The 57114-nt window shown below is 72.5% G+C and carries 51 protein-coding genes, 1 pseudogene and 1 riboswitch (1 of these 53 only partly in view); of the genes and pseudogenes, 35 read left to right on the top strand and 17 right to left on the bottom strand.

The window, feature by feature from the left end; all coding sequences use genetic code 11:
- On the top strand, positions 1–567 hold the 3' portion of the coding sequence (locus JS756_RS25115) for a hypothetical protein (protein WP_205385465.1). 1467 nt of this gene lie to the left of the window's left edge; only the last 567 of its 2034 coding nucleotides appear in the window; the start codon falls outside the window, past its left edge; the stop codon is at positions 565–567.
- A gap of 186 nt (positions 568–753) precedes the next feature.
- On the top strand, positions 754–1548 hold the full coding sequence (locus JS756_RS25110; protein ID WP_205385464.1) for an endo alpha-1,4 polygalactosaminidase: 795 nt from the start codon (positions 754–756) through the stop codon (positions 1546–1548).
- Between the two features lie 88 nt (positions 1549–1636).
- On the opposite strand, the gene JS756_RS25105 is transcribed toward JS756_RS25110, so the two are convergent.
- The gene (locus tag JS756_RS25105; RefSeq protein ID WP_205385463.1) at positions 1637–2419 is read right to left on the bottom strand and encodes an adenosylcobinamide-GDP ribazoletransferase; all 783 of its coding nucleotides are present in this window, start codon (positions 2417–2419) and stop codon (positions 1637–1639) included.
- A 141-nt stretch (positions 2420–2560) separates the two neighbouring features.
- Here JS756_RS25105 and JS756_RS25100 point away from each other — a divergent pair, with 141 nt between their 5' ends.
- A complete protein-coding gene (locus JS756_RS25100) occupies positions 2561–3325 on the top strand; it encodes a hypothetical protein (protein WP_205385462.1) in 765 nt (254 codons plus the stop codon).
- On the opposite strand, the gene JS756_RS25095 is transcribed toward JS756_RS25100, so the two are convergent.
- The 3 genes from JS756_RS25095 to cobT form a co-directional block, all read right to left on the bottom strand.
- Positions 3223–3954, bottom strand: coding sequence for a hypothetical protein (locus JS756_RS25095; protein WP_205385461.1), 732 nt, complete (start codon positions 3952–3954; stop codon positions 3223–3225). The genes JS756_RS25100 and JS756_RS25095 overlap by 103 nt on opposite strands.
- Positions 3951–4934, bottom strand: coding sequence for a phosphatidylglycerol lysyltransferase domain-containing protein (locus tag JS756_RS25090; RefSeq protein ID WP_205385460.1), 984 nt, complete (start codon positions 4932–4934; stop codon positions 3951–3953). Before JS756_RS25090 ends, JS756_RS25095 begins: the two co-directional genes overlap by 4 nt.
- Before the next feature lie 178 nt (positions 4935–5112).
- A complete protein-coding gene (gene cobT / locus JS756_RS25085) occupies positions 5113–6165 on the bottom strand; it encodes a nicotinate-nucleotide--dimethylbenzimidazole phosphoribosyltransferase (RefSeq protein ID WP_205385459.1) in 1053 nt (350 codons plus the stop codon).
- Between the two features lie 151 nt (positions 6166–6316).
- Here cobT and JS756_RS25080 point away from each other — a divergent pair, with 151 nt between their 5' ends.
- Entirely contained in the window at positions 6317–7243 is a 927-nt protein-coding gene (locus tag JS756_RS25080) for a class I SAM-dependent methyltransferase (RefSeq protein WP_205385458.1), read from the top strand.
- A gap of 191 nt (positions 7244–7434) precedes the next feature.
- Here the strand turns inward: JS756_RS25080 and JS756_RS25075 are convergent, their stop codons facing one another.
- The gene (locus JS756_RS25075) at positions 7435–8643 is read right to left on the bottom strand and encodes a bifunctional adenosylcobinamide kinase/adenosylcobinamide-phosphate guanylyltransferase (RefSeq protein ID WP_205385457.1); all 1209 of its coding nucleotides are present in this window, start codon (positions 8641–8643) and stop codon (positions 7435–7437) included.
- Positions 8644–8755: 112 nt separating this feature from the next.
- Here JS756_RS25075 and JS756_RS25070 point away from each other — a divergent pair, with 112 nt between their 5' ends.
- Complete coding sequence (locus tag JS756_RS25070) at positions 8756–8968, top strand: hypothetical protein (RefSeq protein WP_205385456.1); 213 nt, start codon at positions 8756–8758, stop codon at positions 8966–8968.
- Positions 8969–9010: 42 nt separating this feature from the next.
- Here JS756_RS25070 and JS756_RS25065 read toward each other — a convergent pair whose 3' ends face one another.
- The 3 genes from JS756_RS25065 to JS756_RS25055 all read right to left on the bottom strand — a co-directional run bounded on the left by JS756_RS25065 (position 9011) and on the right by JS756_RS25055 (position 11574).
- On the bottom strand, positions 9011–10099 hold the full coding sequence (locus tag JS756_RS25065) for a S1C family serine protease (protein WP_205385455.1): 1089 nt from the start codon (positions 10097–10099) through the stop codon (positions 9011–9013).
- Between the two features lie 60 nt (positions 10100–10159).
- Positions 10160–10861 carry a class I SAM-dependent methyltransferase gene (locus JS756_RS25060; RefSeq protein ID WP_205385454.1) on the bottom strand — a complete coding sequence of 234 codons (702 nt, stop codon included), beginning with the start codon at positions 10859–10861 and terminating at the stop codon, positions 10160–10162.
- An 83-nt stretch (positions 10862–10944) separates the two neighbouring features.
- Complete coding sequence (locus tag JS756_RS25055; protein WP_205385453.1) at positions 10945–11574, bottom strand: DUF3043 domain-containing protein; 630 nt, start codon at positions 11572–11574, stop codon at positions 10945–10947.
- A gap of 300 nt (positions 11575–11874) precedes the next feature.
- Between JS756_RS25055 and JS756_RS25050 the strand changes: the two genes are divergently transcribed.
- The 5 genes from JS756_RS25050 to JS756_RS25030 all read left to right on the top strand — a co-directional run bounded on the left by JS756_RS25050 (position 11875) and on the right by JS756_RS25030 (position 18365).
- Positions 11875–12651, top strand: a complete 777-nt coding sequence (locus tag JS756_RS25050; protein WP_205385509.1) for a PspA/IM30 family protein — start codon at positions 11875–11877, stop codon at positions 12649–12651.
- Between the two features lie 34 nt (positions 12652–12685).
- On the top strand, positions 12686–12964 hold the full coding sequence (gene pspAA / locus JS756_RS25045; RefSeq protein WP_205385452.1) for a PspA-associated protein PspAA: 279 nt from the start codon (positions 12686–12688) through the stop codon (positions 12962–12964).
- Positions 12965–13075: 111 nt separating this feature from the next.
- Positions 13076–14317: a sensor histidine kinase gene (locus JS756_RS25040; protein ID WP_205385451.1), complete on the top strand. Its 1242-nt coding sequence runs from the start codon at positions 13076–13078 to the stop codon at positions 14315–14317.
- Positions 14314–14997: a response regulator gene (locus tag JS756_RS25035; RefSeq protein WP_205385450.1), complete on the top strand. Its 684-nt coding sequence runs from the start codon at positions 14314–14316 to the stop codon at positions 14995–14997. The genes JS756_RS25040 and JS756_RS25035 overlap by 4 nt, the downstream gene beginning before the upstream one ends.
- 266 nt (positions 14998–15263) lie before the next feature.
- A complete protein-coding gene (locus JS756_RS25030; RefSeq protein WP_205385449.1) occupies positions 15264–18365 on the top strand; it encodes an efflux RND transporter permease subunit in 3102 nt (1033 codons plus the stop codon).
- A 178-nt stretch (positions 18366–18543) separates the two neighbouring features.
- Here the strand turns inward: JS756_RS25030 and nadA are convergent, their stop codons facing one another.
- Complete coding sequence (gene nadA / locus JS756_RS25025; protein WP_205385448.1) at positions 18544–19728, bottom strand: quinolinate synthase NadA; 1185 nt, start codon at positions 19726–19728, stop codon at positions 18544–18546.
- A gap of 281 nt (positions 19729–20009) precedes the next feature.
- Between nadA and JS756_RS25020 the strand changes: the two genes are divergently transcribed.
- Positions 20010–20366 carry an iron-sulfur cluster assembly accessory protein gene (locus JS756_RS25020; RefSeq protein ID WP_023551351.1) on the top strand — a complete coding sequence of 119 codons (357 nt, stop codon included), beginning with the start codon at positions 20010–20012 and terminating at the stop codon, positions 20364–20366.
- A 102-nt stretch (positions 20367–20468) separates the two neighbouring features.
- On the opposite strand, the gene JS756_RS25015 is transcribed toward JS756_RS25020, so the two are convergent.
- Both JS756_RS25015 and JS756_RS25010 read right to left on the bottom strand, forming a co-directional pair.
- Positions 20469–22295: a hypothetical protein gene (locus JS756_RS25015; RefSeq protein WP_307791041.1), complete on the bottom strand. Its 1827-nt coding sequence runs from the start codon at positions 22293–22295 to the stop codon at positions 20469–20471.
- Positions 22296–22441: 146 nt separating this feature from the next.
- Complete coding sequence (locus JS756_RS25010) at positions 22442–22663, bottom strand: hypothetical protein (RefSeq protein WP_205385447.1); 222 nt, start codon at positions 22661–22663, stop codon at positions 22442–22444.
- A gap of 130 nt (positions 22664–22793) precedes the next feature.
- Between JS756_RS25010 and JS756_RS25005 the strand changes: the two genes are divergently transcribed.
- Positions 22794–23768, top strand: a complete 975-nt coding sequence (locus JS756_RS25005; protein ID WP_205385446.1) for a carbohydrate kinase family protein — start codon at positions 22794–22796, stop codon at positions 23766–23768.
- 57 nt (positions 23769–23825) lie between these two features.
- Here the strand turns inward: JS756_RS25005 and JS756_RS25000 are convergent, their stop codons facing one another.
- A complete protein-coding gene (locus JS756_RS25000; protein ID WP_205385445.1) occupies positions 23826–25202 on the bottom strand; it encodes a cysteine desulfurase/sulfurtransferase TusA family protein in 1377 nt (458 codons plus the stop codon).
- 264 nt (positions 25203–25466) lie between these two features.
- On the opposite strand from JS756_RS25000, the gene ctaC reads away from it, so the two are divergent.
- The 4 genes from ctaC (at position 25467) to JS756_RS24980 (ending at position 29972) form a co-directional block, all read left to right on the top strand.
- Positions 25467–26426: an aa3-type cytochrome oxidase subunit II gene (gene ctaC / locus JS756_RS24995; protein ID WP_205385444.1), complete on the top strand. Its 960-nt coding sequence runs from the start codon at positions 25467–25469 to the stop codon at positions 26424–26426.
- Complete coding sequence (ctaD, locus tag JS756_RS24990) at positions 26423–28162, top strand: aa3-type cytochrome oxidase subunit I (protein ID WP_205385443.1); 1740 nt, start codon at positions 26423–26425, stop codon at positions 28160–28162. Before ctaC ends, ctaD begins: the two co-directional genes overlap by 4 nt.
- A complete protein-coding gene (locus JS756_RS24985; protein WP_205385442.1) occupies positions 28159–28557 on the top strand; it encodes a cytochrome c oxidase subunit 4 in 399 nt (132 codons plus the stop codon). Before ctaD ends, JS756_RS24985 begins: the two co-directional genes overlap by 4 nt.
- 152 nt (positions 28558–28709) lie before the next feature.
- Complete coding sequence (locus JS756_RS24980; protein ID WP_205385441.1) at positions 28710–29972, top strand: L,D-transpeptidase; 1263 nt, start codon at positions 28710–28712, stop codon at positions 29970–29972.
- 374 nt (positions 29973–30346) lie between these two features.
- Here JS756_RS24980 and JS756_RS24975 read toward each other — a convergent pair whose 3' ends face one another.
- Positions 30347–30748 carry a response regulator gene (locus JS756_RS24975; RefSeq protein WP_205385440.1) on the bottom strand — a complete coding sequence of 134 codons (402 nt, stop codon included), beginning with the start codon at positions 30746–30748 and terminating at the stop codon, positions 30347–30349.
- 145 nt (positions 30749–30893) lie between these two features.
- Between JS756_RS24975 and ctaE the strand changes: the two genes are divergently transcribed.
- The 6 genes from ctaE to JS756_RS24945 all read left to right on the top strand — a co-directional run bounded on the left by ctaE (position 30894) and on the right by JS756_RS24945 (position 38313).
- On the top strand, positions 30894–31514 hold the full coding sequence (gene ctaE, locus JS756_RS24970) for an aa3-type cytochrome oxidase subunit III (RefSeq protein ID WP_205385439.1): 621 nt from the start codon (positions 30894–30896) through the stop codon (positions 31512–31514).
- Positions 31515–31593: 79 nt separating this feature from the next.
- On the top strand, positions 31594–32406 hold the full coding sequence (gene qcrC / locus JS756_RS24965) for a cytochrome bc1 complex diheme cytochrome c subunit (RefSeq protein ID WP_205385438.1): 813 nt from the start codon (positions 31594–31596) through the stop codon (positions 32404–32406).
- Positions 32403–33461, top strand: coding sequence for a cytochrome bc1 complex Rieske iron-sulfur subunit (gene qcrA / locus JS756_RS24960; RefSeq protein ID WP_205385437.1), 1059 nt, complete (start codon positions 32403–32405; stop codon positions 33459–33461). The genes qcrC and qcrA overlap by 4 nt, the downstream gene beginning before the upstream one ends.
- A complete protein-coding gene (gene qcrB, locus JS756_RS24955; protein WP_205385436.1) occupies positions 33458–35095 on the top strand; it encodes a cytochrome bc1 complex cytochrome b subunit in 1638 nt (545 codons plus the stop codon). The genes qcrA and qcrB overlap by 4 nt, the downstream gene beginning before the upstream one ends.
- 224 nt (positions 35096–35319) lie before the next feature.
- Positions 35320–36384 carry an anthranilate phosphoribosyltransferase gene (trpD, locus tag JS756_RS24950; RefSeq protein WP_205385435.1) on the top strand — a complete coding sequence of 355 codons (1065 nt, stop codon included), beginning with the start codon at positions 35320–35322 and terminating at the stop codon, positions 36382–36384.
- A 74-nt stretch (positions 36385–36458) separates the two neighbouring features.
- Positions 36459–36575: riboswitch (SAM riboswitch) on the top strand.
- Positions 36576–36936: 361 nt separating this feature from the next.
- On the top strand, positions 36937–38313 hold the full coding sequence (locus JS756_RS24945; RefSeq protein ID WP_205385434.1) for an aminotransferase class V-fold PLP-dependent enzyme: 1377 nt from the start codon (positions 36937–36939) through the stop codon (positions 38311–38313).
- A gap of 102 nt (positions 38314–38415) precedes the next feature.
- Here JS756_RS24945 and JS756_RS24940 read toward each other — a convergent pair whose 3' ends face one another.
- Together JS756_RS24940 and JS756_RS24935 are read right to left on the bottom strand one after the other, a co-directional pair.
- On the bottom strand, positions 38416–38697 hold the full coding sequence (locus JS756_RS24940; protein ID WP_205385433.1) for an Lrp/AsnC family transcriptional regulator: 282 nt from the start codon (positions 38695–38697) through the stop codon (positions 38416–38418).
- Positions 38694–39428: a rhomboid family intramembrane serine protease gene (locus JS756_RS24935; RefSeq protein ID WP_205385432.1), complete on the bottom strand. Its 735-nt coding sequence runs from the start codon at positions 39426–39428 to the stop codon at positions 38694–38696. Before JS756_RS24935 ends, JS756_RS24940 begins: the two co-directional genes overlap by 4 nt.
- A gap of 154 nt (positions 39429–39582) precedes the next feature.
- Between JS756_RS24935 and JS756_RS24930 the strand changes: the two genes are divergently transcribed.
- The 6 genes and pseudogenes from JS756_RS24930 to JS756_RS36970 all read left to right on the top strand — a co-directional run.
- Complete coding sequence (locus JS756_RS24930) at positions 39583–39822, top strand: hypothetical protein (RefSeq protein ID WP_009309707.1); 240 nt, start codon at positions 39583–39585, stop codon at positions 39820–39822.
- Positions 39823–39894: 72 nt separating this feature from the next.
- Complete coding sequence (locus tag JS756_RS24925; protein ID WP_205385431.1) at positions 39895–41238, top strand: NYN domain-containing protein; 1344 nt, start codon at positions 39895–39897, stop codon at positions 41236–41238.
- Between the two features lie 211 nt (positions 41239–41449).
- Positions 41450–42484: a C40 family peptidase gene (locus JS756_RS24920; RefSeq protein WP_205385507.1), complete on the top strand. Its 1035-nt coding sequence runs from the start codon at positions 41450–41452 to the stop codon at positions 42482–42484.
- A gap of 251 nt (positions 42485–42735) precedes the next feature.
- Positions 42736–43758: a C40 family peptidase gene (locus JS756_RS24915; protein ID WP_307791033.1), complete on the top strand. Its 1023-nt coding sequence runs from the start codon at positions 42736–42738 to the stop codon at positions 43756–43758.
- A gap of 29 nt (positions 43759–43787) precedes the next feature.
- The gene (locus tag JS756_RS36975; protein WP_240204319.1) at positions 43788–44984 is read left to right on the top strand and encodes a hypothetical protein; all 1197 of its coding nucleotides are present in this window, start codon (positions 43788–43790) and stop codon (positions 44982–44984) included.
- A pseudogene (locus tag JS756_RS36970) lies at positions 44966–46343 on the top strand (glycoside hydrolase family 3 C-terminal domain-containing protein); the annotation flags it as partial. The gene JS756_RS36975 and the pseudogene JS756_RS36970, both read left to right, overlap by 19 nt.
- Positions 46344–46563: 220 nt before the next feature.
- Here JS756_RS36970 and JS756_RS24905 read toward each other — a convergent pair.
- Complete coding sequence (locus JS756_RS24905; protein WP_205385430.1) at positions 46564–47802, bottom strand: glycosyltransferase 87 family protein; 1239 nt, start codon at positions 47800–47802, stop codon at positions 46564–46566.
- Positions 47803–47918: 116 nt separating this feature from the next.
- On the opposite strand from JS756_RS24905, the gene JS756_RS24900 reads away from it, so the two are divergent.
- A complete protein-coding gene (locus JS756_RS24900) occupies positions 47919–49061 on the top strand; it encodes a glycosyltransferase family 4 protein (RefSeq protein WP_205385429.1) in 1143 nt (380 codons plus the stop codon).
- A gap of 286 nt (positions 49062–49347) precedes the next feature.
- Here JS756_RS24900 and JS756_RS24895 read toward each other — a convergent pair whose 3' ends face one another.
- Complete coding sequence (locus tag JS756_RS24895; RefSeq protein WP_205385428.1) at positions 49348–51144, bottom strand: AMP-dependent synthetase/ligase; 1797 nt, start codon at positions 51142–51144, stop codon at positions 49348–49350.
- A gap of 317 nt (positions 51145–51461) precedes the next feature.
- On the opposite strand from JS756_RS24895, the gene JS756_RS24890 reads away from it, so the two are divergent.
- From JS756_RS24890 to JS756_RS24865, 6 genes are all read left to right on the top strand, one after another.
- Complete coding sequence (locus tag JS756_RS24890; protein WP_205385427.1) at positions 51462–52265, top strand: metallophosphoesterase family protein; 804 nt, start codon at positions 51462–51464, stop codon at positions 52263–52265.
- 124 nt (positions 52266–52389) lie between these two features.
- Positions 52390–52830 (top strand): SRPBCC family protein, encoded by a 441-nt coding sequence (locus JS756_RS24885; RefSeq protein WP_205385426.1) that lies wholly within the window; start codon positions 52390–52392, stop codon positions 52828–52830.
- Between the two features lie 215 nt (positions 52831–53045).
- The gene (locus tag JS756_RS24880; RefSeq protein WP_205385425.1) at positions 53046–54218 is read left to right on the top strand and encodes an ArsA family ATPase; all 1173 of its coding nucleotides are present in this window, start codon (positions 53046–53048) and stop codon (positions 54216–54218) included.
- Between the two features lie 57 nt (positions 54219–54275).
- Complete coding sequence (locus JS756_RS24875; RefSeq protein ID WP_205385424.1) at positions 54276–54782, top strand: DUF5304 domain-containing protein; 507 nt, start codon at positions 54276–54278, stop codon at positions 54780–54782.
- 99 nt (positions 54783–54881) lie between these two features.
- Positions 54882–55835, top strand: coding sequence for an ROK family glucokinase (locus tag JS756_RS24870; protein ID WP_205385423.1), 954 nt, complete (start codon positions 54882–54884; stop codon positions 55833–55835).
- 112 nt (positions 55836–55947) lie between these two features.
- Positions 55948–56733, top strand: a complete 786-nt coding sequence (locus JS756_RS24865) for an endonuclease/exonuclease/phosphatase family protein (protein ID WP_205385422.1) — start codon at positions 55948–55950, stop codon at positions 56731–56733.
- The last annotated feature ends 381 nt before the right edge of the window (positions 56734–57114 follow it).

Here is a 57114-nt window from a genome sequence, read left to right as displayed (position 1 = left end):
ATGGCCGACGAGTACAACTGGATCTACACCGCGCAGGCCGACGGCGGCAGCGGCGTGTGCACCGACAACCCCGCCTCCACCTGCATGGACCAGCCCCTCGACGTCGCCACGGGCTACGACTCCTCCATCGTCCCCCAGGAGGCGCACACCGACCTCGGCCACGCCATCTCCAACGACCCCCGGCCGCACTACGCCCACCAGTCCAACCTGGCGGAGGACCGGATCCTCTACCCGGTCCTGGACAAGGTCCTGACGGACTACCGGGCCCTGTTCGCTGCCGACACCCCGCTGGAGAACCTGCGGCAGAAGGACATCGGCACGGAGCTGCAGCGCCGCGCGGCCTGGCAGTCGGCGATTCTGAACAACCAGGTCACCGCGTACCGCATCGGCGACACCGTGACCGTCACCGCGCCGTCCGGGACGCAGATCCCGGTCACCGCCCCGGAGGGGACCCGGCAGCAGCAGCTGATCGGCACCACCGCCTTCGGCTCGGCCTACGCGGGGGCTCTCTCGGGGTGGACCACACCGGAACTGCTGCAGAACGCGCTGACGCTGAACCTGCCGTAGCGCGCGGCTGAACCGGCGACACCATCCCCGCACCACGGGGGCACGGGGAACTGCGCGACCAGCCCACGACGGACCCGCAACTGCGGTCCGGGCCGCAGTTCCCCACTCACCGTCCGCACCGTCGGGGGGAACACTCACGGGATCATCCTTGAGATACACCCTGCCGCACATCCTGGAGCCCGCCCGGTGAGACGCCCCTTCCTCCTCGTCGCCCTTCTGCTGCTGGTCGCCGCCTGTTCGACGGCCGCGGACGACAAACCCGCCGCCCCGGATCCGGCGGGCGCGCGCTGGCAGCCGCGGCCCGGCACCGCCTGGCAGTGGCAGCTCAGCGGACGCCTCGACACGTCCGTGGACGTGCCGGTGTACGACATCGACGGCTTCGACAACTCCGCAGCCGCCGTGTCCGCCCTGCACCGCGAGGGCCGCAAGGCGATCTGCTACATCTCCACCGGCGCGTGGGAGGACTGGCGGCCGGACGCCGGGAAGTTCCCCGCGTCGGTGCGGGGCCGGGGCAACGGCTGGGACGGCGAGCGCTGGCTGGACATCCGCCGCACCGACGTGCTGGAGCCCCTGGTCGCCGCCCGCTTCGACATGTGCCGGGCGAAGGGCTTCGACGCGGTGGAGCCGGACAACATGGACGGCTACCGCAACACCACCGGCTTCCCGCTGACGGCCGCCGACCAGCTCCGCTACAACCGGCTCGTCGCCCGGCTCGCCCATGACCGGGGCCTCGCCGTCGGCCTGAAGAACGACCTCGACCAGATCCCGGAACTGCTCGGCGACTTCGACTTCGCGGTGAACGAGCAATGCGCCCAGTACGGCGAGTGCACGACGCTGACGCCCTTCGTCAGGGCGGGCAAGGCGGTCTTCCACGTGGAGTACGAACTGCCCACCGACCGCTTCTGCGACCAGGCCCGCAGCCTGGGGCTGAGCTCGATGCTCAAGAAGTACGAACTGGGGGCGTGGCGCCGGCCCTGCTGACCCCCGTCAACGAGCCCCGCCTCCGCGCGGCACCGGCGCCGTGCGGGGCGGCCCGGTCACCGTCGCCGCCGGTGTCCGGCCGAGCGGCTCACCCGCCCAGGGTCAGGGCCACCAGCGCCACTGTCGCGGAGGTCTCCGCCAGCGCCCCGAACACGTCGCCGGTGACGCCGCCGAAGCGGCGGACGCAGTGCCGCAGCAGCAGGTCGGCGGCGGCGAGGGCGGCCAGGACCGCGACCGCGGTGCGTACGGCGCCGTACGGCCCGAAGGCGGCCCCGCAGGCCGCGGCCACGACCGTGACGGCGACGGCCGCGCCCGCCGCGGCGCCCGCCGGGACCACCCCGGAGACTGCGGCGCCCAGCCCTTCCGGACGGGCCGCCGGCACGCCGCCGCGGGCGGCCAGGGTCAGCGCGAGACGGGCGGCGGTGGCCGCGACGGCGGCGGCGAACGCTCCGCGGGCCCAGGAGCCGCTGTACAGCTGCGCCAGCGCGGCGACCTGGGCGAGCAGCACGAAGACGACGGCCAGCACGCCGAACGGGCCGATGTCCGACTGCTTCATGATCCGCAGCGCGTCCTCGGCGGGTTTGCCGCTGCCCAGCCCGTCCGCGGTGTCCGCCAGCCCGTCCAGGTGCAGGCCCCGGGTCAGGGCCGCGGGCACCGCCGCGGTGGCGACGGCGGCGAGCAGCGGCCCCGCTCCGAGGAACAGCAGCAGCCCGAGGCCCGCGGAGGCCGCGCCGACGACGAGTCCGGCGAGCGGGGCGCACAGCATCCCGCCGCGCGCCGCCTCGCGGTCCCAGCGGTGCACCCGGACCGGCAGCACGGTCAGGGTGCCGAAAGCGAAGCGGAGGCCGTGGAAGGCGGGGGTCGTGGACACCGGCGCAGGTTACCGGTCGGTCCGGGGAGCCGGGGAGCCGGGGAGCGGGGGAGCGGGGGAGCGGGGGAGCCGGTCGGTGGCGGTCGGCGATCGGACGCGGCCGGACGGCGCCCGGGCGGCATTCACGGATAAAGTTCGCACATGGGACAGTGGTGGTACCGCAACATCGTCGAGCCGGGCAAGCTCCCTCTGCTGCTCGCCCTCACCGCCTTCGTCCTCACCTTCCTGATCACCCGCACCATCGTCCGGCTCATCCGGGCCGGGCGGGGCCCCTTCGGCAACGTCAAGGCCGGCGGGCTGCACATCCACCACGTCGTCCCCGGCGTCATCCTCACCGTCGTGGGCGGCTTCGGCGCGGTCGCCGGCGGACGGCACGGCTTCGGCTCGTACGTGTCAGCGGTGCTCTTCGGGATGGGGGCGGGCCTGGTCCTGGACGAGTTCGCGCTGATCCTGCACCTCGACGACGTCTACTGGAGCGAGGCCGGCCGCCAGAGCGTCGAGGTGGTCGTGCTGACCGCGGCCCTGGTCGGGCTCTGGCTGGTGGGCTTCGCCCCGTTCGGCGTCAACGGCGTGAGCGACAACGAACTGCAGGACCGCAGCAGCGTCATCGCGACCGTGGCCGTCAACTTCCTCCTGGCGCTCGGCGTCCTCGCCAAGGGCAAGCCCCGCATGGCGATCTTCAGCGTGATCGTGCCCTTCCTCGCGCTGATCGGCATCGTCCGTCTGGCCCGCCCCGGCTCCCCGTGGGCCAAGCGTCTCTACCGCCACCGTCCCCGGGCCCGTGCCCGGGCCGTGCTCCGCGCCTATCGCCACGACCGCCGCTGGTCCGGGCCGCGCCGCGTGTTCCAGGACTGGCTGGGCGGCAAGCCCGACCCGGAACCGAGCCGCGCGGTCGAGCGCAGCTGAGCCGCCGCGCACAGCACCAGCACCGCCGCGATCGCGGCCAGATGCTCCTTGCCGGCCAGGTTGTCCTTGACGATCACCTCGACGACCATCGCCACCACGACCGCGCCGGCGGTGACGTACGCCCCGTAGCGCCAGCCGATGAACACCGCGAGGCCGACCACGGCCGCGGACGGGCCGGTGTCCACCACCTGCGCGTCCGAGGCGGGCAGACCCAGCGGGGCGTCCGGGCCCAGCCAGATGCCGACGCGGGCGTACAGGGTCCCGGCGAGCGTGGCCGTGTAGGCGACGGCCAGGGTCCGCCGGCGGCCCAGGCAGATCTCCGCGAGGCCGAACGCGAACAGGATCTGCGCGAGCGCCCCCCAGACCGGCAGGTCCAGCGCCGGGACGAACAGGGAGAGCGGGGTGCGCAGCAGCGCCAGCCACAGCGGGTCCTCGGCCCGCACCGCCCCCAGGTCCCGCACGGGCGCGAAGCCCCAGGGCCGGTTCTGCACGATCTGCAGCACCCCGGTCAGGCACACCGCCGCCAGGGTCATCGGGACCGCCCGCCGGCGCCGCCTCGTCAGCGGGCCGCGCACGGTGGCGTACAGCGGCCCCCATTCGGCGCGGGCCCAGCGGGCGAGGCGGTTCATCGACGAGTCTCCAGGTCCGTACGGTTCAGCCGGGGCGACCGGTCCGGCACCTCCAGGAACCCCTCCGCGCACGCCGAGGCGACGCCGATGCGGGGGAGGTCCGCGCTCTTCTCGAAGAGCAGGAACCGCGGCTCCCACACGGGCCGGTACTCGGCGTCGGCGCGGTACAGCGACGCGATGCGCCACCAGCGGGTGGAGAAGCCGAGCAGCGACCGCCACGGCCTCAGCACCGGCCCGGCGCCGAGCCGGGCGCCACGTTCGAAGACCGAGCGGAACATCGCGAAGTTGAGCGACACCTGAGTGATCTCGATCTCCGCGGCGCGCCGCAGCGTGTTGACGCCGACGTCCGCCCAGGTCGGCGGCGCGATCCGGGCGCCCCCGGCCTCGTCGGCGGCGACCGACACCGGGCGCAGCGCGCCGTACCGCGGGCGGTCGAGGAACCGGGCCGGCCGCGTGCCCCGGTCGATCGCCGTCACCAGCAGCGCGGCCAGCAGCGAGGAGGCGAGCAGCCCGCCGCCGGCGACGGCCGCGGCGAGCCGGGGATCGGACCGGCGGCCCTTGGCGCAGAACTCCCGCCGCCCGGCGAGCAGTGCGGCGGCGAAGGCCGCCGTCACGGCCGGCGACACCCGGTTCTGCGGGTGTCGCCGGGTCTCCGGGAACGCCATGGCGACGGCGAGGAGGGCGAGGAACACCCCGCTCGGCACCAGGTCGAGGAGCCACGCGGCCCGTTTGCGGCGCCGCATGGTGACGGCCAGGAACGCGGCGAGGACACCCGACGCGAACCCGGCCGTCAGCAGATACGGCGTGCAGCAGTCCTGCTGGTTGTGCCGTCGTACGTCCTGTCCCGGGGAGACCCGCACCGCGCCGAGGAAGTTGACGAACGCGACGATCTGCAGGTACCGGACGGCGAAGCCGGCGGCGCGTCGCGAGGTCCTGCCGCTACGGCGAGCCGGGACGGAGGCGACTCGGGCATCTCCCATGAAGGGCGATCATATGGGCGCTTTCCCGGCGAATCGTGCATCTCGCGGGGGCGTTCGCGACGGCCCCGGTCGCCCGCCGCCGCGCGCCCGTCGAGGGGTCGTGGCTCGGGAGCGACCGGAGAAGGGGTGCGGGGAGCCGTCCGGCCGGCCGCCGCACGTCGTGTCGCGTCCGGTGGGCTCAGTCCTTGCCCACCTCGGGCAGTTCGGCCGCGAGTGCCGCCGCGGCCTGCACCAGGGGCAGGGCGAGCAGCGCCCCGGCTCCCTCGCCGACCGTCACCCCCTGGTCCAGCAGGGGTTCCAGGGCCATCCGGTCCAGTGCCTTGGCCTGCCCCGGCTCCCCGCTGAGGTGCCCGGCCAGCCACCAGTCCGGTGCCCGGAACGCGACCCGCTGCGCCACCAGCGCGCAGGCGGCGCCGACCACGCCGTCCAGGATCACCGGCATCTTCCGTACGGCCGCCTGGAGCAGAAAGCCCGTCATCGCCGTGAGGTCGGCACCGCCCACGGTCGCCAGCAGCTGCAACTGGTCGCCGAGGACGGGCCGGGCCCGACGCAGGGCGTCGCGGATCGCCGCGCACTTGCGCATCCAGGCGAGGTCGTCGACGGCGAGCCCGCCGCGGCCGGTGACGACGGAGGCGTCGGTCCCGCACAGAGCGGCCACCAGTACGCCTGCCGCCGTGGTCCCGCCCACGCTGAGGTCGCCGAGCACCACGAGATCCGTCCCGGAGTCGGCCTCCTCGTCGGCCACCGCGACCCCTGCCAGGAAGGCCTGCCGGGCCTCCTCGGCGGTCAGCGCGTCCTCGGTGTCGATCCGTCCGCTGCCGCGCCGCACCCGATGCCGCACCACGTCCGCGGGCAGCGCCTCCGGGTCGCAGTCCAGCGCCATGTCGACCACCCGCAGCGGCACGCCGAGCCGCCGGGCCAGCACGGAGACCGGCCGGGAGCCCTCCAGCACGTCCCGCACCAGTTCGACGGCGCTGCCCGCGGGCCGAGCCGACACCTCCAGACCGGCGATGCCGTGATCGCCCGCGAACAGCACCACCCGCGGCTGCTCGACCGCGCGCACCGGCACGGTCCCCTGCGCCGCGGCCAGCCACTCACCCAGGTCGTCGAGGCGCCCGAGCGACCCGGGCGGCACGATCTGACGCTCCCGGCGCGCCTCGGCGTCACGCCGCATCCCGCCGTCCGGGCGCTCGATCAGATCGGTGAAGTCGTCGAGATTAAGCGAGCTCATTCGCCGAACAGTACCGGCCCGCGGCGAACGCCCCGGTGCCACATCGGCACCACACCGGCACGCCGTCGTTGCGCCCAAGATCTGTATCCCATACGTTCCGCTTTGCTGCGGATTGTCGTTGCCTTCTCTCGTCCCCCACCGGGAGCCGCTCATGCCCCCCAGGCCCATCCACGAGCCCCGCCGCGCGGACTGCCCCTGGTGCGGCGCACCCCGCCTGCGCACCCGGCTGCGCGCCCCCGACCTCCGTCACGGCAGACCGGGCACCTTCACCGTCGACGAGTGCCGCGAGTGCGCCCACGTCTTCCAGAACCCGCGCCTGACGCCCGAGGGCCTGGCCCTCTACCGCGAGGACGGGCCCGTCGCCGCGGACGAGGGGAGCGCCGTACGCCGCCGGCACCACCGCGACGCCGCCCGGGCGGTGCTCCGGCGCTGTCCCGAACCGGAGAGCTGGCTGGACGTGGGCACCGGCGACGGGGCCTTCCCCCGAGCGGCGAAGGAACTCTTCCCCTACACGTCCTTCGACGGCACCGACCCCACGCCGAGGGTGGTGCGGGCGCGCCGGGCGGAGCGCGTGGAGGAGGCGCACGTGGGCCACCTGACGGCGCCGGAGCTGACGGCCCGTCTGCGTGCCCGCTACGACGTGGTCAGCGTCCTCGGCCATCTGGAACGCACCCCCGACCCGCGCGCCGAACTCCGCGCCGCCCTGACGGCGTTGCGCCCCGGCGGTCATCTGCTGCTGGAACTGCCGGATCCCGCCAGCGCGTTCGCCGCCGTGCTGGGCAAGTGGTGGCACCCGCACGGCCAGCCGCACCACCTCCAGCTGATGCCCCTCGCCAACATCCGCGCGGAACTGGAGGAGCAGGGCTGCACGGTCCTGACGGCGGACCGCAGGTCGGCCCATGTGCCGCGGGACCTGGCGCGGGCGGTGTCCCTGGCCACGGGCCGGTCGCTGCCCCGCCCGCTGGCCCGCTCGCTGACCGCCACGGCCGGCACGGCGGACCGCACCCTGTCCCCCTTCCTGTGCCGCACCCGCTTCGCGAACTCCTACCGCGTCGTCGCCAGGAAGGGGGAGGCGTAGGGAAACCGCGGGGAACCCCTGAGGGGGTGCGCGGCGGAGCACCGAAGGGCCCTGAAGAGGAGCCGGGACGTCGTGGGGGCCGTGGGAGGCCGTGCCGGACCGGCCCGCGCCCGCCTCGCCCGGGTTCGGCCCGGCTCTCCGCCGCACCGGGCGTATCCCGCCGCATCCGGCGGGGCACCGCGCGGTGCCGCTCAGCTCCGCAGCACCACGGCCTGCCCCGCCACCACCAGCAGCACCTGCTCGCACTCGCCCGCGACCGACGCGTTCAACCGGCCCAACTCGTCCCGGTACCGCCGTCCCGACGCGGTCGCCGGCACGATCCCGGACCCCACCTCGTTCGACACCAGCACCACCGTCCGCCGGGTCGCCCGCACGGCCGCCACGAGCTCGGCCACCCGTTCCCGCAGCAGCCGCTCACCCCCGTCCGCCCACGCCGCGTCGTCCCACGCCCCCACGGAGTCCATCGCGTCGGTCAGCCACAGCGACAGGCAGTCGACGAGCAGCGGCGGCCCCTCGGCCTCCAGCAGCGGCCCCAGCTCGCACGTCTCCACCGTCCGCCACGACCCCGGCCGCCGCTCCCGGTGCACGGCGACCCGGGCCGCCCACTCCCGGTCCCCGCCCCGTGTTCCGCCCGTCGCGACGTACAGCACCTCGGGGAACGACTCCAGCCGCCGCTCGGCCTCCACCGACTTGCCCGACCTCGCCCCGCCGAGCACCAGCGTCCGCCGCGGCACGCCCGGCACCTCCTCGCCGGACCCCACCACCAGCGTCGAACCGTCCGGCACCGCCCGCGCCCCCGCCGCCGCCAGCCGCCGGCGGACCTCGCCGCCGGGCGGCACGTCGTGGTCGAGGTGGACGGCGACGACGTCGGTGGCCGGCCCGACCGCACCGGCCGCCCGCAGTCTGGCCAGGGCGTCCGGCCGTCCCACCACGTCGGCGAGTACCAGGTCGTACGCCGTCGCCGCGGCGGTCCCCTCCTCCAGCCCCGCGGGCGCCCCGCCCGGCGGCAGGTACAGCAGTCGCCCCCCGTCCGGCGCGGTCACCGCGTACCCGGTGCCGGGCGCGTCCATCGCCACCGCCCGCACCCGATGCCCCGTCAGCAGCGCCAGCTCCCGCCCGTCCGGCACCCGTCCGGGCTGCGGCAGCCCGTCCGGCACCTCCACGGCCGGCCCGTCGCCCGGGTGCGACAGCAGCACCTGCCGTACGTCGCCCAGCGAACGCCCCGCCCGAGCCGCCGCGAACACCGCGCCCGGCGTCAGGTCCAGCAGTACCGCCCCGTCCACGAGCAGCGCGGTGGCCGCCCGGGCGTCGTCGCCGAGAGCGGTCGCGCAGGCGGCGCAGGGGCAGTCGGGGCGGGGCAGTCCCGCGGGGGCACCGGTGCCGAGCAGAGTCACTTCCACGCACCGATCCTCCCTTGCCGCCCCGGGTCTTGCGCGTCCGGCTAGGCTCGGTGCGGGAGCCGGACCAAGATCCGGCTTCCGCTCTGCATGTGCTCACACCTGGGAGGCGTACATGGCGGCATGGACGTGGCGGTTCGAGAAGGCCGACGGGACGGAGGTCCAGCCCGCGGTGCAGCCGGAGGAGTTCACCACGCAGGGGGACGCCGAGTCCTGGGTCGGGGAGCACTACAAGGAGCTGCTGGCGGGCGGAGCGGACCAGGTGCGGTTGTTCGAGGACGCCACGGAGATCTACGGGCCGATGAGCCTGCACGCCGACGAGTCGTAGGGGTGCGCAGGGCGGCCGGCCCGGGTCCGGCCGCCCGCCTCCTCACTGCTCGCCCAGCGTCACGTCCGCCGTCCTCTTCTCCCCGCCGCGGGTGTAGGTGACGGTCGTCTTCTCTCCCGGCGCCATTCCCGCCAGCTGCTCCGCCAGCGAGGTGATGGTGGTGATGTCGGCGCCGCCGAGCCCGGTGATGATGTCCCCGGGCTGCAGCCCGGCGTTGTCGGCGGCCCCGCCGTCGGTGACCTCGACCACGGCGACGCCGGCGGGCTGGTAGTCGGCGTCGACGACCGTGCGGCCGGTGATGCCGAGGGCCGCCCGGCCCGAGTCGGTGACCTTGCCGCTCTTGATGATCTGGTCGGCGACCGTCTTCACCATCGACGCCGGGATCGCGAACCCGATGCCGGGCGCCGCGCTGTTGCCGAGGTCGGGGTCGGTCGCGGCGAGCGTCGGGATGCCGATGACCTGCCCGTCCAGGTTCACCAGCGCGCCTCCGCTGTTGCCCGGGTTGATCGCGGCCGACGTCTGCACCATGTTGCCGATCGTGGCGCCCGTACCACCGCCCGCACGGCCCTCGGTGACGGTCCGTCCGGTCGCCGAGACGATGCCCTGGGTCACGCTGGACGCCAGCCCCAACGGGGAACCCATCGCCAGCACGATGTCGCCCACCTCCACCTTCGAGGAGTCCGCGAACTCGGCCGGCTTCAGGCCGTCCGGCACCTTGTCCAGCTCGACGACCGCCAGGTCCTGCTCCGGATAGGAGTACACCAACGTCGCGGACAGGGGCTGCTCGCTGTTGGCGGTCGTCACCCGGAAGGCCTTCTCGTCGCCGACGACGTGCGCGTTGGTGACGATGTGCCCCTTGTCGTCGTACACCACGCCGGATCCCAGTCCGGTGCGCCCCTGGATCTGTACGACGGACGGCAGAACGGTCCTGATCACCTTCTGGTAGGCGCTCTCCAACTGGTCGCTCTGCCGGGCCGGCGCGGCGGGCTGAGCGGCCCGCGTCGTCGCCGTCTCCCGATCGCCCGACGAACCGGAGCCCGAGCATCCGGCGAGGACGGAGAGGAGGACGCCGGAACAGGCGGCCAGCGCGGCGGTCGCCCGGAGCCGGGCCGGGGAGGTGCGAACGTCCATGGGCCGAGTCTCGTGCCGGGGGAACGCCCCGGCCTGCGCTGGGCGCCCGAACGGGTGGGCTCAGCCCCGCACCCCGCACAGGTGCAGCAGCGCCGCGACCCCCCGGTACGGATCGGTCCGCCCGGCCCGCTCCTCGACCGCCAGCAGCGTCTCCGCGTCGTCGGGGACCGCCGCCCCGTCCGCGGCCGTGTCCGTGAAGACGCGGACGCCGTACCAGGCCTGCAGCGGTGCACCGATCCGCGCGAGCGTCGAGGTCAGTGCCTCACGCCGGTCCGCTCGGACGTCCAGGCCGAGGCGGTTGCGGTAGGCGGCGGTGTCGAAGGAGGCCAGTGCCTGCGTCCAGTCGCCGTACAGACCGGGCCGCATCGCCAGCGCGTCGCCGTTGCGCACCAGCAGCGACAGCAGGCCGCCCGGGGCGAGCATCCGCGCCAGCCCCGCCAGCAGGGAGCCGGGGTCCTCGACGTACATCAGCACGCCGTGGCACAGCACCACGTCGAAGCTCCCGGGCAGGAAGTGGACACCGGTGTCATGGCCGTCGCCCTCGACGATCCGCATCCGCCGGCGGATGCCCTCCGGCTCCTCCGAGAGCGCCTTCCGGGCCACCGCGACCATCGTGGCGTCCTGCTCCAGGCCGGTCACCCGGTGACCGGCGCGGGCCAGCCGCAGCGCCTGCGTGCCCTGGCCCATCCCCACGTCGAGTACCCGCAGCCGCTGCCCTACCGGGTACCGCCCGGCTATCTGTTCGTCGAGCTGGCGTGCCACCAGCTCCTGTCGCACGACGTCGCGCAGACCGCCCACCCGGCTCAGCCAGGCGTCGGCCCCGCCCTGGGAGAACGACGTCGTGCTCAGGGCCGCTCTCCGCGCTTGACCTGCGGCTTGGGCAGCCGGAGACGGCGCATCTGGAGGGAACGCATCAGGCCGTAGGCGACCGCGCCGCGCCGGTTCCGGTCGGGGAACCGCTCGTTCAGCTGCTTCCTCAGGCGGAAGCCCGAGAGGATCGAGTCGAGCACGATCAGCACGATCACGACCAGCCACAGCAGCAGCGCGAGGGCCTGGAGCCGGCCCACCCGGACCACGCTCAGTACCAGGATGACCACGGCCATGGGCAGGAAGAACTCCGCCACGTTGAACCGCGAGTCGATGAAGTCGCGCACGAAACGGCGCACCGGGCCCTTGTCGCGGGCCGGCAGGTAGCGCTCGTCGCCGCTGGCCAGCGCCTGGCGCTGGCGCTCCATGGCCTGGCGCCGCTCCTCGCGGGAGCGCTTGGCGGCCTCCTTGCGCGTCGTCGGCGTGTTGGCCACGCTGCGGCGCTGGGACTGGGCCTCACTGCGCTTGGGCGTCGGCCGGCCCTTGGGGGCCTGGGGGTCACGGGGCTGCTTGGAGGAGGTCACCGGCGCCTTGTCGGCGGCGGGGGCCTTCTCGTCCTTGGCACGGCTACGGAACACAAAAGCCAAGGGTACGGGGTCCGGGGGCATGGACCCCAGCCCCGTGGGGAACGATCCGGCAACACCATTCGTCTGTAGGGGGGACAGAACAGATCCACGAGTGACGCAGCGCACGTCCCGGGACGCCCGTCCACCGGCCGTCCTCGGACACTTCCTCCTCCCTACGCCGGAGCCGGTTCGTGCGCAGTCGTCCCTGGGGATGAGCGCATCCGTTCCCGAACAGTGCGGTAATGGATGCAGGGCCCGTACTGTGGGTTCTGTCGCAGTGAGCTGGAGCTGGAGTCCGTCAGAAGGGGGCGCGCGAAGCCCATGAGCGGTGTCATGAAGCGTATGGGGATGATCTTCCGCGCGAAGGCGAACAAGGCCCTTGACCGGGCCGAGGACCCGCGCGAGACCCTCGACTACTCGTACCAGAAGCAACTGGAGCTGCTGCAGAAGGTGCGCCGCGGTGTCGCCGACGTGGCCACGTCGCGCAAGCGCCTGGAGCTCCAGATGAATCAGCTGCAGCAGCAGTCGTCCAAGCTGGAGGACCAGGGCCGCAAGGCGCTCGCGCTGGGCCGCGAGGACCTGGCCCGCGAGGCCCTGTCCCGCAAGTCCGCCCTCCAGCAGCAGGTCACCGACCTGGAGACGCAGCACGCCACCCTCCAGGGCGAGGAGGAGAAGCTCACTCTGGCGGCCCAGCGCCTCCAGGCCAAGGTCGACGCCTTCCGCACGAAGAAGGAGACGATCAAGGCGACCTACACCGCGGCCCAGGCGCAGACCCGCATCGGCGAGGCCTTCTCCGGCATCTCCGAGGAGATGGGCGACGTCGGCCTGGCCATCCAGCGGGCCGAGGACAAGACGGCTCAGCTCCAGGCCCGCGCCGGCGCCATCGACGAACTCCTCGCCTCGGGCGCCCTGGACGACCAGTCCGGCATGCACAAGGACGACATCCAGGCCGAGCTGGACCGCCTCTCCGGTGGTACGGATGTAGAGCTGGAGCTGCAGCGCATGAAGGCCGAGCTGGCCGGAGGTCCCTCCGGCGACCGGCAGGCCATCGAGGGCGGCACCGACCAGCAGCAGTCCGAGCAGCAGCCGCAGGACACCCCGCGCTTCGACAAACAGTAGGCCGGCGCAGGGGTTCCGAGCCGAGGAGGGCGACGTGATCGTACGGATCATGGGTGAGGGCCAGGTGAGACTGGAGGACGGCCGTCTCACCGAGCTGAACAAGCTGGACGACGAGCTGCTGGCCGAGATCGAGAAGGGCGACGGCCCCGCGTTCCGCCGCACCCTGGACGCGCTGCTGGCCAGGGTCCGCGAGCTGGGCGTCCCGCTGCCCGACGACGCCCTCGAACCCTCCGAGCTCATCCTGCCCGCCCAGGAGGCGACCCTGGACGAGGTCCGGGAACTGCTCAGCGACGACGGCTTGATCCCGGGCTGACGGACCGGCCGGCTCGGTTCCCGGGCTGACGGACACCGCTCGGCTCGGTTCCCGGGCTGACGGACGCCTGCTCCGTTCCCGCCTCGGCCGGAGCCCCGTACTGTTCCTCCGGTGAGCACCCTCGACCGCGCCAGATGCCGACTGGGAGCACACCCCCTGGCGCTGGACGCGGCGCTGGCGGCGGTGGTGCTCGCCTGCATGGTCACCGGCTCGTTCGCCGAGCCGCACGCTGAGAGCGGCGTGACCTGGGGCGTGCGCACCCCCGACCCGCTCAGCCTGGTCCTGATGACCCTCGGCGCCGCCGCCCTGGTCCTGCGCCGCCGCGCCCCGCTGACCGTGCTCGCCGTCACCGGCGCCCTCTCCCTGATCGAGAGCGTCACCGGCGACCCGCGCGCCCCCGTCGCGATGTCCGCCGTCATCGCCCTGTACACGGTCGCCTCCACCACCGACCGCCCCACCGCCCTGCGGGCCGGCCTGCTCACCATGACCGTGCTGACCGGCGCCGCGATGCTCGCCGGGCCGCTGCCCTGGTACGCACAGGAGAACCTCGCCCTCTTCGCCTGGACCGGCATCGGCGCCACCGCCGGCGACGCCGTGCGCAGCCGCCGCGCCTTCGTGCAGGCCATCCGCGAGCGGGCCGAGCGCGCCGAGCGCACCCGCGAGGAGGAGGCCCGCCGTCGCGTCGCCGAGGAGCGGCTGCGCATCGCCCGCGACCTGCACGACGTCGTCGCCCACCACATCGCCCTGGTCAACGTGCAGGCGGGCGTCGCCGCGCACGTCATGGAGAAGCGGCCCGACCAGGCCAAGGAGGCCCTCGCCCATGTGCGCCAGGCCAGCCGCAGCGCGCTCGACGAACTGCGCGCCACCGTCGGCCTGCTCCGCCAGTCCGGCGACCCGGAGGCCCCCACCGAGCCCGCCCCCGGCCTGGAGCGGCTCGACGAACTCACCGGTACCTTCCGCAGCGCCGGCCTCCGCGTCCGGGTCCTGCGCACCGATCCGGACACCACCCTTCCGGCCGCCGTCGACCTGGCCGCCTACCGTGTCATCCAGGAGGCCCTGACCAACGTGCAGAAGCATGCGGGCACCGCGGCGAACGCCGAGGTCAGCGTCGTACGCGTGGGGCCCCGGGTCGAGATCAGCGTCCTGGACGACGGCGCCGGGCACGACGGCGGTCCGCTCCCGGGCACGCGGCAGGGCGGGGGCCACGGACTGCTCGGCATGCGGGAACGGGTCACCGCGCTCGGCGGCACCCTCACCACCGGCCCCCGCTACGGAGGGGGCTTCCGCGTCCATGCGATCCTGCCCGTCACGACCCGGACGGCAGTGCCGGGTGAACCGGGGGAGACCGCATGACCATCCGCGTCCTGCTCGCCGACGACCAGGCGCTGCTGCGCAGCGCGTTCCGCGTGCTGGTCGACTCCGAGCCCGACATGGAGGTCGTCGGCGAGGCCTGCGACGGCGCCGAGGCGGTCCGGCTGGCCGGGCAGAAGCGCCCCGACGTCGTCCTGATGGACATCCGCATGCCGGGCACCGACGGCCTCGCCGCCACCCGCATGATCGGCGCCGACCCGTCCCTGTCCGGGGTCCGCGTGGTCATCCTGACCACTTTCGAGGTCGACGACTACGTCGTGCAGTCGCTGCGTGCCGGCGCCTCCGGTTTCCTCGGCAAGGGCAGCGAGCCGGAGGAACTGCTCGCCGCCATCCGCGTGGCGGCCGGCGGTGAGGCCCTGCTCTCCCCGGCCGCCACCAAGGGCCTGATCGCCCGCTTCCTGGCCCAGGCAGACCCCGCTGACGGGGAAGGGGCCCCGGCCCACAAGGAGCGGTTGGCCGCGCTCACCGGGCGCGAGCGCGAGGTGCTGGTCCAAGTGGCCGGCGGCCGCTCCAACGACGAGATCGCCGAGCGCCTCCAGGTCAGCCCTCTGACGGTGAAGACCCATGTCAACCGGGCCATGGCGAAGCTGGGGGCGCGGGACCGGGCCCAGCTGGTGGTGATCGCGTACGAGTCGGGACTGGTGCGGCCCCGGCAGGAGTGACGAGCGGGACCGGAGCGCAGCCGCCGTCCCGCCCGCGGGGACCGGTACGCCCACGGTGTGGAGAGGAACCGGCTGTGGCGGCTTCCGGCGGCGGTGGTGCGGCGGCCCGGTCCGTCCACGGGTGGACCGCCGCCACCCGTCCGTACTGCGCCTGGAGTATACGCCGGATAAGGAAATGGACCTGGGGGCTACGGAACAGCGCCCGACCGTGCAACAGGGTGTAGGGGCCACCACTTCTGCCGCTCACAGAAGAGAGACCCCACTCCATGTCCTGGCTGTCCCGCTTCAGCCTCGCACAACGGGCCCTGACAGGCCTGATGTCGATCGTCGCGCTGGTCTTCGGCGCGATGGCGATCCCGCAGCTCAAACAGCAGCTGCTGCCCACCATCGACCTGCCCATGGTCTCCGTGCTGGCGCCCTACCAGGGCGCCTCCCCGGACGTCGTGGAGAAGCAGGTCGTCGAACCCATCGAGAACAACCTCGAAGCCGTCGACGGCCTCACCGGCGTCACCTCCACGGCGAGCGAGGGCAACGCCGTGATCGTGGCCTCCTTCGACTACGGCAACGACACCCCGCGGCTCGTCGCCGACGTGCAGCAGGCCGTCAACCGCGCCCGGGCCAAGCTCCCCGACGGAGTCGACCCGCAGGTCGTGGCCGGTTCCACCGACGACATGCCGACCGTCGTCCTCGCCGTCACCTCCGACAAGGACCAGCAGGCGCTCGCCGACCAGCTGGACCGGACCGTCGTACCGGCCCTGAAGGACATCGACGGCGTCGGCCGGGTCGCCGTGAACGGGGTGCGCGACCTGCGGGTCAGCGTCACCCCCGACGACGCCGCACTGGCGAAGGCGGGGCTGACGACCCAGTCCCTCGCCCAGGCCCTCCAGGCGGGCGGTGCCACGGTCCCCGCCGGCTCCTTCGACGAGGACGGCAGCAACCGCACCGTCCGGGTCGGCGGCGGCTTCACCTCGTTGCAGCAGATCCAGGACCTGGTCGTCCGCGGCAGCAAGCCGGTGCGGCTCGGCGACGTCGCCGAGGTGAAGCAGGAGGAGGCCCCGGCCGACTCCATCACCCGCACCGACGGCAGGCCCAGCCTCGCCGTGATGGTCACCATGGACCATGACGGCAGCGCGGTCGCGATATCCGAGGCGGTCGAGGACAAACTGCCCGGTCTGCGCGAGGACCTCGGCTCCGGCGCCACCCTCACCGTCGTCAGCGACCAGGGTCCGGCCGTGTCCGAGGCCATCTCCGGCCTGACCACGGAAGGCGCTCTCGGCCTGCTCTTCGCCGTGCTGGTGATCCTCGTCTTCCTGGCGTCGGTGCGCTCCACGCTCGTCACCGCCGTGAGCATCCCGCTCTCGGTCGTCCTGGCGCTGATCGTGCTGTGGACCCGCGACCTCTCGCTGAACATGCTGACGCTGGGCGCGCTGACGATCGCCATCGGCCGGGTCGTCGACGACTCCATCGTCGTCCTGGAGAACATCAAGCGGCACCTCGGCTACGGCGAGGAGCGCCAGGCGGCGATCCTCGCCGCGGTCCGCGAGGTCGCGGGCGCGGTCACCTCCTCCACCCTCACCACGGTCGCCGTCTTCCTGCCGATCGGCCTGGTCGGCGGCATGGTGGGGGCGCTGTTCGGCTCCTTCAGCATCACCGTGACGGCGGCGCTGCTGGCGTCGCTGGTCGTGTCTTTGACGGTCGTGCCGGTGCTGTCGTACTGGTTCCTGCGCGCGCCGAAGGGCACCCCCGCGGACGCGGCCGAGGCCCGCCGTCGGGCGGAGCGGAAGGAGGCCGACAGCCGCCTGACGCGCTTCTACGTCCCCGTGCTGCGCTTCGCCACGCGCCGCCGTCTGACCAGCGTGCTGATAGCGGTCGTCGTCCTCGTCGGCACCTTCGGCATGACCCCGCTGCTGAAGACCAACTTCTTCGACCCGGGCGACCAGAAGGTCCTCACCGTCCGGCAGGAGCTCCGGCCGGGCACCAGCCTGGCGGCGACCGACGCGCAGGCACGGAAGGTCGAGAAGGTGCTCGCCGCGACCGAGGGTGTCAAGGACTACCAGGTCACCGTCGGCTCCTCCGGTTTCATGGCGGCCTTCGGCGGCGGCACGGACACCAACCAGGCGTCGTACCAGGTGATGCTGGAGGACTCCGCGGACCACGAGGACGTCCAGGAGCGCATCGAGGCAGGGCTGGGCAAGCTGGACGGCATCGGCACCACGACCGTCGCGGCCGGTGACGGCTTCGGCAACCAGGACCTGAGCGTGGTCGTCAAGGCGGCGGACGGGGAGGTGCTGCGCACGGCCGCCGAGCAGGTCCGCAAGGCGGTCGCGGGCCTGGACGACGTCACCGACGTCACCAGCGACCTGTCGCAGAGCGTGCCGCGCATCTCGGTGAAGGCCAACGCCGAGGCCGCCGCGGCCGGCTTCAGCGACCAGACCCTCGGCACGGCGGTCGCGCAGGCGGTCCGCGGCACCCCGGCCGCCGAGGCGATCCTCGGCGACACCGAACGGGACGTCGTCATCACGTCGGCGCACCCGGCAAGGTCGCTGCAGCAGCTGCGGGACCTGCGGCTGGGCGCGGTGAGGCTGGGCGACATCGCCGACGTGCGGCTGGTGGACGGCCCGGTGTCGATGACGCGCATCGACGGTCAGCGGGCGGCCACCATCACCGCCAAGCCGAAGGGCGACAACACCGGCGCGGTGAGCGCCGACCTGACGGCCGAGCTGAACGCGCTGAAGCTGCCGGCGGGCGCGACGGCGGAGATCGGCGGCGTCACCTCCGATCAGGACGACGCGTTCAAGAACCTGGGCCTGGCGATGCTGGCGGCGATCGCGATCGTCTTCATGCTCCTGGTGGCCACCTTCCGCTCCCTGGCCCAGCCGCTGATCCTGCTGGTGTCCATCCCGTTCGCGGCGACGGGTGCGCTCGGCCTGCTGATCGCCACGGGCACACCGATGGGCGTCCCGGCGATGATCGGCATGCTGATGCTCATCGGCATCGTGGTGACGAACGCGATCGTGCTGATCGACCTGATCAACCAGTACCGCGCCCAGGGGTACGGCGTCGTCGAGGCCGTGGTCGAGGGTGGACGCCACCGTCTGCGCCCGATCCTCATGACGGCCCTGGCGACCGTCTTCGCCCTGGCCCCGATGGCTCTGGGCGTCACCGGCGAGGGCGGCTTCATCGCCCAGCCGCTGGCGGTCGTGGTGATCGGCGGCCTGGTCACCTCGACGCTGCTGACGCTGCTGCTCGTGCCCACGCTCTACGCCGTGCTGGAGCTCCGCAAGGAGCGCCGGGCGGACAGGCGCGCGGCGAAGCGGCGGGCGAAGCAGGAGCCGGCCGCACCGGAGCCGGAGCCGGCGCAGGTCTAGTGCCACAACAGGCAACGTTCGCCCCGTCGCGACGCCCGGCACGCCGGGGGCACGCACCCGACGCCGCTCCTTGACGGGCGAACGTTGCCTGCCGTGGCACCAGCCGGCTCAGGACCACGGGACGGAGAGGGGGGCCGCACCTTCGGGTGCGGCCCCCTGCCATGTCCCGGTGCCGTGGTTACGGCAGGGCGAGCATCCGCTCCAGCGCCAGCTTGGCGAACGCCTCGGTCTCCTTGTCGACCTCGATGCGGTTGACGAGGGTGCCCTCGGCCAGGGACTCCAGGGCCCAGACGAGGTGGGGCAGGTCGATGCGGTTCATGGTGGAGCAGAAGCAGACCGTGCGGTCCAGGAAGACGATCTCCTTGCCCTCGGGCGCGAAGCGGTTCGCCAGACGGCGGACCAGGTTCAGCTCCGTGCCGATGGCCCACTTGGAGCCGGCCGGGGCCGCCTCCAGGGTCTTGATGATGTACTCGGTGGAGCCGACGTGGTCCGCCGCGGCGACGACCTCGTGCCGGCACTCCGGGTGGACGAGGACGTTCACGCCGGGGATGCGCTCGCGCACGTCGTCGACCGAGTCCAGGCTGAAGCGGCCGTGCACCGAGCAGTGGCCGCGCCACAGGATCATCGTCGCGGCGCGCAGTTCGTCGGCGGTCAGCCCGCCGTTCGGCTTGTGCGGGTTGTAGACGACGCAGTCGTCCAGGGACATGCCCATGTCGCGGACGGCGGTGTTGCGGCCGAGGTGCTGGTCGGGCAGGAACAGGACCTTCTCGCCCTGCTGGAAGGCCCACTCCAGGGCCCGCTCGGCGTTGGAGGAGGTGCAGATCGTGCCGCCGTGCTTGCCCGTGAACGCCTTGATGTCCGCCGAGGAGTTCATGTACGAGACGGGGACGACCCGGTCGGCTATGCCCGCCTCGGTCAGCACGTCCCAGCACTCGGCGACCTGCTCGGCCGTCGCCATGTCGGCCATCGAGCAGCCGGCGGCGAGGTCGGGCAGGACGACCTTCTGGTCGTCGCCGGTCAGGATGTCCGCGGACTCCGCCATGAAGTGCACACCGCAGAAGACGATGTACTCGGCCTCCGGGCGCGCGGCCGCGTCGCGGGCCAGCTTGAAGGAGTCGCCCGTGACGTCGGCGAACTGGATGACCTCGTCGCGCTGGTAGTGGTGGCCGAGGACGAAGACCTTGTCACCGAGCTTCTCCTTGGCCGCACGGGCGCGCTCGACCAGGTCGGGGTCGGAGGGCGAGGGCAGGTCGCCGGGGCATTCGACACCCCGCTCGCTCCTCGGGTCGGCCTCGCGGCCGAGCAGCAGCAGGGCGAGCGGAGTCGGCTGCACGTCGAGCTCGGTGGTGTGGGCGGTGGTCACGACACGCACCCTTTCTACTTTTCGTCGATCTGACGCTATCTATCATAACCGGTTCACGTCACTTTGACGACGGCCATAGTGTCGATGTGACATGAATCCCGGTGCCGAAGCGGCGGGCTCGTCCACAGGTCGCTGTCCGCCGCGCCCCACGTGTGCGAGCATGAAGAAACCGGCCACAAGGCACCAGGACGACAAGGCGAGCGCCGGCCCGGAATGAATGCGCGGCCCCGCCGGTTGCACCTGTCGGCAAGCAGTCTCCGTACAACCCGGGAGAGATGTAGATGTCCGTATCGGACGAGACCACCACCGTCACCGACGGCATCATCCTGACCGACGCCGCCGCGGCCAAGGTCAAGGCCCTGCTCGACCAGGAAGGCCGCGACGACCTCGCGCTGCGCGTCGCCGTCCAGCCCGGCGGCTGCTCCGGCCTGCGCTACCAGCTCTTCTTCGACGAGCGTTCCCTCGACGGCGACGTGGAGAAGGACTTCGGCGGGGTGAAGGTCGTCACCGACCGCATGAGTGCTCCGTACCTCGGCGGCGCCACCGTCGACTTCGTGGACACGATCGAGAAGCAGGGCTTCACGATCGACAACCCGAACGCCACGGGCTCCTGCGCCTGCGGCGACTCCTTCAGCTGAGCCGGCCGGCCCGGACGGCAGGAAGAGGCGGCGGTCCCCCTCGGGGGGCCGCCGCCTCTCGCCGTCACGGGCCGCCGTGCCCTCCGGGCGGGCCCGCCCCGGCTACCGCACCGGCGACGCGGTCACCTTTCCCGGCAGCCGCGCCCCCGGCTTCTCCAGCGGGATCCCGTGGCCGTCCGACCCCACGACCCTCCGGTCCCCGAGCGGAGCGTCCAGCAGCACCGTGCGGTGGTACGTCTTCGCGATCATGATGCAGACCCGGCCCGGCCGGGGCTTCTCGGTGACGGTCACCTTCACCTGAACCGCGCTCTCCGCGGTGCTCACCTCGTAGTCCGCGCACACCCCCCCGGTGAAGCGCACGGTCAGGTCCCTGCCGTCGGCGGTGTAGCCCTCCACCGCCACGTCGCGTGGGGCGGGCGCCGCGGTCGGTTCGTCACCCGGGCCGGTCGGCCGCGGGCTGGGCCGCTCGGTCGGGGTCCCCGACGGCGCGCTCAGGTACCGCGGCTCGACAGCGGGGTACGTCACCGTGAACGCGTCCTCGGCCCCCGGCGAGCGCACCTCGAACAGCCAGGACGGCACCAGCGCCTGCCGCCCGTCGGCGTAGCGCATGGCCAGCCCGAACACCGCGTCCTCCACCGTGAGCGTCTGCCGCTCCGGGAGCGCCGTCGAGGAACCGCACGGCTGCTCCAGCCGGTCCTTCAGCGGGACCGGGCTGGCGCATCCGCCGATCCCCATGCGGTGATGCGTGCCGGGCGCCGCATTCAGCGCGTCGAGCGCCGTCTCCGCGTCGACGACCGGATACGTGTCGCCCTTCACCGGTGCCTTCAGCCGGCCGCTGCCGCCGACCACCTCGCCCTGCGCGGAGACGATCACGCCGGTGGTCCAGCCGTACGTCGGCAGTCCCCCGACCTCGGGGTCGGCGTTCACCACGCGCCGGGCACCCATCACCTGACTCGCGTCGATCTTGGCGTCGTCCTGCCCCACCGCCTTCAGCACCGGTGCCGCGGCCTTCTCGGCAGCCTCCACGTCCACCGGGCCGATGGTCGGGGACCCCGGGGCGGCGGTGCAGACGGGCTTGCCCTCGGTGCAGTCGTCGGTGCCCGCGGCGTAGCGGCTGAACGTCCACGCCCCCGGAGCCTGCCGGTTCACCTGGAGCATCGGGCCGTGGCCGTCCTCGCCCTGCCCGACCCGCCAGGTCTGCCCCTCGGCGACGGGCGCCCCGTCGATGCCGAGCGCCGCCGCCAGCCGGGCCACCTCGGCCTCGGTCACCTCCCCCCGCGCCCAGTACACCGGTGCCGAACCGGGGCCGTCCGGGAGCGGGCCGTCCGCCTGGTAGGTGACGCCGTAGGGATTCGGCTCGCCGGGCGCGATGCCGTTGGTGCCGTTCGTGCCGCCGTCCGCGGCACTCTCCGAGTAGCCGTCCAGCACCAGCGGTGCGGGGCTGCCGCCGCCGCGGCTCGGCGACCCCGCGCCCTGGGAGCCGCCGGTGCCGCCGGACGCGGTCGCGGCGAGGTACGCCCCACCGCCGCCGACCAGCAGTACCGCGGCGGCCACGGAGGCGACGACCGCGGGGGAGTGCCGCCGGCCGTGCCGCGGGCGGGGCTCCTCGCCGCCGCTGCCGGTGACGTCCTGCGCGGTGTGCTCCTCGGCGGCGGCCTCGGGGCCGTCCTGCGCGGCGGGTTCCTCGGCGGCGGCCCGGGGTGCGTCCTGGGATGCGGGCTCCCCGCCGTCGTCCGGCGAGGCGTGCCCCTCCGCGCCCGCGCCGGTGGCGTCCTGCCGGGCCGGTTCCTCCCGGCCGGTGCCAGTGGCGTCCTGCGGGGCGGATTCTCCGGCGCCGGGGCCGGGGGTCTTCGGCGCAGCGGCCTCCTCGGCCGGGCCCCCGGCAATCTGGGCGCCCAGGTCGTCGTTGTCGGGTCGCTCGGTGTTCACCGCATTCGCTCCTTCGGCCGCACAGCTGTCCCGGTGACCCTGACCCGGCCCTGTCAAAAATGAGCGCCGGCGGGTCGTATGCCGTATCCCCTTCTCGGGGGACGGCGATGGGACGCAGCGGGGGAGCGCACGGTTCCCTCCGTGGGTCAGTCCCCGTAGTCGGACATCGCCTCCAGCAGCCGTGCCGAGCGCGCCGGTACCCGGACGCCGTGGATCAGCAGCGGGGAGACGGGCCGGGCGGCGGCGCGGTCGGGAGCCGCCCAGTGCGGGACCATGCGCGCGCAGTCGCCCCGCAGCGACGCCAGACCGCCGTCCGGCTCGGTGGGGGCGGACGCAGCCGCGGCAGAGGAGAACTCGAGGTTCGTCATGGCGAAACCGTAGGCACGGCCGGGGCTGCGAAGAAAGATCTACTATCGGGTAGTTTCGTTCACTTCAGGCGCGTGCCGTGAGCGGGTAGCGTGAACTGTCAATCCCCCTCCACACAGGAGAGTCCACGCCGTGCGCATCGCAGTCACCGGCTCCATCGCCACCGACCACCTCATGACCTTCCCCGGGCGCTTCGCCGATCAGCTCGTCGCGGACCAGCTGCACACGGTCTCGCTGTCCTTCCTGGTCGACACGCTGGACGTCCGGCGTGGCGGTGTGGGCGCGAACATCGCCTTCGGCATGGGCCAGCTGGGCACCCGTCCCCTCCTCGTGGGCGCCGCCGGCTCCGACTTCGACGAGTACCGGGCCTGGCTGGACCGGCACGGCGTCGACACCGGCTCGGTCCGCATCTCCGAGACGCTGCACACCGCCCGCTTCGTGTGCACCACCGACGCCGACCACAACCAGATCGGCTCGTTCTACACGGGTGCCATGAGCGAGGCCCGCCTGATCGAGCTGAAGACGGTCGCCGACCGTGTCGGCGGCCTCGACCTGGTCCTCATCGGCGCCGACGACCCCGAGGCGATGCTCCGCCACACCGAGGAGTGCCGCTCCCGGGCGATCCCGTTCGCCGCCGACTTCTCCCAGCAGATCGCCCGTATGAACGGCGAGGAGATCCAGGTCCTGTTGGACGGTGCCACGTACCTGTTCTCCAACGAGTACGAGAAGGGCCTCATCGAGACCAAGACCGGCTGGACGGACGACGAGATCCTCGCCAAGGTCGGCCACCGCGTCACCACCCTCGGCTCGCGCGGCGTGCGCGTCGAGCAGCTCGGCCAGGACCCGATCGAGGTCGGCTGCCCCGACGAGGAGCGCAAGGCCGACCCGACGGGCGTCGGCGACGCCTTCCGTGCCGGCTTCCTCTCCAGCCTCGTCTGGGGCGTCTCCCTGGAGCGCGCGGCCCAGGTCGGTTGCATGCTGGCCACCCTCGTCATCGAGACGGTGGGGACGCAGGAGTACCAGCTGCGCCGGGCGCACTTCATGGAGCGGTTCACCAAGGCCTACGGCGACGACGCCGCCGCCGAGGTCCGCGCGCACCTGCGCTGAGTCCGTCCGCGCGGGGCGCGGGGGACCGGTCGACCGGCTCCCCGCTCCCCGCGCCGGTCAGCTCGTCCGGCGGATCACATAGGCCGTGCCCTGCGCGGCCGGCTCCTCGCCCACGTACTCCTGGCCCCGCATGTCGCACCACGCGGGGATGTCGAGGCGGGCCGCCTCGTCGTCGGACAGCACCCGCACCGTGCCTCCCACGGGCACATCCCCGATGACCTTCGCCAACTCGATGACGGGGATCGGGCACCGCTTGCCCAGCGCGTCGACCACGATCTCGTCCCGGTGCACGACGGCCACGGGGGCGGGCACGCCCAGCTTCTCCCGCACCCCCGCCACCGCTCCCGGCAGCACCTGGAGGAACCGCTCCACGTCCTCCGCCGGCGTCCCCGGCGCCAGTGACACCCGGACGTTGCCCTCGCTGAGCACGCCCATCGCCTTCAGCACGTGGCTGGGCGTCAGGGTGCTGCTCGTGCACGAGGATCCGGAGGACACGGAGAAGCCCGCCCGGTCCAGCTCGTGCAGCAGCGTCTCCCCGTCGACGTACAGGCACGAGAACGTGACCACGCCGGGCAGCCGGCGCACCGGGTCCCCCACCACCTCGACGTCCGGCACCAGATGCGGCACCCGCGCCCGGATCCGCTCGGTCAGCTCGTGCAGTCGCCGGACCTCCCCGGCCGCCTCCGCCTGCACCGCCCGCAGCGAAGCGGCCGCCGCCACGATCGCCGGGATGTTCTCGAAGCCGGGCGCCCGGCCCGACTCCCGTTCGTCGACCGGCCCCTGGGCCGCGAACCGCACGCCCTTGCGCACGGCCAGCAGCCCGACCCCCGGCGGCCCGCCCCACTTGTGCGCGCTGGCGGCCAGCACGGACCACGCGCCCTCCACCGGCCCCCACCCGAGCGACTGCGCCGCGTCCACCAGCAGCGGCACCCCGGCCTGCCGGCACACCTCGGCCACGGCCGCCACCGGCTGCACGGTGCCCACCTCGTGGTTGGCCGACTGCAGGCACGCCAGCGCGGTGTCGGGGCGCAGGGCCGCCGCGTACGCCGCGGGGTCCACCGCCCCCGCCCGGTCCACGGCCACCCGCGTCGCCGTCCCGCCGTCCGCCTCGTGCGCCTCGGCCGAATGGAGTACCGAGGAGTGTTCGACGGCTGACACGATCAGGTGACGTCCGGTCCGCCGACGCCCGGCCAGCGCCCCCGCGATCCCCGTGTGCACGGCCCGGGTTCCCGAAGGGGTGAAGGTCAGTTCGTCCGGCCGGCATCCCGCCGCCTCCGCCGCCGCCTCCCGCGCCGCGTCCAGCAGCAACCGAGCCCTGCGCCCCTCCCGGTGGAGCCGGGCCGGATCGGCCCATCCCTCGTCCAGGGAGGCCTGCAGGGCCTGCCGGGCGACGGGGTGCAGGGGAACGGCGGAAGCGGCGTCGAAGTAGGCCATGGGGCAACGCTAGACGGCCGGTCACGGCACCCCCGTTCAGGGGCGCGAGGAGCCGCGCGAGGGGCGGCGGACCACCCTCAGCCGCCAAACAAGCGAACCAACCCGCCCGGTAGGCACCCCTCCCCGCGAAGCCTCGAAGAGCGTCGGCTAGGGTTTGGTCCGCATAAACATCCAAACCCCTGCCCGACGCAGGGCGGCGACCGACCAGCGAGAAGGCCAGGCCGCAGCCGTACAGCGCGGGCGAGACTCTCGGGAAGGCGCTACGTGAGTCCCAACGGCTCCGACCGCTCGCCGCGGCGCCCGATGCGGCGGAAGCTGCTGCAGGCACTGACCGCGGGCCTGGTCCTGGCGACCGCAACCGGTTGCACATACAAGGACTTCCCCCGCCTTGGTATGCCCACCCCGACCACGGAAGAGGCTCCGCGGATCCTCTCCCTGTGGCAGGGCTCCTGGGCCGCCGCGCTCGCCGTCGGCGTGCTGGTGTGGGGTCTGATTCTGTGGAGTGCCCTCTTCCACCGGCGCAGCCGCACCAAGGTCGAGGTTCCTCCGCAGACCCGCTACAACCTCCCCATCGAGGCCCTGTACACGGTCGTTCCGATCATCATCGTCTCGGTCCTGTTCTACTTCACGGCCCGGGACGAATCGAAGCTGCTCAGCCTCGACAAGAAGCCCGACGTCACGGTCAACGTCGTCGGCTTCCAGTGGAGCTGGTGCTTCAACTACATCGAGAACGTCGAAGGCTCCACCGGTGACGCCAAGACGTCCAAGGAACTGGACGCCGTTCCGGACCGGTACAAGAAGGACTTCCCCGACAACGCCGGTGGCGTCTACACCTGCGGCACCCCGGGTGAGCGGAACCCGCAGACGAACAACCCGGGCCCGACCCTCTGGCTCCCCAAGGGCAAGACGGTCCGCTTCGTGCTCACCTCCCGGGACGTCATCCACTCCTTCTGGGTGCTGCCGTTCCTGATGAAGCAGGACGTCATCCCGGGCCACACCAACGCCTTCCAGGTGACCCCGAACGCGGAGGGCACCTTCCGAGGCAAGTGCGCCGAGCTGTGCGGCGTCGACCACTCCCGGATGCTGTTCAACGTGAAGGTCGTCTCCCCCGAGCGCTACGAGCAGCACCTCAAGGACCTCGCCAAGAAGGGGCAGACCGGTTACGTTCCCGCCGGCATCGCGCAGACGAGCCACGAGAAGAACCGGGAGACGAACAACCTGTGAGCATCGTCAACGAACCCCAGGGAGCCTCGGCGGCTGAACAGCCGTACTACGAGGACGAGCTGCCGGTCCGGCGCAAGCAGCCCGGCAACGTCGTGGTCAAGTGGCTCACCACCACCGACCACAAGACCATCGGAACGCTCTATCTGGCGACGTCGTTCGTCTTCTTCTGCATCGGCGGCGTCATGGCTCTGGTCATGCGTGCCGAGCTGGCCCGCCCGGGTCTGCAGATCATGTCGAACGAGCAGTTCAACCAGGCGTTCACGATGCACGGCACGATCATGCTGCTGATGTTCGCGACGCCGCTGTTCGCCGGCTTCGCGAACTGGATCATGCCGCTCCAGATCGGCGCCCCCGACGTCGCCTTCCCGCGGCTGAACATGTTCGCCTACTGGCTGTACCTGTTCGGCTCGCTGGTCGCGGTCGCCGGCTTCCTCACGCCGGACGGTGCGGCCGACTTCGGCTGGTTCGCCTACTCCCCGCTGTCGGACGCGGTCCGCTCGCCCGGCGTCGGCGCCGACATGTGGATCATGGGCCTGGCCTTCTCCGGCTTCGGCACCATCCTCGGCTCGGTCAACTTCATCACCACGATCATCTGCATGCGCGCCCCCGGCATGACGATGTTCCGCATGCCGATCTTCGTGTGGAACGTGCTGCTGACCGGTGTCCTGGTCCTGCTTGCCTTCCCGGTCCTGGCCGCGGCCCTGTTCGCGCTGGAGGCCGACCGCAAGTTCGGCGCCCACGTCTTCGACGCCGCCAACGGCGGTGCCCTGCTGTGGCAGCACCTCTTCTGGTTCTTCGGCCATCCAGAGGTGTACATCATCGCGTTGCCGTTCTTCGGCATCATCTCGGAGATCATCCCGGTCTTCAGCCGCAAGCCGATGTTCGGCTACATGGGCCTGATCGCCGCGACGATCGCGATCGCCGGCCTGTCGGTGACCGTGTGGGCGCACCACATGTACGTCACCGGCGGTGTGCTGCTGCCGTTCTTCTCCTTCATGACCTTCCTGATCGCCGTCCCGACCGGTGTGAAGTTCTTCAACTGGATCGGCACGATGTGGAAGGGCTCGCTGTCCTTCGAGACACCGATGCTGTGGGCCACCGGGTTCCTGATCACCTTCACCTTCGGTGGTCTGACCGGTGTCATCCTGGCCTCGCCGCCGATGGACTTCCACATCTCGGACTCGTACTTCGTGGTGGCGCACTTCCACTACGTCGTCTTCGGCACGGTCGTCTTCGCGATGTTCGCCGGCTTCCACTTCTGGTGGCCGAAGTTCACCGGCAAGCTGCTCGACGAGCGCCTGGGCAAGATCACCTTCTGGACGCTGTTCGTCGGCTTCCACACCACGTTCCTGGTGCAGCACTGGCTGGGCGCCGAGGGCATGCCGCGCCGCTACGCCGACTACCTCGCCGCCGACGGCTTCACCGCCCTGAACACCGTCTCGACGATCGGGTCGTTCGTCCTCGGCGCGTCGATGCTCCCGTTCCTCTACAACGTGTGGAAGACCGCCAAGTACGGCAAGCCGGTCGGCGTCGACGACCCGTGGGGCTACGGCCGTTCGCTGGAGTGGGCGACCTCCTGCCCGCCGCCGCGGCACAACTTCCTCACCCTGCCGCGGATCCGCAGCGAATCCCCGGCGTTCGACCTGCACCACCCCGAGATCGCCGAGCTGGAGCAGCTCGCGCTCGCCGGCCACGGTGACAAGGCCCTCTCCGGCGGCAAGGAGGCCGGCAAGTGAAGATCCAGGGCAAGATGTTCATCTGGCTGAGCGTCTTCCTGCTCGCCATGGCGGTCGTCTACGGCGTGTGGTCCAAGGAGCCGGCCGGCACGACCGCCCTGTTCCTGGCCTTCGGCCTGTCCATCATGGTCGGCTTCTACCTCGGCTTCACGGCCAAGCGGGTCGACACCGGTGCGCAGGACAACAAGGAGGCCGACGTCGCGGACGACGCGGGCGAGCTGGGCTTCTTCAGCCCGCACAGCTGGCAGCCGCTCGCCCTGGGCTTCGGCGGCGCCATCGCCTTCCTGAGCGTCGCCATCGGCTGGTGGCTGATCTACTTCGCCGCGCCGATCATCCTGGTCGGCCTGTGGGGCTGGGTCTTCGAGTACTACCGCGGTGAGAACCGCACCCAGTAGCACACGCCGAACCGCGCAGAGCCCGGACACTCCACACGGAGCGTCCGGGCTCATGCGTTTGCAGCAGCGCCGGAATCCGTTCGCCGTAGCCTCCATCCCTCCAAGGAGTGACCCGGCGCGCCGCGCTTGACTCGGCTTCCTAGCGTGAGGTCATGAGCACGCACCCCCGCCCCCGCACCGTCGCCGGCTGCACGCTGATGGTGATCGCCCTCTGCGCGGGCGTCGCCTCCTGCAGCTCGGACGGCGACCCGCTCTCCGCCCGCCCCTACGACGCGGCGGACCAGATCGCCTTCAGCGGCCCCTCGGACGACGCGAAGAAGGCAGACCCCGACAAGCCTCTGGAGATCACCTCGGAGGACTCCGACGGCCGCATCACCGACGTGACCGTCGTGGACGCCACAGGACGCCATGTGGCGGGCGAACTCTCCGCCGACGGCAGCCGATGGCACAGCACCGAGCCGCTGGCCGCCGACGCCCACTACACGGTGCGGGTCAGCACCGAGGACGAGGACGGCGCCCCCGGCCGCAAGGTCTTCACCTTCGACACCGGCAAGCCCACCGCCAACAAGGCCCTCACGGTCGCGTTCGGCCCCAAGGCCGGCACCTACGGCGTCGGACAGCCCGTCACGGCCGAGCTGAGCAAGCCGGTCAAGGACCCCCGGCAGCGCGCGATCGTCGAACGCGCGCTGAAGGTCGACTCCCTGCCCGCCGTGGACGGCGCCTGGCACTGGGTCGACGACAAGAAACTCCACTACCGGCCCAAGGAGTACTGGCCCGCGCACGCCACCATCAGCGTCCGCAGCAACCTGGACGGCATCAAGGTCGGCGACAACCTCTGGGGCGGCACGTCCAAGCCGCTCGAACTGAAGACGGGCGACCGCGTCATCGCCGTGACGGACGCCGCCTCGCACTCGCTGACCCTTTACAAGAACGGCGAGGAGGTCAACAAGTTCCCGGTCACCACCGGCAAGCCCGGCTTCGAGACCCGCAACGGCATCAAGGTCGTCCTGGGCAAGGAGCAGTTCGTCCGCATGCGCAGCACCAGCATAGGCATAGCCGCCGGCAGCGCGGACTCCTACGACCTGCCCGTCTACTGGGCGACCCGCGTCACCTGGAGCGGGGAGTACGTCCACGCTGCCCCCTGGTCCGTGGGATCCCAGGGATACGCCAACGTCAGCCACGGCTGCACCGGTATGAGCACCTCCAACGCCGAATGGTTCTTCGAGCACGTCCGCGAGGGCGACATAGTCCAGGTCGTCAACAGCAACGGTGACACGATGGAGCCGTTCGGCAACGGCTTCGGCGACTGGAACCTCACCTGGACGAAGTGGCGTCAGGGCAGCTCGCTGACGTCGGGCGCGGCGGACACGCCCAACCAGGCGCAGAAGGCCAGACTGCGGCCGCAGAGCGTGTGACAGCGCCGCGGTGGCGCCAGGTCCCGCACCGGGCCCGGGAGGCCGAGTACAGCACCGCTGCACCGTGCCGCGGCGCCGCGAGGCGGCCGCATCCGGGCCCTGTCGCCGGACTCCCGCCGCCTGTGCGCCGGGAGTCCGGCGACAGGGCCCGGCACCCCGACCACGGACGGGAGGGCCCCCGCGACAGCGCTCCGCGCCTCCCGCGGGGCGGACCGCAGCGCGGCCCGCCGGGGCCCGGTCGGCGGAACGCCCCAGCGGATCGGGCGAGGCCCACTGCGGTTCGGCAGCGCCCCGAAAGGACGAGGGGAACCGTGCGACCGGCCCCGACGGCGCCGCGGTCGACCGACGTCACACCGCGGCACCCAGCGGGGCGCTCAGGCGCTGGCCAGGTTCTTCTGCCGCAGCAGCGACGCCAGCGCCGCGGCGAACTCCACCGGCTCCACCGGCAGCGTCACCGCCGCGTCCGCCCGGCTCCAGGTGGCCAGCCACGCGTCCTGGGGCCGCCCCATCAGCAGCAGCACCGGCGGGCACCGGAACACCTCGTCCTTGACCTGCCGGCACAGCCCCATCCCGCCCATGGGCACCGCCTCACCGTCCAGGACGCAGGCGTCGATCCCGCCCCGGTCCAGCTCCCTCACCACCGCTTCCGGAGTCGCGCACTCCACGAACTCCACCGTCGGCACGTCAGGGGCGGGCCTCCGGCCGCAGGCCAACCGCACCTGCTCCCGCGTGTTGGAGTCGTCGCTGTAGACCAGCACGGTGGCGGTCGGCTGCATGGTTCCTCCGAGACGTCAGCGTCGTGGGGACAAGCCCGATGGGCCGGATGCTACTCCCTTGAACACCACGTCAACACCGGTATGAACGGCCGAGACACTCCGAACGGCACCCCCCAGGGTGAGGGCGGGATAAGCGACCGACATAATGTCGGTCGTGGCGACAGCAACGACAGTAGAAACCGGGCACGCGCACCCGTCGGTCAATCGGCCGAACCTCACCAGTGTCGGAACCATCATCTGGCTGAGTTCCGAGCTGATGTTCTTCGCGGCCCTCTTCGCGATGTACTTCACCCTGCGATCGGTGACGGGTCCCGATCACTGGAAGGAGATGGCGGATGCGCTGAACGTCCCGTTCTCCTCCGTGAACACCACGATCCTGGTGCTCTCCTCACTCACCTGCCAGCTCGGCGTCTTCGCCGCCGAGCGCGGTGACGTGAAGAAGCTCCGGGGCTGGTTCATCGTCACCTTCATCATGGGTGCGATCTTCATCGGCGGTCAGGTCTTCGAGTACACCGAGCTGGTGAAGGAGGACGGCATCTCGCTCTCCTCCGACCCCTACGGCTCGGTCTTCTACCTGACCACCGGCTTCCACGGCCTGCACGTGACGGGCGGTCTCATCGCCTTCCTGCTGGTCCTCGGCCGCACCTACGCGGCCAAGAGGTTCACCCACGAGCAGGCGACGGCCGCCATCGTCGTGTCCTACTACTGGCACTTCGTCGATGTCGTCTGGATCGGCCTGTTCGCCACGATCTACCTGATCCAGTAGCAGGGCCCGATCCCCGCGCGTTCCCGCAACGCACCCACCAGAAGCATCGACGCAGAAGATCCTGACACCGGGGTAATCCGTGAAAAAGCTCTCCGCACGACGACGCCATCCGCTGGCGGCGGTCGTCGTCCTACTCCTCGCGCTGGCGGCCACCGGGGGGCTGTACGCCGCGTTCGCGCCCGCGAGCAAGGCGCAGGCCGATGAAACCGCCCAGTCCCTCGCCATCGAAGAGGGCAAGAAGCTCTTCGCCGTCGGCTGCGCCAGCTGTCACGGCACCGGCGGTCAGGGCACCTCCGACGGCCCGAGCCTCGTCGGCGTGGGTGCCGCGGCCGTCGACTTCCAGGTCGGCACCGGCCGCATGCCTGCGGCCACCTCGCAGGGCGCCCAGGCCCCGCGGAAGAGGGTGCAGTACTCGCAGGCCGAGATCGACCAGCTGGCCGCGTACGTGGCCTCGCTCGGCGCCGGCCCGGCCATCCCGACCAAGGAGCAGTACGGCGCCGAGGGCGCCGACATCGCCAAGGGCGGTGAGCTGTTCCGCACCAACTGCGCGCAGTGCCACAACTTCACCGGCAAGGGCGGTGCGCTGACCAGGGGCAAGTTCGCCCCGACCCTTGAGGGCGTGGACCCGAAGCACATCTACGAGGCCATGCAGACCGGCCCGCAGAACATGCCGTCGTTCCCCGACACCACCATGTCGGAGCAGAACAAGAAGGACATCATCGCGTACCTGCACGCGGTCGACAGCAGTGAGACGGAGAACCCGGGTGGTCTGGAGCTGGGCGGCCTCGGTCCGGTCACCGAGGGCCTGTTCGCCTGGATCTTCGGTCTCGGTGCTCTGATCGCGGTCGCCGTCTGGGTCGCCGCTCGGACCGCAAAGGCCAAGAAGTCATGAGTAGCCAAGACATTCCAGAAGAGAACCTGCCTGCTGAGCAGGACCACGCGCACGGCGCGGTAAGCGTGGCGGACGAGAAGAACCCGTTCGCCGACCCGGGCCTGCCGCCCCACGAGCACCGGATCCAGGACGTCGACGAGCGGGCCGCCAAGCGGTCCGAGCGCGTCGTCGCCCTGCTGTTCACGGTGTCGATGCTGGCCACTCTCGGCTTCATCGCCTCGTACGTGGCGATCCCGAGCGACAAGTCGATCTTCGTCTTCCCGATCGGGCACATCAGCGCGATGAACTTCGCGCTCGGTCTGACCCTCGGTACGGCGCTGTTCTGCATCGGCGCGGGCGCGGTCCACTGGGCCCGCACCCTGATGTCGGACGTGGAGGTCGCCGACGAGCGGCACCCCGTCGCGGCTGCTCCCGACCTCCGGGCCAAGGTCCACGAGGACTTCAAGCAGGGCGCCAAGGAGTCGGCGATCGGCCGTCGCAAGCTGATCCGCAACACGATGCTCGGCGCGCTGACGCTGGTCCCGCTGTCGGGTCTGTTCCTGCTGCGCGACCTCGGCCCGCTGCCCGGCACGAAGCTCCGCCACACGCTGTGGTCCAAGGGCAAGCTGCTGGTCAACATGAACACGAACGAGCCGCTGCGTCCCGAGGACGTCGCCGTCGGCTCGCTCACCTTCGCCAAGCCCGAGGGCCTGGAGGAGGACGACGAGGAGTTCCAGACCGAGATCGCCAAGGCGGCCCTGATGATCGTCCGGCTCCAGCCGGAGAACATCAAGGACAAGCGCGAGCTCGAGTGGTCGCACGAGGGCATCGTGGCGTACTCCAAGATCTGCACCCACGTCGGGTGCCCGATCTCGCTGTACGAGCAGCAGACCCACCACGTGCTGTGCCCCTGCCACCAGTCCACCTTCGACCTGTCCGACGGTGCCCGCGTGATCTTCGGTCCCGCCGGTCACGCCCTGCCGCAGCTGCGGATCGGTGTGAACGGCGAGGGCTACCTCGAGGCGCTCGGCGACTTCGAAGAGCCTGTCGGTCCTGCATTCTGGGAGCGCGGATGAGCACTACGACCAGCACCGATTCCCGCTCGCGCGGGAAGGCGCCCGCCGGCGAACGTCTCGCCGACTGGGCCGACGGCCGGCTCGGGATCTACTCCCTGGCCAAGGCCAACATGCGCAAGATCTTCCCCGACCACTGGTCGTTCATGTTGGGCGAAGTCTGCCTGTACAGCTTCATCATCATCATCCTGACGGGTGTCTACCTGACGCTGTTCTTCCACCCGTCGATGAACGAGGTGGAGTACCACGGCTCGTACGTCCCGCTGCAGGGACAGCTGATGTCCGAGGCGTTCAACTCGACCCTGCACATCTCCTTCGACGTGCGCGGTGGCCTGCTCATCCGGCAGATCCACCACTGGGCCGCGCTGATCTTCCTCGCCGGCATGTTCGTGCACATGATGCGCGTGTTCTTCACCGGCGCGTTCCGCAAGCCGCGTGAGGTCAACTGGCTGTTCGGCTTCCTGCTGTTCGTCCTGGGCATGTTCACCGGTTTCACCGGCTACTCGCTCCCGGACGACCTGCTCTCGGGCACCGGTGTCCGCTTCATGGAGGGCGCGATCCTGTCCGTGCCGATCGTCGGCACGTACCTGTCGTTCTTCCTCTTCGGCGGCGAGTTCCCGGGCGGCGACTTCGTGGCCCGCTTCTACTCGATCCACATCCTGCTGCTGCCGGGCATCATGCTGGGCCTGCTGGTGGCCCACCTGATCCTGGTCTTCTACCACAAGCACACCCAGTTCGCGGGCCCCGGCAAGTCGAACAAGAACGTCGTGGGCATGCCGCTGCTGCCGGTGTACATGGCGAAGGCGGGCGGCTTCTTCTTCCTGGTCTTCGGCGCCATCGCGGTCATCGCCGCGGTCGCCCAGATCAACCCGATCTGGGCCATGGGCCCCTACCGTCCGGACCAGGTGTCCACCGGTGCCCAGCCCGACTGGTACATGGGCTTCTCCGAGGGCCTGATCCGGTTCATGCCGGGCTGGGAGGTCAACTTCTGGGGCCACACGCTCGTCCTGGGCGTGTTCATCCCGCTGGTGATCTTCCCGCTGGTCCTGGTGGCGATCGCGGTCTACCCGTTCATCGAGGCCTGGGTCACCGGCGACAAGCGCGAGCACCACATCCTGGACCGCCCGCGCAACGCCCCGACCCGTACCGGTCTCGGTGTCGCCTGGATGACGGTGTACCTGACCCTGCTGATCGGCGGTGGCAACGACCTGTGGGCCACCCACTTCCACCTGTCGATCAACGCGGTGACGTGGTTCGTCCGGATCTTCGTCTTCGTCGGGCCGGTCCTGGCCTTCCTGATCACCAAGCGGATCTGCCTCGGCCTCCAGCGCCGCGACAAGGAGAAGGTGCTGCACGGTCGCGAGACCGGCACCATCAAGCGCCTGCCGCACGGTGAGTTCATCGAGGTCCACGAGCCGCTCAGCCAGGAGCAGCTGCACACCCTGACCGCGCACGAGCAGTACCAGCCGCTCGAGATCGGCCCCACGGTCGACGACAACGGCGTCGAGCGCAAGGTCAAGGGCGCCGAGAAGCTGCGCGCCAAGCTGAGCGACGCGTACTTCGGCGAGGAGTCCCAGATCCCGAAGCCGACCGTCGAGGAGTACAAGGAGATCACGAGCGGCCACGGCCACCACTGATCGCTGCGTCAGCCACGCCACGGCGAAGGGCCCCGTCCGGTCTGCGGACGGGGCCCTTCGCCGTGCCGCGGGGTGGATAGGGTGGGGTACAGGGGTCCGCACCGTCCTCGTGCCGCGGCAGGGCGCCGCACCCCGGGACACCCCACGGACCCCCACGACCCGACAGGCCCGAGACCTCTGCGGAGCCCGCAGAGCCCTTGACCGGTACTCACTAGGAGCGGCTGATGAGCGCTGTGACCCCCGCTGGAGGCGACACCGCGGCGGGCCGTTCCTGGCCCCAGGTACTGAACGCCCTGCTCGACGGCCGCGACCAGAGCGCCGAAGCGACGGCCTGGGCGATGGACCGGATCATGCGCGGCGAGGCGACCGACGCCCAGATCGCCGGTTTCGCGGTGGCCCTGCGAGCCAAGGGCGAGACGGTCGAGGAGATCGCCGGGCTGGTCCGGGCGATGTACGAGCACGCCAACGTGATCGACGTGCCCGGGGCGACGGTCGACATCGTCGGCACCGGGGGCGACGGCGCCAGGACGGTGAACATCTCCACCATGTCCTCGATCGTGGTCGCCGGCACCGGCGCCAAGGTCGTCAAGCACGGCAACCGGGCCGCGTCCTCGGCATCCGGCGCCTCGGACGTGCTGGAGAAGCTCGGCGTCAATCTGGAACTGACGCCGCAGCGCGTGGCCCAGGTCGCCGAGGAGGCCGGGATCACCTTCTGCTTCGCGGTGAAGTTCCACCCGGCGCTGCGTCACGTGGCCGCCGCGCGCGGCCAGTTGGGCATCCGCACCACCTTCAACTTCCTCGGCCCGCTGACCAACCCGGCGAAGGTGAAGGCGCAGGCGGTCGGCGTGGCCGACCTGCGCATGGCCCCGATCGTGGCCGGCGTCTTCGCCGAACGCGGCAACTCCTCCCTCGTCTTCCGCGGCGACGACGGCCTGGACGAGTTGACCACCACCTCCACCTCCCGGGTCTGGGTCGTCCGGGACGGGAAGGTCCGCGAGGAGGTCTTCGACCCCCGGGACGTAGGCCTCGACGTCGTCCCGGTGGAGGCGCTGCGCGGCGCCGACGCGGCCTACAACGCCGAGGTCGCCCGCCGCCTGCTGGACGGCGAGCGCGGCCCCGTCCGGGACGCCGTCCTGCTGAACTCGGCCGCGGCCCTGGTCGCCCTGGAGCCCGGCGACGGCCCGCTGGCGGACCGGATCCGGGCCGGCATGGCGAAGGCGGCCGAGTCGATCGACTCGGGGGCCGCCCGGCGGACCCTGGAACGGTGGGTCGCCGCCAGCAACGCGTGACACCGGTGTGTCGCGGTCCCGCGATCCGGACACGGGTTGCGGGACCGCGATCACTTCGCGTACGTTCCTGAACAGGTCATGAGTGACAGCCATTCGGCCCCGGCCGGCTGTCCGGCAACCCTCCGTCCGTGGCGGGGTGCCCCGGGTGAGGACCAGGTCGCGGACAGCAAGGTCCGCGGCAAGCGCGGACCCCTCGCGGAACCAGGGGTCCTGGGTCGTTCGAGGGAGTGTCCTCCGTGAGCAAGCGAATGCGTTAGGGCGCGTTGCGCGTGTCCCGCCGGGCCCACGACGCCCGGCACCGCACCTCGCCGCGTCGTCCGAGTCGTCCACGTACGCCCGATACCTCGGTACGGGGACACTCCTCCGCCTTGCGTTGCACGGCACCGAACGCCGCGGCCTGATCCGACGCGACATCCGCAACACGCCCCAGGGCCGCCGAGCCCCGCCGCCCGCTTTCCCTTCACCACCCCTGCTGGAGCCGTGTGCCCGCGCCCTGCCGCGCGTGCCGGTGCTCGCGGGGGCGGATCCCGCCTGCCTCACCGGAGTTGAGCCATGTCCGTCTCCACCGCTGCCGCCGAGAAGACCCTCTGTCACGACGTTCCCGGAGCACTGCCCGTGCTCGGCCGGGACGTCACCGTCCCGCTCGTCACCGGCGGCGAGACCACCTACGCCGCGCTCGACTACGCGGCGAGCGCGCCCGCACTCCAGCGGGTCTGGGACGACGTCGCGGCGTACGCGCCGTACTACGGCAGTGTCCACCGCGGCGCCGGACACCTCTCCCAGCTGTCCACCGGCCTGTTCGAGAACGCCCGCGCCACGGTCGCGGAGTTCCTCGACTGCCGTGCCGACGACCAGGTGGTCTTCACCCGGTCCACCACCGACTCCCTCAACCTGCTGGCCCGTGCGCTCCCGGACGGCTGCCGCGTCTTCGTCTTCGAGACCGAGCACCACGCCGCGCTGCTGCCCTGGCGGGACGCGCAGGTCACCTGCCTCGACGCGCCGTGCACCCCGCAGCAGGCCGTGGAGACCCTGGAACGCGCACTGGCCGACCGCGATCCGCACGGCCCGGCCCTGGTCTGCGTCACCGGTGCCTCCAACGTCACCGGCGAGCTGTGGCCCGTGCGCGAACTGGCCGCCGCCGCCCATGCGCACGGTGCCCGCATCGTGCTGGACGCCGCCCAGCTGGCCCCGCACCTCCCGGTGAGCGTCCGCGACCTCGACGTCGACTGGGTGGCCTTCTCCGGGCACAAGCTGTACGCCCCGTTCGGCTCCGGAGTGCTGGCCGGACGCGCCGACTGGCTGAGCGCGGCCGAGCCGTACCTCGCCGGCGGGGGAGCCAGCCGCGCGGTGGCGCGGCGCCCCGACGGGGGAGTGGAGGTGGAGTGGCACGAGGGCGCCGCACGCCACGAGGCGGGGTCGCCCAACGTCATCGGCGCCCACGCCGTCGCATCGGCCTGCAAGGCCCTCACGGAGGCCGGCTGGGACAACCTGGGCGCCCGGGAGCGGCACCTGCTCGCGAAGGTGCGCGAAGGGCTCGCGGAGGTGCCGGAGGTGAAGATCCTCTCCCTGTTCGGCGCCGACGCCCCGCGTGTCGGGGTGCTCTCCTTCGTCGTGGAGGGCCGCAGCAGCTCGGACCTCGCCGTCGCCCTCTCCGCGGAGTACGGCATCGGTGTCCGCGACGGCCTGTTCTGCGCCCACCCGCTGGTCCGCACGCTCCTGGGGGGCGACCGCCGGGCGAGGAGGGAGTGCGGTGCGCCCGGCTCCGCCCCGGACGGGACGCCTCTGCACGCCGTCCGTGTCAGCTTCGGCGCGGGGACCCCGGACGAGCACGTCGAGCGGTTCGTCGCGGCCGTGAAGGAACTGGTCGGGCGCGGCGCGCGGGGCACCGGCGGTACGGACGACGGCCGCCGCGCCCCGGCGGGGGGCTGACACGGTCCGGGTGTGCGGGCCGCCCCGGCGGACGGCCGGGCCGTGCCCGCTGCCCTCTGGTCCGCGCCCCGCGCGGGCCGCGTTCCGCGGACGCCGGGTCGGTCAGGAGTCCAGCCCGATGGCGAACGCGGCCTCCAGGTCGTGCTGCGAGTACGTCCGGAAGGCGACGTGCGTGTCCGTCGCCTCCACACCCGGGATACGGCTGATGCGCCCCGGGATCACGTCGGCGAGATCGTCGTGCCGCTGGACCCTGACCATGGCGATGAGGTCGTAGGTCCCGGTCACCGAGAACACCTCGCTGACGCTGTCCAGCGACGCGATCTGCTCGGCGATCTCGGGGATCCGGTCCACGCTGGTCTTGATGAGGACGATCGCGGTGATCACGGCTGGTTCTCTCCCTCGGGAGCCGGAGCAGGGGCGGGTTTCACTCTAGCCGGACGGTGGAAGCGGGCCCACGCGTAAGCCAGGCCCAGCCCGAAGCCCACCAGGTGGGCCAGATAGGCCACGCCCGGGCCCGCTCCCGCCCGCCCGGCCGCCAGCCACTGCAGGGTCGCCCAGAAGGGCAGGACGACCCACGCGGGGAAGCGCAGCGGCAGAAAGAGGAGGAACGGCAGGAGACTGGTGACCCGGGCTCGGGGGAACAGGTACAGGAACGCACCGAGGACCGCCGAGATCGCGCCGGAGGCACCCACCAGCGACTGCTCCGAGCCGGCGTTGGCGGCCGCGTAGCCCAGCAGGGCGAGGTAGCCGCAGCCGAGGTAGAAGAGGGTGAACTGCACGCGGCCCATCCGTTCCTCGGTCATCACCCCGAAGACGAAGAGGAAGAGCATGTTGCCCAGCAGGTGCACCCAGCTGCCGTGGACGAACAGCGCCGTGGCGGGGGTGAGAGCCGATCCGGCGGAGCCCTCGAACAGCTCGGCCGGTACGACGCCCCAGCGGCGGAAGTAGGCCCGCTGCGCGGCGATCAGCTCGTCGCCGGTGCCGTAGACCGGGTTCAGGCCCGAGGCCGGACCGATCACGAAGATCAGGCAGCACAGGGCGATCAGTCCGTACGTCACCGGTGCCGAGGGGCGCCGGATCGCTCTGCCCAGGGGGCCGTTCCAGTAGCCGATCATGAACAGATCATGACGTAACAGGAGCGACCCGGACGGATCGCCTCGCCGCCGTGGACGGGCCAGCGACGGGTCGCCGCCAGGCCGTAGGGTTACGAGCCACATGCACCGGGGAGTCCGGTGCGTCACGGACACTGGAAGAAAGCGAACAGCCACGATGACGGTTCCCCTGCCGACCGCCACGACGCGATGGCGCTGCACGCTCTGCGGCAATCTCACCCGCTTCGACGTCACGCGCTCGTCGAAGGTCGTCGAGTACGTCCACCTCGACCTGGCCGGTGAGCCGAAGGTCGAGGAGCGCGAGGTGGTCAGTGAGACCATCGAGTCCGTGCGGTGCCGCTGGTGCAACGCCGTGGACCAGGTGGAGCTGGTGGACAGGCCGGGTGCCGACTCCTGACGGAGCGGGCCGCCGGCCTCACGACAGGTGATCCCCGTGCGGGATCGGGCACGACAGGTGATGAGGTGACGGATGGTGGAGACCGCAGGCGGGGGGCCGGGCGACGGCGCCGCTGAGGTGTTCGACCGTCCACTGCCCGACGGTGTGCGCCGCAGGGTCGTCCAGATCGTCTCGGACGCGTTCGGTGGCCTGACCCTCAATGAACTGCCCGCACAGTTGAGGCAGTACGCCCGTTTCGCCCCGAACCGGCGGGCCAAGTTCGCCGGGAACGCGATGGCGGCGGCGCTGGAGACCGATCCGCTGTTCCGGCAGCGTGTCGGGGAGAAGTTCAGAGAGGCCCAGCCGGAACTGGCCGGTGCCCTCGACTCCGGCGCGCCACCCCCGGCCGCGGACCCGCTCGACGTGGCGTCCGCGGCCTATGTTCTGCGGCCCACCGGCTGGGTGAAGCTGGTGACCGCGGCCGGCGAGGAGGCGCAGCGCGCCGACGCCGAACGCGTCGACGAGGAGAGCCGCGCCGAACTGGAGCGACTGCGCGAGCAACTCGCGCACGCCCGCGAGCACACCCGCGCCGAGACGGAGCGGCTGCGCATCGAGCTGGACGCGGCGAAGAAGGAAGCCGAATCGCTTCACCGCAAGCTGCGCGCGGCCACGAGCGACATCAAGCGCGGCGAGGCCGCCCTGCGCAAGGCGCAGGCCGAGACGGAGGCCGTGCGCACGGAGGCGCAGGCGCAGGTCTCGGCCGCCGAGAGCGAGTCCCGGCGGCTCAAGGCGCGCCTCGGGGAGACGGAGGCCGCCCTGGAGGCCACGCGCAGAGCGGCGCGGGAGGGGCGCAGTGTCGAGGACATGCGCGTCCGTCTGCTGCTGGACACCCTTCTGGACGCCACGCAGGGCCTGCGCCGGGAACTGGCGCTGCCCCCGGTGTCCGTACGGCCCGCGGAGACCGTGGACGCCGTGGAGCCGGGCCGGATGACGCCCAAGGACATCGCCGCCCGCGCGCTGTCGGAACACGACCCCGCGATCCTCGACCAGTTGCTGGCGCTGCCGCAGGCGCATCTCGTCGTCGACGGCTACAACGTCACCAAGACCGGCTATCCGCAGATGCCGCTGGAGAAGCAGCGGCTGAGGCTGCTCGGGCAGCTCTCCGCGCTCGCGGCGCAGACCGGCGCCGAGGTCACCTGCGTCTTCGACGGGGCCGAACTGGCCGCGCCGGTGCTGCTGGCGCCGCCGCGCGGTGTGCGGGTGCTGTTCTCCAAGCCCGGCGTCACCGCCGACGAACTGATCCGCCAGCTGGTGCGCGCGGAGCCGCCCGGCCGGCCCGTCATCGTCGCCTCCACCGACCGGGAGGTGGCCGACGGGGTCGCCCGGGCCGGTGCCCGGCCCGTGGCTTCTGCGGTGCTCCTGAAGCGACTGTCCTGAAGGTCCAACAGGCGTATTCAATGTCCGGATTGATCGGATCCGTCACGCGACGTTGGGTCAATCGCATATCACTCGGCGTGAGTTGAGGGCAAAAAAACGCCTGGGTACAGAGTTTTTTGTGGTGAGGATTTGAACTGATCACAGATGGGTCACTAGGGTCGGGCCTCGAACCTCCGAACGGGTGATCACTCTCAAGAAGGAGTTCGCCTCCGTGGCGTCCCACCGTCGACCCAAGCAGCCGAGTCGCGCACGCGTGACCGTGCTGACCACCGCAGCAGCCGCCGCCGTCGCCTTCAGCGCCCAGGCCGCCAACGCCGCGCCCAGCGAGAAGCCGACCAAGGACGAGGTCAAGGCGAAGGTCGACAAGCTGTACGAGGAGGCCGAACAGGCCACCGAGAAGTACAACGGCGCCAAGGAGAAGCAGGAGAAGCTCCAGAAGGAGATCTCCACGATCCAGGACAACGTCGCCCGCGGCCAGGAGGACCTCAACGAGCTCCGCGACTCCATAGGCATGGCCGCCGCCGCCCAGTACCGCACGGGCACCATCGACTCCTCCGTCCAGCTGTTCCTGTCCTCCGACCCGGACGACTACCTGGACAAGGCGTCCACCATGGACCAGCTCAGCGCCCAGCAGGTGGAGGCGCTGAAGAAGATCCAGGAGAAGCAGCGCGAACTCGCGCAGGAGCGGTCCGAGGCCTCCGAGAAGCTGAAGGACCTCGCCGCCACCCGGACCGAACTCGGCAAGAAGAAGCAGGAAGTCCAGGCCAAACTCGCCGAGGCGCAGAAGCTCCTCAACTCCCTGACGGCCGCCGAGAAGGCCGCCTTGGCCGCCGAGCAGGCCCGCGCCAGCCGCTCCTCCAGCGCCCGCGTGGACCTCAGCGGCGCCACCGCCGGCTCCAGCCGGGCCATGGCCGCCTTCCAGGCCGCCCAGAGCAAGATCGGCTCGCCGTACGTCTACGGCGCCTCCGGCCCCTCCTCCTTCGACTGCTCGGGTCTGACCAGCTGGGCCTACGCCCAGGCGGGCGTCTCCATCCCGCGCACCTCCCAGGCGCAGGCCGGCGCCGGCACCCGGATCTACAACCAGTCGCAGCTCCACGTCGGTGACCTGGTCATCTTCTACAGCGACTACCACCACGTCGGCTTCTACGCCGGCAACGGCCAGGTCCTGCACGCCCCCCGCACCGGGACCGTCGTGCGCTACGAGTCGATCAACAACATGCCGTTCCAGTTCGGCGTCCGGATCTGAGACCGCCCACCCTCGGGATCGACACGGCACACCGCCCGAACGGGCGAATCGCCAGGACGCGCTTTCCCTCCGCGCCCCGCCGGTGACCTGCGTCTGCGGCGGGGCGTCACCGTGCGTGTCCGCGGAGGTCTTTGGCCGGTGCCGGGTCGCGGGGCTACTGTCTGCCGCGTTTCCCCCACCACCGGGACGCGCACCGCCCGCCCCGGCACGGGGGAACTCCCTGTCCCCCAGCGGAAGGAGTGCGGCTCCCCGTGGGCACCCATCGCCGCCTCGCACCATCAGGGTTCGACAAGGGCGCCTCGGCCGCCCTGGGCCTGCTGTCGGCCGCGGCCGCCGCCCTGGCCGCCGTACCGGCCGTTCCGGCCGCGGCGGCGCCGCACGCCGGCACCCGGGCCGAGGTGGACCGCCTCTACGAGGAGGCCGAGAAGGCCACCGAGGCCTACAACAAGGCAGACGAACAGGCCGACGTGCTGCGCCGCGAGGTCCTCACCGCGCAGGACCGGATCGCCCGCAGGCAGGACCGCGTCAACACCATGCGCGAGGCGCTCGGTTCGCTCGCCGGTGCCCAGTACCGCTCCGGCGGCCTCGACCCGTCCGTGGCGCTGCTGTTCTCCGGCGACCCGGACGAGTACCTCGACCAGGCCGCCGTCCTCGACCGGATCACCACCCGCCAGGCCCGCGAACTCGCCGAACTGCAGAAGGCGATGCGCGAACTCGCCCAGGAGCGGTCCGAGGGCGCCCGGGCCCTGCGGGACCTGGAGCACAGCCGCAGGGCCGTCGCCCGGCACAAGAAGACCGTCGAGCACAAGCTCGCCGAGGCGCGCCGGCTGCTCAACGCCCTCGCACCCGACGAGCGCGCCGCCTACGACCGGGCCTCCCGCTCCGGCCGCACCGACCTGCTCGTCCCCACCGGTGCCGTCGCCGCCTCCGGCCGGGCGGCAGCCGCCGTCGCCGCCGCGCGCTCCGCGCTCGGCAAGCCGTACGTGTGGGGCGCCAGCGGCCCGTCCGGCTTCGACTGCTCGGGCCTGGTGCAGTGGTCGTACGCCCGCGCCGGTGTCGCCCTGCCGCGTACCTCGCAGGCCCAGCGGCACGCCGGCCGGCACGTCCCGCTCTCCCAGGCGCGGCCCGGAGACATCGTCGTCTACCGCTCCGACTCCAGCCACGTGGGCATGTACGTGGGAAACGGCCAGGTGATCCACGCCCCCTACCCGGGCGCGCCGGTGCGCTACGACCCGGTGGGCATGATGCCCGTCTCGTCGGTGACCCGGGTCTGACCGGCGGCCTTCGCCGTACGATCGGAATGATGGCTGGTCGACGGCGGGCATGGAGATCCCCGGTGGCAGGACTGTGTCTGCTGCTCGTCCTCCTCGTGGGGTGCAGCGGGCGGTCCGTCACCGACACGGCGCGGGCCGACGTGCAGCGGCTGCTGGACCGGCGGGCGGCGGCCGTCCTCGGCCACGACGAGGCGGCGTACGACCGGACCGGCACGCGCGACGGGTACACCGAGCTGCGCCGGGTGCCGTTCGCGCAGTGGGACTACCGGGTCACCGCCGTGCACCGCGGGGCCGGCGCGGACACCGCGACGGCCGACGCCGACCTGCGCTACCGCCTGCGCGGCCACGACGGTGCCCCCGTCGTCGTCGGCCGCACCCTGCGGCTGACCCGGGGCGCGGACGGGCAGTGGTCCGTGGCCGCGGACCGGCCCGCGCAGAAGGCCGGGCAGCAGCTGTGGGACCAGGGAGAGGTCACCGTCGTGCGGGGTGTGCACAGCCTCGTCCTGGGCGTGGGGCGGAGCGGCACGGAGCTCAGGTCGTACGCGCACCTGGCCGACCGGGCGGTGCCCGCCGTGTCGGACGCCTGGGGCACCGGCTGGAGCCGCAGCGTCGTGGTGCTCGTGCCGAATTCGCTGGAGGGCATGGCGGGCCTGCTCGGCTCGCCCGCCTCCTCCTACCGGGGCATCGCGGCCGTCACAACGGGGGAGACCGGCGCCTCGGCGAAGGCGCCCGCGGACCGGATCATCGTCAACCCCGACGCCTACGGGATGCTCGGCTCGCTGGGCCGGCAGGTCGTGCTCACCCACGAGACCACGCACGTCGCCACCCGCCGCGCCACCACCCCGGCCACCCCGCTGTGGCTGTCGGAGGGGTACGCGGACTGGGCCGGCTACCGCGGCAGCGGACGACCCCCGGCCCAGGCGGCGCCGGAGCTGGCCCGTGCGGTGGCCGAGGACCGCGTCCCGGCGGAGCTGCCCAACGACGCGGAGTTCGGTTTCTCCGGGGACGCGCAGGAGCTGGCGCAGGCCTACGAGGGCGGCTGGCTGGCCTGCCGGATGATCGCCGAGCGGTGGGGCGAGGTTCGGCTGGGGGAGTTCTACCGGGCCGTGGGCGCGCACCGGCAGCGGGACGGCGCGGTCGAGGACGCGTTGCGTACGGTGCTCGGGACCACGCCCGAGAAGTTCACCGCGCAGTGGCGCACGTACCTGCGGCAGCAGCTGGGCTGAGCCCCCGAGTGCGGATCGACCGGGCCGTGCGCCGGGTGCTCTACCAGAAGGCCGAACTGGGCCTGCTGGACGCCGGGTTCGACCCGGTCCCGCCCGCCCTGCGGGAGGCCGGTGCGGACGGCGGGGCTCCCCGCGGTGGCGTCGACGACGCCGAGTCCCTGCGCGGCACGGTGGACCTGGACTCGCCCGCCAACCGGAACTGGCCGCCGAGGTCGCCGACCGGGCCGTGATCCTGCTGCGCAACAAGGGCGTCCTGCCGCTGGCCGCGCCGCGCCGGATCGCTTTGGTGGGCCCGCAGGCCGACGAGCCGACCGCCGTGCTGGGCTGCTACTCCTTCCCGCTGCACGTCGGCGTCCACCACCCCGGTGTCCCCGCCGGCATCGAACTGCCCACGCTGCGTGAGGCGCTGGTGCGTCAGTTCCCGGGAGCCGAGATCGTCACCGTCTCGGGTACCGACGTCTCGGGTACCGACGTCTCCGGCACCGACGTCTCCGGCATCGACACGGCGGTCCGGGTCGCCCGCGAGGCGGACGTGGTGATCGCCGCGCTCGGCGACCGGACCGGCCTGTTCGGCCGCGGCACCAGCGGGGAGGGCTGCGACGTCGAGTCGCTGGCGCTGCCCGGCGTGCAGCAGGTGCTGCTCGACCGGTTGCTGGACACCGGGACCCCGCTGGTGGCGACGCTGCTGGCCGGACGCCCCTACGCGCTCGGCCGGGCGGCCCGGGAGGCGGACGCGATCGTGCAGTGCTTCTTCCCCGGCGCCGAGGGGACGGCCGCCGTCGCGCGCGTGCTGAGCGGTGCGGTCGATCCCTCGGGCCGGCTGCCCGTCGGCGTTCCGCCGGGACCGGCGCCCAGCCCGCGACCTATCTCACGGCCCGGCTGGGGCGGCGCACGGATGTCTCGGCCGTGGACCCGAGCCCGGCGTTCGCCTTCGGGCACGGCCTGTCGTACACGTCCTTCGCATGGGGCGACCTGGTCGTGACGGGCGAAGAGGCTTCCACGGACGGGGAGTTCGCCCTCTCCTTCACGGTGCGCAACACCGGTGGGCGGGAGGGCGTCGAGGTCGTCCAGCTGTATCTGCACGACCCGGTCGCCTCGGTGGTGCAGCCGGTGCAGCGGCTGATCGGCTACGGGAGAGTGCCGCTCGGTCCGGGCGGGTCGCGCCGGCTGTCGGTGACCGTACCGGCCGACCTCGCCTCCTTCACCGGCCTCGACGGGCGGCGCGTCGTGGAGCCGGGGGAGCTGGAGCTGCGGCTGTCCGCCGCGAGCGACGCCCCGCGGCTGACCGCCCGGGTCCGGCTGACCGGACCCGTCCGGTACCTCGACCACACGCGGCGGCTGCACGCCGAGTTCCGTTGAGCGGGGCGGCCCCGGTCCGCGGCGGGCCGGGGCCGCCGCACGGGCGGGGCGAAACCGAGCGGGCAGGGCGCCTCAGGCGCCCTGCACCCCCCTCCAGCTCCCGCCGGCCGCCGTCCTGCCGGCCCTTCGGCCTGCCCGGCATCTGCCTGGCGCCGGCGCTCGCCATGGCTGTGCAGGGCGGTACCGCGGCGGCACTGCTGCCGCGGGAGGCCGGCCGGCGTCAGGAGGAGACCGGCGTCTGCCCGGTGCGTTCCGGCTGAGGCGGCGCCGGGGCCCCGGGCCCGGGCGGGACCGTCGCGCGCCACAGCTGCACCGCCGCGGTCACCGTGGCGGCCACCAGCAGCCCGTTGCGCAGCACCAGCAGGGTCACGCCGAGCAGATCGCTGGCGACGACATGGGCGAACCAGACCGGGAACTCCAGCACCGTCGCCAGGCACGCCGCGAGCACCAGCCCGGCCGGCCACCGCATCCGCGTCCCCCGGTGGCACAGGCACACCGCGGCCAGCCCCACCAGCCACACCAGATACTGCGGGCTGATGACCCTGCTCGTCACGGTGAACATCAGAACGGCGGTGAAGGCGGCGTCCGCCGCCGTGCACGGGCCGAACCGCGTCGCCGCCAGCCGCCACAGCAGCAGCCAGCCGAAGGCCGCCCCGGTCAGGAACAGGGCGACGGTGGAGACCAGGCCCACGTACGGGCCGAGGAACTCCACCGACCCGTAGTTGAGCAGCACCTGCCCGTCCCAGCCGTGGTGCCGGGCCACATGGAAGACGAGCGAGCCCAGCGACTCCACCTCGGTGCCCCGGTCCCGCTGGAAGGTCAGGAAGGCGAACCCGCCCGGCATCGCCAGCGAGAACAACGCCGCGAGGACGGCGGCCGTCACCACGGCAGCCGTCCACGAGGAGCGCCTGCGTACACCGATCAGCAGCAGCACCGGCCAGACCTTCAGCATCGCCCCGAAGCCCGCCAGCGCGCCCATCACCCTCGGATGCCGGGCGGCGGCCAGCAGCGCGGCGATCGCGACGGCGGTCACCATCACGTCGTACCGGGCGTACACCGTCGGCCCGAGCAGCGGCACGCCCACCGTCCACACCCAGGCCCCGGCGAGACGGCGGCCGGGCCGCAGCCCCGCGTACAGCAGCAGGGCGAGGCCCGCCAGGTCGGCGACGCACGCCAGCACGAAGAAGGCCTGCGCGTAGCCGAGGAACGGCAGCAGCGCCGGGGAGAGCACCGCCAGCGCCGCGGCGGGCGGGTACTGCCACGTCACGTCGTCCAGAGGGAAGGTCCCGGTGCGCAGCACCTCGTACCAGCCCTGGTAGATCACCGACACGTCGCTGGTGACGTCCGGGCCGGGGAACACGACGACCCGGAAGACCGAGAGCAGCAGGAACGCTCGGGTCGCGGCCCAGACCGCCAGCAGCAGCCACAGCCGCGGTCGTCTCGCCACCGTCGTCTCCACCAGATCCCCTGCCGTTCGGTCCCTGCGCCGTTCCCGTGTGAGGGGAACATGATGTCCTGCCCGCCTGTGTACGTGCCACAGGCCCCCGCCGGGGCGGTTCGGTAGGGTCGGCGGCGATGCACAAGACCCTGATCGTGACCAACGACTTCCCGCCCCGCCCGGGCGGCATCCAGGCGTTCCTGCACAACATGGCGCTGCGTCTGGACCCCTCCGGCCTGGTCGTCTACGCCTCCACCTGGAAGCGCGGCCGCGAGGGCGTCGCCGCGACGGCCGCCTTCGACGCCGAGCAGCCCTTCACCGTCGTGCGCGACCGCACGACCATGCTGCTGCCGACGCCCGCCGCGACCCGGCGGGCCGTGGGCCTGCTGCGCGAGCACGGGTGCACCGCGGTGTGGTTCGGGGCCGCGGCGCCCCTCGGTCTGATGGCCCCGGCCCTGCGCGGGGCCGGCGCCGAGCGGATCGTCGCCACCACCCACGGGCACGAGGCCGGCTGGGCTCAGCTGCCCGCCGCCCGGCAGCTGCTGCGCCGTATCGGTGAGACCACGGACACGATCACCTACCTCGGCGAGTACACCCGCTCGCGGATCGCGAACGTGCTGACGACGGACGCCGCCGCGCGGATGGTGCAGCTGCCGCCGGGCGTGGACGAGAAGACCTTCCACCCCGCCTCCGGCGGCGACGAGGTCCGCGCCCGCCTCGGGCTCACCGACCGTCCGGTCGTCGTGTGCGTCTCCCGGCTGGTCCGCCGCAAGGGCCAGGACACGCTGATCCGCGCGATGCCGCGGATCCTGACCGCCGAGCCGGACACCGTCCTGCTGATCGTGGGCGGCGGCCCCTACGAGAAGGACCTGCGGCGGCTGGCCCGGGAGACCGGCGTCGCCGGCTCGGTCCGCTTCACCGGTCCGGTGCCCTGGTCGGAACTGCCCGCGCACTACGGCGCCGGGGACGTGTTCGCCATGCCGTGCCGCACCCGCCGCGGGGGCCTGGACGTCGAGGGACTCGGCATCGTCTACCTGGAGGCGTCCGCGACCGGCCTCCCGGTCGTCGCGGGCGACTCCGGCGGTGCCCCGGACGCCGTGCTGGACGGCGAGACCGGCTGGGTGGTCCGCGGCGGCTCCGCGGAGGAGACGGCCGACCGCATCGTCGCCCTCCTGGGCGACGCCGAACTGCGAAGCCGGATGGGAGAGCGGGGCCGCCGGTGGGTCGAGGAGAAGTGGCGCTGGGGCCTGCTGGCGGAGAAGCTGCGGACGCTGCTCTGAGCGCTCCGCCGGAAGCGCTGCGGTGCGTGCGTCCGTCGGCCGCGGTGCCGGCGCGGTTCCCGGCGCCCCCCTCGGGGCCCTCCACGCCGCGGCGGGCCGCGCCCGACCTGACCGGTGCCGCGGCGGGCGACGTTCGCCCGCCGGGTGCGGGGCGCCCGGTGCGGGGACTGCCGCCGCACGCCGGGCGGGTGCCCCGACCCGCGCGACACCCGCGACGGACCCGGTCGGCCCCCGCCGGCCGCCGACCGCCCGGTGACGCGGCGTCCGGGGCGGAGCGGACGGCGGGTTACTTCGCGTAGATCGCCTCGATCTCGTTCGCGAAGTCGTTCGCCACGACGTTGCGCTTCAGCTTCAGCGACGGCGTGATGTGGCCCGCCTCCTCCGTGAACTGGGACGGCAGGATGCGGAACTTGCGCACCGACTCCGCCTTCGACACCGCGGTGTTGCCGTCGTCGACGGCCGACTGGATGGCCGCGACCAGGTCCGGGTCCTCGCACAGCGACGCCGCGGTGGAGCCGGCCGGCTTGCCGTGCTCGGCGGCCCAGCGGCCCAGGAACTCCTCGTCGATGGTGACGAGCGCGCCCACGAACGGCCGGCCGTCGCCGACCACCATGCACTCCGCGACCAGCGCGTGTGCGCGGATGCGGTCCTCGATCACGGCCGGGGCGACGTTCTTGCCGCCCGCGGTGACGATGATCTCCTTCTTGCGGCCGGTGATCCGCAGGTACCCGTCCTCGTCGAGGGTGCCGATGTCACCGGTGTGGAACCAGCCGTCGGCCAGCGCCTCCGCGGTGGCCTTCGGGTTGTTCCAGTACTCCTTGAACAGGTGGTCGCCGTGGAGCAGCACCTCGCCGTCGTCCGCGATCCGCACCACGGACCCCGGCAGCGGCTGGCCGACCGTGCCGATCTTCTGCCGGTCCCAGGGGTTGAACGCGGTGGCCGCGCACGACTCGGTCAGGCCGTAGCCCTCCAGGACGGTGAACCCGATCCCGCGGAAGAAGTGGCCGAGGCGCTCGCCGAGCGGGGCGCCGCCTGAGATGGCGTACTCGCCGCGCCCGCCGAGGACGGCGCGCAGCTTGCTGTAGACCAGCTTGTCGAACACCTTGTGCTTCAGCTTCAGGCCGAACGACGGACCCGCGGGCTCGCCCAGCGCCTTGCTGTAGGCGATCGCGGTGTCCGCGGCCCTGTCGAAGATCTTGCCCTTGCCGTCGGCCTGCGCCTTGGCCCGCGCCGAGTTGTACACCTTCTCGAAGACCCGCGGCACGCCGAGGATGAGCGTGGGCCGGAACGCGGCCAACTCGTCGGTGAGGTTCTTGATGTCCGGCACGCAGCCCAGCTTGATCGGCGCCATCATCGGGGCGATCTGCACCAGGCGGCCGAAGACGTGCGCGAGCGGCAGGAAGAGGAGGACGGAGCACTCGCCGGTGCGGAACAGCGGACGCAGACGCTCGACGACGTTGCCGCACTCGGCGAAGAAGCTGCGGTGGGTGAGGACGCAGCCCTTGGGGCGGCCGGTGGTGCCCGAGGTGTAGACGATGGTGGCCGGGTCGTCGGCCTTCGCCAGCGAGCTGCGCTCCTCCACCGTCGCGTCGGAGACGTCCTTGCCCAGCTGCCCCAGCTCCTCCACGCCGCCGGCCTCGATCTGCCAGACGTGCTTGAGGGCGGGCAGCTTCTCGCGCACCGACTCCACGGCGGCCGTGTGGCCGTCCAGCTCGGTGATGCAGGCGGTGGCGCCCGAGTCGGACAGGATCCACTGCACCTGCTCCGGGGAGCTGGTCTCGTACACCGGCACGGTGACCGCGCCCGCGCACCAGATCGCGAAGTCCAGCAGCGTCCACTCGTACCGGGTGCGGGACATCAGGCCCACCCGGTCGCCGGGCTGGACCCCGGAGGCGATCAGCCCCCTGGCGGCGGCGTGCACCTCGGCCAGGAACGCCGTGGCCGTGACGTCCTGCCACGCCCCGCCGACCTTGCGGGCGATGACGGCGACATCCGGGTGCTGCGCGGCGTTTCTGCGGACGATGTCGGTCAGGTTGCCGTCCGCAGGGACCTCGTACAAAGCCGGAAGGCTGAACTCGCGCAAGACTGCTGCTCCTCATAGGGCGCCGGCGCCACGACGTTGTGTGATGCGACGGTGCGGTCCAAGGCTCGGGCAGGCACCCAGGAGGTCGCCGGCGGGACGCGGAGCCCACTGGTTGAATTCCTGAGCACGACTGGACGGCCCGGACGTTACCCGCCGGTATGGCTTTTCCGACAGGGGGTCCCGGCGAGATGTTCGCTGCGTCACACGGAATGGCGTTCCTTCGCGCACAGTAGTCCACCCCTTTCCCGCGAGGCCAGTAACCGCAGGTCCGGCCGCCACTGTTCACAGGGGGCGCCCTCCTCCTACGCTTGATCGTCATGCCACCCACACCGGCCGCACACCGCAGGACGCGCCACCGCGTCCATGTCGTCAGCGACGTCCACGGCAATGTGCGCGACCTGACCCGCGCAGGCGACGGCGCGGACGCCCTGATCTGCCTGGGCGACCTGGTCCTCTTCCTCGACTACGCCGACCACTCGCGCGGCATCTTCCCCGACCTGTTCGGAGTGGAGAACGCCGACCGCATGGTGGCGCTGCGCACCGCCCGCCGCTTCACGGAGGCCCGCGAACTCGGTGTCCGGTTGTGGGCCGGCATCGAGGGCGATCGCGCCAAGGTCATCGAGGGCGCGGTGCGTCGGCAGTACGACGAGCTGTTCCGGGCGTTCCCCACACCGACGTACGCCACCTACGGCAACGTCGACATGCCGCCGCTGTGGCGGGAGTACGCCGGGCCCGGCACGACGGTCCTCGACGGGCAGCGGGCCGAGATCGGGGGACTGGTCTTCGGGTTCGTCGGCGGCGGACTGCGCACGCCCATGCGTACGCCCTACGAGATCAGCGACGAGGAGTACGCGGCGAAGATCGAGGCCGTCGGCGAGGTCGACGTGCTGTGCACGCATATCCCGCCGGAGGTTCCCGAACTGGTCTACGACACCGTCGCGCGCCGTTTCGAGCGCGGCAGCCGGGCCCTGCTGGACGCGATCCGCCGGACCCGCCCCCGCTACTCGCTCTTCGGCCACGTCCACCAGCCGCTGGTGCGGCGGATGCGGATCGGGGCCACCGAGTGCGTGAACGTGGGGCACTTCGCGGGCACGGGCACGCCGTGGGCGCTGGAGTGGTGACGGAATCCCGCTGATGTGCGCAGACGGGGTGAAGGCGGCCGGTCGCCCGCGCGGTAGCCTTCACGCTGCACACGCAGCACACCTGCCGACCTTTCACCGGCCCGCATCTGGAGGAGCCACGGCGATGGCGGAACACACCAGCTCGAGCATCACGATCGAGGCGGCACCGGCCGACGTCATGGCGGTCATCGCCGACTTCGCCCGCTATCCGGACTGGACCGGCGAGGTGAAGGAGGCGGAGGTCCTCAAGACCGACGAGGCGGGCCGCGCCGAGCAGGTCAGGCTCGTCATGGACGCGGGGGCCATCAAGGACGACCAGACGCTGGCCTACACCTGGGCCGGTGACGACGAGGTCTCGTGGACCCTGGTCAAGTCCCAGATGCTGCGCGCTCTGGACGGCTCCTACCTGCTGAAGCCGGCCGGCGCCGACGCCACCGAGGTCACCTACCGGCTGACCGTCGACGTCAAGATCCCCATGCTCGGCATGATCAAGCGCAAGGCCGAGAAGGTCATCATCGACCGGGCGCTGGCGGGCCTGAAGAAGCGGGTGGAGTCGGTGCCGTAGGCCGGGCCGGCCCCCCAGTCCGCCGTTCCACGCCGCGCGGGAGACGCCGGCGGGCCCGGCGGCACCCCGCGCCGTCCCCCGCCGTGCGGCGGCACCCCGCGCCGTCCCCCGCCGTGCGGCGGCACCCCGCGCCACCCGGCGGTGGGTACCGGACCGGGCCGGTCGCCGCGCCGGGCGCCCGGGAGCGGGGCCCGGCTTCGGTAGCGTGCACCCTCATGCGCACCCTCTTGATCACCGGCCCGGGCGGCAGCGGACGTACGACGGTCGCCGCCGCCACCGCACTGACCGCCGCCCAGGAGGGCACCCGCACCCTGCTGCTCAGCGCCGACCGCACCGACACCCTCGGCGCGGTCCTCGGCACCTCCACCGGCCCGTCCCCCACGCAGGCCGCGCCGCGCCTCACCGCCTGGCGGCCCGACGCGCCCGCCGCCTTCCGCGACGACCTCGCCGCCTTCCAGGACCGCGCGGCCAACGTCCTCGACCTGCTGGGCGCCGCGCGCCTCGACCCCGAAGAGGTCACCCCGCTGCCCGGGGCCGAGGAACTCGCCCTCCTGCGTGCGCTGCGCGACGCCGCCCTCTCCGAGGCCCACGACCTGCTCGTCGTCGACCTGCCGCCCGTCCCGCAGGCCCTGGCCCTGCTCGCCCTCCCCGAGGAACTCCGCCGCTACCTGCGCCGCCTGCTCCCGCCCGAGCGGCAGGCCGCCCGCGCCCTGCGCCCGGTCCTCGGCCGGCTCGCGGGCGTGCCGATGCCCGGGGAGTGGCTGTACGACACCGCCGCCCGCTGGGACATGGAGCTGGCCGCCGTGGAGGCCGTCCTCGCCGACCGCGGCACCGCGGTACGCCTGGTCGCCGAACCCGGACCGGCCGGCACCGACGGCCTGCGCACCGCCGCCCTCGGTGCCGCGCTGCGCGCCCTGCCCGTGGAACTGCTCGTCGCGACCCGTGTCCTGCCCGACGACGCGGCGGGACCGTGGCTGGCCGGGCCCGTCGCCCAGCAGCGCAAGGCCCTGGACGGCTGGCGGGACGAGTACGGCGGTGTCCACACCGTCGCCCACCTGGGCCGCGACCCGCGCGGCACCGACGACCTGGCGGCGCTCGCGCTGCCCGGCGCCACGCCCGACACCGCACCGGCCGCGTGGCCCGTCACCGACCGGCTCGCCGACGACGGCGTCCTCGTCTGGCGCATCCCGCTGCCCGGCGCCACCCGCGACGAACTCGACCTGGTCCGGCGCGGCGACGAACTCGTCGTCACCGCGGGCCCGTTCCGCCGTGTCGTCCCGCTGCCCTCCGCCCTGCGCCGCTGCACCGTCGACGGCGCCGCCCTGCGCGAGGGCGAGTTGCGCATCCGGTTCGCGCCGGATCCGGGCCTGTGGCCCCGCACCCCGTGAACCGCATACCCCCGTTCGGGTAACGTCGGAGAGACGAACCGCAGTCAGGAGTCCGTCATGAGCGAAGAGAGCCCCACGCCCGAGCCCGCGGAGCACGAGGTGCCTCTCGCCGCCGACACCGACGACGACGCGTGGGCCACCGCCTGCGCCGAGGACCTCGCGGAGGAGAAGGCCCGCCGCCGCGCCGCCCACGGCCCGTCGGCCGGTTCGGCCGCCGAGGAGCTGCGCAAGCTCGTCGACGCGGTCGCCGAGAAGCTCACCGGCCTGCAGTCCCCCCTGCTCGGCGCGGTCGCCGGGCCCGCCGCCCAGCAGGTGGTCCGGCAGGTCGTGGAGCAGGCCAGGTCCGCCGTCGAGCCGGTCATCGAGCGCAACCCGGACGTCTTCGACCATCTGGCCGCCGCCGGCGGGGAACTGCTCGCCGCCTACCGCTCCGCCGTCCAGGCCCAGGAGACGCGCTGGACCACCGGCCTCCGCGACGATCTCGGTGGCCTGCGCGACGGCGACACCGACCGCGGCGACGGCGGCGAGGGGACCGGTCCCGGGCAGCGCATCGACCTCGACTGACCCTTCCCCGGCGTGTCCGTCCGGCGGACGACGGAACCCCGACCGCAAGGCCTCGGGTACCGTTGGCCGTAGCGGGGCTCGACCGAAACTGAGGGATTCATGGGACTCACCATCGGCGTCGACATCGGCGGCACGAAGATCGCGGCCGGCGTGGTCGACGAGGAAGGCAACATCCTCTCGACCTTCAAGGTGCCGACCCCCACCACGCCCGAGGCCATCGTGGACGCCATCGCCTCGGCCGTGGAGGGCGCACGCGCGGGACACGACATCGTCGGTGTGGGCATCGGCGCCGCCGGATACGTCAACCGCCAGCGTTCGACGGTCTACTTCGCCCCGAACATCGACTGGCGCAACGAGCCGCTGAAGGAGAAGGTCGAGGAACGCGCGGGCCTTCCGGTCGTCGTGGAGAACGACGCCAACGCCGCTGCCTGGGGCGAGTACAAGTTCGGCGCCGGCAAGGGCCACCGGAACGTCATCTGCATCACCCTCGGCACCGGCCTCGGCGGCGGCATCATCATCGGCAACAAGCTGCGCCGCGGCCACTTCGGCGTGGCCGCGGAGTTCGGCCACATCCGCATGGTGCCCGACGGCCTGCTGTGCGGGTGCGGCTCGCAGGGCTGCTGGGAGCAGTACGCCTCCGGCCGCGCCCTCGTCCGCTACGCCAAGCAGCGCGCCAACGCCACCCCCGAGAATGCCGACGTGCTGCTGGCGCTCGGCGACGGCACCCCGGACGGCATCGAGGGCAAGCACATCTCCATGGCCGCCCGGCAGGGCGACCCGGTCGCCGTGGACTCCTACCGCGAGCTGGCCCGCTGGGTCGGCGCCGGCCTCGCCGACCTCGCGTCCCTGTTCGACCCGTCCGCCTTCATCGTCGGCGGCGGTCTCTCCGACGAGGGCGAGCTGGTTCTGGACCCGATCCGCAAGTCGTACAAGCGCTGGCTGGTCGGCGGCAACTGGCGCCCGGTCGCCGAGGTCCGCGGGGCCGAGCTGGGCAACAAGGCCGGCCTGGTGGGCGCGGCCGACCTGGCCCGCGAACCCGACCCGATCATGTAGCGGCACCGCTGCGGTGGTTTCCCGAGAGCGTGGGGGGCAGCGCGACCGGCCAGGAACACCGGCCCGCGCGCGGTCCCCGCGCTCCGGGCCGCGGGGCCGTACATTGATCGGCATGGCGCCGCTCCCGCTCCCCGACTCCCGCACCGAAGGAGACGGTTCAGCCGTCATCCGGGTTCTGAGCTACAACATCCGTTCGATGCGCGACGACATCGACGCCCTCGCCCGCGTGATCCGGGCCTGCGCCCCCGACCTGGTCCTCGTCCAGGAGGCCCCGCGCTTCTTCCGCTGGCGCAAGAAACTCGCCCGGCTGGCCCACGCCGCCGACCTCGTGATCCTCACCGGCGGGGCCACGGCCGCGGGCCCCGCGATCCTGTGCAGCCTGCGCGCCACCGTCGACCGCACCGAGGACGTCCTGCTGCCGTACACCCCCGGCCTGCACCGCCGCGGCTTCGCCACCGCCGTCGTCCTGTTCGGCGGGACCCGGCTCGGCGTGCTCAGCTGCCACCTGTCGCTGGAGAAGGAGGAGCGGTACGCGCAGGGCGACCTGCTCCTGGACCGGCTCGACGCCCTGGGCGCGGAGCACGTCGTCGCGGGCGGTGACCTCAACGAGCGTCCCGAGGGCCGCACCTTCCGCCGCCTGGCCGGGCGCCTCCAGGACTGCCGCGCCGTCGCCCCGTGGGGAGGCGAGCACACCTGGCCCGGCGACCCAGGCCGGCGCATCGACGCGATCTTCGCCACGTCCGGCATCGACGTCCTCGGCTGCGGGGTCCCCCAGGAGCTCCCCGGGATCACCCCGGCCGACCTGCGGGCGGCCACCGACCACCTGCCGGTCCTGGCCGCGCTGCGGATCCCGGCGCATGCCGGGCACCCCGGCCCGAGCATCGTCTCCCGGCCGTAGCGCGCCGGCCCCGTTCCGGCGACTTCGCTGCGGCGGCCGGCAACGGCACACGGCGTCCTGGCCGGCCGTTCGGTCACAGGACCGGGGTCCCTCAGGACGGCCCGAGGACGTCCCGCCACGCCCGCTCGCGGCATCGGAGGGGCCGCCCAGGAGCACCCCGGTTTCGTGGGCGGCCCCTCCGCCGTGCGGTCGCACGCACGCCTTCGCCGCCGGACCCAGTGCCGCACCAGGCGACGTTCGCCCCGTCGCGAGGCCCGGCACGCACTCTCGCTGCACCGGACGAAAGCCCGAGTACATCCAGTACGAGGGCTTCCGGCCGGCACACCGGGAGCACGCACCGGACGCCGCTCCTTGACGGGCGAACGTTGCCTGCCGCGGCAC

The sequence above is a fragment of the Streptomyces actuosus genome (genome assembly GCF_016921115.1).
GTDB lineage: Bacteria > Actinomycetota > Actinomycetes > Streptomycetales > Streptomycetaceae > Streptomyces > Streptomyces actuosus_A.
This window is presented reverse-complemented; position numbering and strand designations above follow the sequence as displayed.

Excerpts from the sequence above, each read along its gene's own strand:
- JS756_RS25100 (WP_205385462.1), top strand. The coding sequence starts at position 2,561 with ATGGGACAGTGGTGGTACCGCAACATCGTCGAGCCGGGCAAGCTCCCT.
- JS756_RS25095 (WP_205385461.1), bottom strand. The coding sequence starts at position 3,954 with ATGAACCGCCTCGCCCGCTGGGCCCGCGCCGAATGGGGGCCGCTGTAC.
- JS756_RS25090 (WP_205385460.1), bottom strand. The coding sequence starts at position 4,934 with ATGGGAGATGCCCGAGTCGCCTCCGTCCCGGCTCGCCGTAGCGGCAGG.
- cobT (WP_205385459.1), bottom strand. The coding sequence starts at position 6,165 with ATGAGCTCGCTTAATCTCGACGACTTCACCGATCTGATCGAGCGCCCG.
- JS756_RS25080 (WP_205385458.1), top strand. The coding sequence starts at position 6,317 with ATGCCCCCCAGGCCCATCCACGAGCCCCGCCGCGCGGACTGCCCCTGG.
- JS756_RS25070 (WP_205385456.1), top strand. The coding sequence starts at position 8,756 with ATGGCGGCATGGACGTGGCGGTTCGAGAAGGCCGACGGGACGGAGGTC.
- JS756_RS25065 (WP_205385455.1), bottom strand. The coding sequence starts at position 10,099 with ATGGACGTTCGCACCTCCCCGGCCCGGCTCCGGGCGACCGCCGCGCTG.
- JS756_RS25055 (WP_205385453.1), bottom strand. The coding sequence starts at position 11,574 with ATGCCCCCGGACCCCGTACCCTTGGCTTTTGTGTTCCGTAGCCGTGCC.
- JS756_RS25050 (WP_205385509.1), top strand. The coding sequence starts at position 11,875 with ATGGGGATGATCTTCCGCGCGAAGGCGAACAAGGCCCTTGACCGGGCC.
- JS756_RS25035 (WP_205385450.1), top strand. The coding sequence starts at position 14,314 with ATGACCATCCGCGTCCTGCTCGCCGACGACCAGGCGCTGCTGCGCAGC.
- JS756_RS25030 (WP_205385449.1), top strand. The coding sequence starts at position 15,264 with ATGTCCTGGCTGTCCCGCTTCAGCCTCGCACAACGGGCCCTGACAGGC.
- JS756_RS25020 (WP_023551351.1), top strand. The coding sequence starts at position 20,010 with ATGTCCGTATCGGACGAGACCACCACCGTCACCGACGGCATCATCCTG.
- JS756_RS25010 (WP_205385447.1), bottom strand. The coding sequence starts at position 22,663 with ATGACGAACCTCGAGTTCTCCTCTGCCGCGGCTGCGTCCGCCCCCACC.
- JS756_RS25000 (WP_205385445.1), bottom strand. The coding sequence starts at position 25,202 with ATGGCCTACTTCGACGCCGCTTCCGCCGTTCCCCTGCACCCCGTCGCC.
- JS756_RS24980 (WP_205385441.1), top strand. The coding sequence starts at position 28,710 with ATGAGCACGCACCCCCGCCCCCGCACCGTCGCCGGCTGCACGCTGATG.
- JS756_RS24975 (WP_205385440.1), bottom strand. The coding sequence starts at position 30,748 with ATGCAGCCGACCGCCACCGTGCTGGTCTACAGCGACGACTCCAACACG.
- ctaE (WP_205385439.1), top strand. The coding sequence starts at position 30,894 with ATGTCGGTCGTGGCGACAGCAACGACAGTAGAAACCGGGCACGCGCAC.
- qcrA (WP_205385437.1), top strand. The coding sequence starts at position 32,403 with ATGAGTAGCCAAGACATTCCAGAAGAGAACCTGCCTGCTGAGCAGGAC.
- qcrB (WP_205385436.1), top strand. The coding sequence starts at position 33,458 with ATGAGCACTACGACCAGCACCGATTCCCGCTCGCGCGGGAAGGCGCCC.
- trpD (WP_205385435.1), top strand. The coding sequence starts at position 35,320 with ATGAGCGCTGTGACCCCCGCTGGAGGCGACACCGCGGCGGGCCGTTCC.
- JS756_RS24945 (WP_205385434.1), top strand. The coding sequence starts at position 36,937 with ATGTCCGTCTCCACCGCTGCCGCCGAGAAGACCCTCTGTCACGACGTT.
- JS756_RS24935 (WP_205385432.1), bottom strand. The coding sequence starts at position 39,428 with ATGATCGGCTACTGGAACGGCCCCCTGGGCAGAGCGATCCGGCGCCCC.
- JS756_RS24930 (WP_009309707.1), top strand. The coding sequence starts at position 39,583 with ATGACGGTTCCCCTGCCGACCGCCACGACGCGATGGCGCTGCACGCTC.
- JS756_RS24925 (WP_205385431.1), top strand. The coding sequence starts at position 39,895 with ATGGTGGAGACCGCAGGCGGGGGGCCGGGCGACGGCGCCGCTGAGGTG.
- JS756_RS36975 (WP_240204319.1), top strand. The coding sequence starts at position 43,788 with ATGGCTGGTCGACGGCGGGCATGGAGATCCCCGGTGGCAGGACTGTGT.
- JS756_RS24900 (WP_205385429.1), top strand. The coding sequence starts at position 47,919 with ATGCACAAGACCCTGATCGTGACCAACGACTTCCCGCCCCGCCCGGGC.
- JS756_RS24890 (WP_205385427.1), top strand. The coding sequence starts at position 51,462 with ATGCCACCCACACCGGCCGCACACCGCAGGACGCGCCACCGCGTCCAT.
- JS756_RS24885 (WP_205385426.1), top strand. The coding sequence starts at position 52,390 with ATGGCGGAACACACCAGCTCGAGCATCACGATCGAGGCGGCACCGGCC.
- JS756_RS24880 (WP_205385425.1), top strand. The coding sequence starts at position 53,046 with ATGCGCACCCTCTTGATCACCGGCCCGGGCGGCAGCGGACGTACGACG.
- JS756_RS24875 (WP_205385424.1), top strand. The coding sequence starts at position 54,276 with ATGAGCGAAGAGAGCCCCACGCCCGAGCCCGCGGAGCACGAGGTGCCT.
- JS756_RS24870 (WP_205385423.1), top strand. The coding sequence starts at position 54,882 with ATGGGACTCACCATCGGCGTCGACATCGGCGGCACGAAGATCGCGGCC.
- JS756_RS24865 (WP_205385422.1), top strand. The coding sequence starts at position 55,948 with ATGGCGCCGCTCCCGCTCCCCGACTCCCGCACCGAAGGAGACGGTTCA.